Source organism: Methanomassiliicoccales archaeon, from assembly GCA_038740345.1.
GTDB lineage: Archaea > Thermoplasmatota > Thermoplasmata > Methanomassiliicoccales > UBA472 > JAJRAN01.
Map to the genome: position 1 here is coordinate 1 of JAVYMA010000013.1, position 52292 is coordinate 52292.

At 50.2% G+C, this 52292-nt stretch carries 56 protein-coding genes; 31 read left to right on the forward strand and 25 right to left on the reverse strand.

The features are described 5' to 3' along the window. Positions 1-77 precede the first annotated feature (77 nt). The 12 genes from QW520_05540 to QW520_05595 all read left to right on the forward strand — a co-directional run bounded on the left by QW520_05540 (position 78) and on the right by QW520_05595 (position 10747). Entirely contained in the window at positions 78-851 is a 774-nt protein-coding gene (locus tag QW520_05540; GenBank protein MEM0449266.1) for a metallophosphoesterase, read from the forward strand. Further along, a complete protein-coding gene (locus QW520_05545; protein MEM0449267.1) occupies positions 826-1746 on the forward strand; it encodes an endonuclease V in 921 nt (306 codons plus the stop codon). The genes QW520_05540 and QW520_05545 overlap by 26 nt, the downstream gene beginning before the upstream one ends. 2 nt (positions 1747-1748) lie before the next feature. After that, positions 1749-2648 carry a 2-dehydropantoate 2-reductase gene (locus tag QW520_05550; protein MEM0449268.1) on the forward strand — a complete coding sequence of 300 codons (900 nt, stop codon included), beginning with the start codon at positions 1749-1751 and terminating at the stop codon, positions 2646-2648. 124 nt (positions 2649-2772) lie between these two features. Continuing rightward, positions 2773-3414 (forward strand): orotate phosphoribosyltransferase-like protein, encoded by a 642-nt coding sequence (locus QW520_05555; GenBank protein ID MEM0449269.1) that lies wholly within the window; start codon positions 2773-2775, stop codon positions 3412-3414. 2 nt (positions 3415-3416) lie between these two features. Then, positions 3417-3890, forward strand: a complete 474-nt coding sequence (locus QW520_05560) for a DUF5788 family protein (GenBank protein MEM0449270.1) — start codon at positions 3417-3419, stop codon at positions 3888-3890. Between the two features lie 126 nt (positions 3891-4016). Then, positions 4017-4442 carry an Lrp/AsnC family transcriptional regulator gene (locus tag QW520_05565; GenBank protein MEM0449271.1) on the forward strand — a complete coding sequence of 142 codons (426 nt, stop codon included), beginning with the start codon at positions 4017-4019 and terminating at the stop codon, positions 4440-4442. Beyond that, complete coding sequence (gene dapA / locus QW520_05570; GenBank protein ID MEM0449272.1) at positions 4439-5314, forward strand: 4-hydroxy-tetrahydrodipicolinate synthase; 876 nt, start codon at positions 4439-4441, stop codon at positions 5312-5314. Before QW520_05565 ends, dapA begins: the two co-directional genes overlap by 4 nt. A gap of 39 nt (positions 5315-5353) precedes the next feature. Next, positions 5354-6133, forward strand: a complete 780-nt coding sequence (gene dapB / locus QW520_05575) for a 4-hydroxy-tetrahydrodipicolinate reductase (protein MEM0449273.1) — start codon at positions 5354-5356, stop codon at positions 6131-6133. Beyond that, positions 6130-7488 carry an aspartate kinase gene (locus QW520_05580; GenBank protein ID MEM0449274.1) on the forward strand — a complete coding sequence of 453 codons (1359 nt, stop codon included), beginning with the start codon at positions 6130-6132 and terminating at the stop codon, positions 7486-7488. The genes dapB and QW520_05580 overlap by 4 nt, the downstream gene beginning before the upstream one ends. Position 7489: 1 nt before the next feature. Continuing rightward, on the forward strand, positions 7490-8749 hold the full coding sequence (gene lysA, locus QW520_05585; GenBank protein ID MEM0449275.1) for a diaminopimelate decarboxylase: 1260 nt from the start codon (positions 7490-7492) through the stop codon (positions 8747-8749). After that, complete coding sequence (dapF, locus tag QW520_05590) at positions 8746-9576, forward strand: diaminopimelate epimerase (protein ID MEM0449276.1); 831 nt, start codon at positions 8746-8748, stop codon at positions 9574-9576. Before lysA ends, dapF begins: the two co-directional genes overlap by 4 nt. Before the next feature lie 4 nt (positions 9577-9580). Continuing rightward, positions 9581-10747 (forward strand): aminotransferase class I/II-fold pyridoxal phosphate-dependent enzyme, encoded by a 1167-nt coding sequence (locus QW520_05595; GenBank protein MEM0449277.1) that lies wholly within the window; start codon positions 9581-9583, stop codon positions 10745-10747. A 4-nt stretch (positions 10748-10751) separates the two neighbouring features. On the opposite strand, the gene QW520_05600 is transcribed toward QW520_05595, so the two are convergent. The 4 genes from QW520_05600 to QW520_05615 form a co-directional block, all read right to left on the reverse strand. Then, positions 10752-11987 carry a phosphoglycerate kinase gene (locus tag QW520_05600; GenBank protein MEM0449278.1) on the reverse strand — a complete coding sequence of 412 codons (1236 nt, stop codon included), beginning with the start codon at positions 11985-11987 and terminating at the stop codon, positions 10752-10754. Positions 11988-12086: 99 nt separating this feature from the next. Next, complete coding sequence (locus tag QW520_05605) at positions 12087-13106, reverse strand: type II glyceraldehyde-3-phosphate dehydrogenase (protein ID MEM0449279.1); 1020 nt, start codon at positions 13104-13106, stop codon at positions 12087-12089. 148 nt (positions 13107-13254) lie between these two features. Continuing rightward, positions 13255-13509 (reverse strand): DUF5654 family protein, encoded by a 255-nt coding sequence (locus QW520_05610; GenBank protein ID MEM0449280.1) that lies wholly within the window; start codon positions 13507-13509, stop codon positions 13255-13257. 108 nt (positions 13510-13617) lie between these two features. Continuing rightward, complete coding sequence (locus QW520_05615) at positions 13618-14226, reverse strand: GyrI-like domain-containing protein (protein MEM0449281.1); 609 nt, start codon at positions 14224-14226, stop codon at positions 13618-13620. Between the two features lie 140 nt (positions 14227-14366). Between QW520_05615 and QW520_05620 the strand changes: the two genes are divergently transcribed. Further along, positions 14367-15296 carry a radical SAM protein gene (locus QW520_05620; protein ID MEM0449282.1) on the forward strand — a complete coding sequence of 310 codons (930 nt, stop codon included), beginning with the start codon at positions 14367-14369 and terminating at the stop codon, positions 15294-15296. On the opposite strand, the gene QW520_05625 is transcribed toward QW520_05620, so the two are convergent. The 4 genes from QW520_05625 to QW520_05640 form a co-directional block, all read right to left on the reverse strand. Beyond that, positions 15256-16212 (reverse strand): prenyltransferase, encoded by a 957-nt coding sequence (locus tag QW520_05625; GenBank protein ID MEM0449283.1) that lies wholly within the window; start codon positions 16210-16212, stop codon positions 15256-15258. The two genes, QW520_05620 and QW520_05625, sit on opposite strands and share 41 nt — an antisense overlap. 411 nt (positions 16213-16623) lie before the next feature. Further along, complete coding sequence (locus QW520_05630; protein ID MEM0449284.1) at positions 16624-17619, reverse strand: NAD-dependent epimerase/dehydratase family protein; 996 nt, start codon at positions 17617-17619, stop codon at positions 16624-16626. After that, the gene (locus QW520_05635) at positions 17616-19145 is read right to left on the reverse strand and encodes an acyl-CoA reductase (protein ID MEM0449285.1); all 1530 of its coding nucleotides are present in this window, start codon (positions 19143-19145) and stop codon (positions 17616-17618) included. Before QW520_05635 ends, QW520_05630 begins: the two co-directional genes overlap by 4 nt. Next, positions 19076-20350: a hypothetical protein gene (locus QW520_05640; GenBank protein ID MEM0449286.1), complete on the reverse strand. Its 1275-nt coding sequence runs from the start codon at positions 20348-20350 to the stop codon at positions 19076-19078. The genes QW520_05635 and QW520_05640 overlap by 70 nt, the downstream gene beginning before the upstream one ends. Positions 20351-20666: 316 nt before the next feature. On the opposite strand from QW520_05640, the gene ilvB reads away from it, so the two are divergent. Next, positions 20667-22343 (forward strand): biosynthetic-type acetolactate synthase large subunit, encoded by a 1677-nt coding sequence (gene ilvB, locus QW520_05645; GenBank protein MEM0449287.1) that lies wholly within the window; start codon positions 20667-20669, stop codon positions 22341-22343. Between the two features lie 33 nt (positions 22344-22376). On the opposite strand, the gene QW520_05650 is transcribed toward ilvB, so the two are convergent. Next, entirely contained in the window at positions 22377-23498 is a 1122-nt protein-coding gene (locus tag QW520_05650; GenBank protein ID MEM0449288.1) for a GTP-binding protein, read from the reverse strand. Positions 23499-23638: 140 nt separating this feature from the next. On the opposite strand from QW520_05650, the gene ilvC reads away from it, so the two are divergent. Next, the gene (ilvC, locus tag QW520_05655; GenBank protein MEM0449289.1) at positions 23639-24625 is read left to right on the forward strand and encodes a ketol-acid reductoisomerase; all 987 of its coding nucleotides are present in this window, start codon (positions 23639-23641) and stop codon (positions 24623-24625) included. 282 nt (positions 24626-24907) lie between these two features. Then, a complete protein-coding gene (locus QW520_05660; protein ID MEM0449290.1) occupies positions 24908-25276 on the forward strand; it encodes a cyclophilin-like fold protein in 369 nt (122 codons plus the stop codon). Here QW520_05660 and QW520_05665 read toward each other — a convergent pair whose 3' ends face one another. Further along, entirely contained in the window at positions 25277-26287 is a 1011-nt protein-coding gene (locus QW520_05665; protein ID MEM0449291.1) for a hypothetical protein, read from the reverse strand. A 117-nt stretch (positions 26288-26404) separates the two neighbouring features. Between QW520_05665 and msrB the strand changes: the two genes are divergently transcribed. Then, positions 26405-26806: a peptide-methionine (R)-S-oxide reductase MsrB gene (gene msrB, locus QW520_05670; protein MEM0449292.1), complete on the forward strand. Its 402-nt coding sequence runs from the start codon at positions 26405-26407 to the stop codon at positions 26804-26806. 1 nt (position 26807) lies between these two features. Here msrB and QW520_05675 read toward each other — a convergent pair whose 3' ends face one another. The 4 genes from QW520_05675 to nadX are packed head-to-tail and all read right to left on the reverse strand — an operon-like array spanning position 26808 to position 31553. After that, positions 26808-28253 (reverse strand): TldD/PmbA family protein, encoded by a 1446-nt coding sequence (locus QW520_05675; GenBank protein MEM0449293.1) that lies wholly within the window; start codon positions 28251-28253, stop codon positions 26808-26810. Next, on the reverse strand, positions 28171-29592 hold the full coding sequence (locus tag QW520_05680; protein MEM0449294.1) for a TldD/PmbA family protein: 1422 nt from the start codon (positions 29590-29592) through the stop codon (positions 28171-28173). Before QW520_05680 ends, QW520_05675 begins: the two co-directional genes overlap by 83 nt. Continuing rightward, positions 29547-30632: an aminopeptidase P family protein gene (locus QW520_05685; protein MEM0449295.1), complete on the reverse strand. Its 1086-nt coding sequence runs from the start codon at positions 30630-30632 to the stop codon at positions 29547-29549. The genes QW520_05680 and QW520_05685 overlap by 46 nt, the downstream gene beginning before the upstream one ends. Before the next feature lie 57 nt (positions 30633-30689). Then, the gene (gene nadX, locus QW520_05690; GenBank protein ID MEM0449296.1) at positions 30690-31553 is read right to left on the reverse strand and encodes an aspartate dehydrogenase; all 864 of its coding nucleotides are present in this window, start codon (positions 31551-31553) and stop codon (positions 30690-30692) included. Between the two features lie 375 nt (positions 31554-31928). Here nadX and QW520_05695 point away from each other — a divergent pair, with 375 nt between their 5' ends. The 7 genes from QW520_05695 (at position 31929) to QW520_05725 (ending at position 38258) form a co-directional block, all read left to right on the forward strand. Further along, complete coding sequence (locus QW520_05695) at positions 31929-32336, forward strand: archease (protein ID MEM0449297.1); 408 nt, start codon at positions 31929-31931, stop codon at positions 32334-32336. Positions 32337-32345: 9 nt separating this feature from the next. Further along, positions 32346-33305 (forward strand): hypothetical protein, encoded by a 960-nt coding sequence (locus tag QW520_05700; protein MEM0449298.1) that lies wholly within the window; start codon positions 32346-32348, stop codon positions 33303-33305. Positions 33306-33397: 92 nt separating this feature from the next. Next, entirely contained in the window at positions 33398-34225 is an 828-nt protein-coding gene (locus tag QW520_05705) for a hypothetical protein (protein MEM0449299.1), read from the forward strand. Between the two features lie 9 nt (positions 34226-34234). After that, positions 34235-35356, forward strand: coding sequence for a hypothetical protein (locus tag QW520_05710; protein MEM0449300.1), 1122 nt, complete (start codon positions 34235-34237; stop codon positions 35354-35356). 169 nt (positions 35357-35525) lie between these two features. Continuing rightward, positions 35526-37544: a hydantoinase/oxoprolinase family protein gene (locus tag QW520_05715; GenBank protein ID MEM0449301.1), complete on the forward strand. Its 2019-nt coding sequence runs from the start codon at positions 35526-35528 to the stop codon at positions 37542-37544. 1 nt (position 37545) lies between these two features. Beyond that, a complete protein-coding gene (locus QW520_05720; GenBank protein ID MEM0449302.1) occupies positions 37546-37884 on the forward strand; it encodes a putative zinc-binding protein in 339 nt (112 codons plus the stop codon). Continuing rightward, positions 37881-38258 carry a putative zinc-binding protein gene (locus QW520_05725; GenBank protein ID MEM0449303.1) on the forward strand — a complete coding sequence of 126 codons (378 nt, stop codon included), beginning with the start codon at positions 37881-37883 and terminating at the stop codon, positions 38256-38258. The genes QW520_05720 and QW520_05725 overlap by 4 nt, the downstream gene beginning before the upstream one ends. A 26-nt stretch (positions 38259-38284) precedes the next feature. On the opposite strand, the gene QW520_05730 is transcribed toward QW520_05725, so the two are convergent. The 5 genes from QW520_05730 to QW520_05750 all read right to left on the reverse strand — a co-directional run bounded on the left by QW520_05730 (position 38285) and on the right by QW520_05750 (position 41628). Continuing rightward, positions 38285-38599 (reverse strand): hypothetical protein, encoded by a 315-nt coding sequence (locus QW520_05730; protein MEM0449304.1) that lies wholly within the window; start codon positions 38597-38599, stop codon positions 38285-38287. Positions 38600-38608: 9 nt separating this feature from the next. After that, positions 38609-39082 carry a hypothetical protein gene (locus QW520_05735; protein ID MEM0449305.1) on the reverse strand — a complete coding sequence of 158 codons (474 nt, stop codon included), beginning with the start codon at positions 39080-39082 and terminating at the stop codon, positions 38609-38611. A gap of 12 nt (positions 39083-39094) precedes the next feature. Continuing rightward, positions 39095-39769 (reverse strand): GTP-binding protein, encoded by a 675-nt coding sequence (locus tag QW520_05740; GenBank protein ID MEM0449306.1) that lies wholly within the window; start codon positions 39767-39769, stop codon positions 39095-39097. Between the two features lie 129 nt (positions 39770-39898). Continuing rightward, positions 39899-40987 carry a uroporphyrinogen decarboxylase family protein gene (locus QW520_05745; protein ID MEM0449307.1) on the reverse strand — a complete coding sequence of 363 codons (1089 nt, stop codon included), beginning with the start codon at positions 40985-40987 and terminating at the stop codon, positions 39899-39901. A 2-nt stretch (positions 40988-40989) separates the two neighbouring features. Beyond that, the gene (locus tag QW520_05750) at positions 40990-41628 is read right to left on the reverse strand and encodes a corrinoid protein (protein ID MEM0449308.1); all 639 of its coding nucleotides are present in this window, start codon (positions 41626-41628) and stop codon (positions 40990-40992) included. Between the two features lie 269 nt (positions 41629-41897). On the opposite strand from QW520_05750, the gene QW520_05755 reads away from it, so the two are divergent. The 3 genes from QW520_05755 to QW520_05765 all read left to right on the forward strand — a co-directional run bounded on the left by QW520_05755 (position 41898) and on the right by QW520_05765 (position 44588). Then, positions 41898-42824 carry an ABC transporter ATP-binding protein gene (locus QW520_05755; protein MEM0449309.1) on the forward strand — a complete coding sequence of 309 codons (927 nt, stop codon included), beginning with the start codon at positions 41898-41900 and terminating at the stop codon, positions 42822-42824. Further along, positions 42824-43570, forward strand: a complete 747-nt coding sequence (locus QW520_05760) for an ABC transporter permease (GenBank protein MEM0449310.1) — start codon at positions 42824-42826, stop codon at positions 43568-43570. Before QW520_05755 ends, QW520_05760 begins: the two co-directional genes overlap by 1 nt. Before the next feature lie 121 nt (positions 43571-43691). Beyond that, the gene (locus QW520_05765) at positions 43692-44588 is read left to right on the forward strand and encodes an amidohydrolase family protein (protein ID MEM0449311.1); all 897 of its coding nucleotides are present in this window, start codon (positions 43692-43694) and stop codon (positions 44586-44588) included. Positions 44589-44592: 4 nt separating this feature from the next. On the opposite strand, the gene QW520_05770 is transcribed toward QW520_05765, so the two are convergent. The 6 genes from QW520_05770 to QW520_05795 form a co-directional block, all read right to left on the reverse strand. Continuing rightward, positions 44593-45036, reverse strand: a complete 444-nt coding sequence (locus QW520_05770) for a phosphate-starvation-inducible PsiE family protein (GenBank protein ID MEM0449312.1) — start codon at positions 45034-45036, stop codon at positions 44593-44595. A gap of 79 nt (positions 45037-45115) precedes the next feature. Continuing rightward, positions 45116-45457 (reverse strand): mercury methylation ferredoxin HgcB, encoded by a 342-nt coding sequence (hgcB, locus tag QW520_05775; GenBank protein ID MEM0449313.1) that lies wholly within the window; start codon positions 45455-45457, stop codon positions 45116-45118. Next, positions 45439-46437, reverse strand: coding sequence for a mercury methylation corrinoid protein HgcA (hgcA, locus tag QW520_05780; GenBank protein ID MEM0449314.1), 999 nt, complete (start codon positions 46435-46437; stop codon positions 45439-45441). Before hgcA ends, hgcB begins: the two co-directional genes overlap by 19 nt. Continuing rightward, positions 46438-46620, reverse strand: a complete 183-nt coding sequence (locus tag QW520_05785; GenBank protein ID MEM0449315.1) for an HgcAB-associated protein — start codon at positions 46618-46620, stop codon at positions 46438-46440. Between the two features lie 146 nt (positions 46621-46766). Beyond that, the gene (locus QW520_05790; protein MEM0449316.1) at positions 46767-47693 is read right to left on the reverse strand and encodes an Lrp/AsnC family transcriptional regulator; all 927 of its coding nucleotides are present in this window, start codon (positions 47691-47693) and stop codon (positions 46767-46769) included. Positions 47694-47783: 90 nt separating this feature from the next. Next, a complete protein-coding gene (locus QW520_05795) occupies positions 47784-48566 on the reverse strand; it encodes a DNA-formamidopyrimidine glycosylase family protein (protein MEM0449317.1) in 783 nt (260 codons plus the stop codon). 101 nt (positions 48567-48667) lie between these two features. Between QW520_05795 and QW520_05800 the strand changes: the two genes are divergently transcribed. From QW520_05800 to QW520_05815, 4 genes are all read left to right on the forward strand, one after another. Next, positions 48668-50008: a phenylacetate--CoA ligase gene (locus tag QW520_05800; GenBank protein ID MEM0449318.1), complete on the forward strand. Its 1341-nt coding sequence runs from the start codon at positions 48668-48670 to the stop codon at positions 50006-50008. After that, on the forward strand, positions 50008-50445 hold the full coding sequence (locus tag QW520_05805) for an acetolactate synthase (GenBank protein MEM0449319.1): 438 nt from the start codon (positions 50008-50010) through the stop codon (positions 50443-50445). The genes QW520_05800 and QW520_05805 overlap by 1 nt, the downstream gene beginning before the upstream one ends. Positions 50446-50474: 29 nt before the next feature. Further along, positions 50475-51779 carry a phenylacetate--CoA ligase gene (locus QW520_05810; GenBank protein MEM0449320.1) on the forward strand — a complete coding sequence of 435 codons (1305 nt, stop codon included), beginning with the start codon at positions 50475-50477 and terminating at the stop codon, positions 51777-51779. Positions 51780-52024: 245 nt separating this feature from the next. After that, a partial coding sequence (locus QW520_05815) for a sodium:solute symporter family protein (protein MEM0449321.1) occupies positions 52025-52292 on the forward strand: 268 nt, incomplete at its 3' end.

The window sequence follows — 52292 nt, forward strand, 5'->3', positions numbered from 1 at the left end:
GCCTTCGTCATAGCCTCTATTTCCCTCTTCTGTGAGCATAAATCAGGCAAATAGATGTACTACCGACAATGATTTTTATGCGCTCAGCAGTGAAGACCAGTATGCTAGCATGCGCCTTTGGCGACCTTCACGGGCCGGAGAATACGCAGATTCTAGAGGCATTTAGGAAGGAGATGAGCGAATGCTCCTTCTTGATGTTAGCGGGGGACATCACACGGAAGAATGACATCGATTCTTTTGGCCTGGCTCTGCAGAATATTAAGAGCATGACCGAGGCGCGGATGATAGCTGTATTCGGCAATGAGGAATATGAGAACTCTCATCAGGAGTATCGCTCAAGATACGACGTTCACTTCTTAGAAGAGGAAGAGTTAGAGTTCGAGTTGGATGGGATGAGGATCAGAGTGGTAGGCTCGACCGGAGTACTGGACCGGCCCACCTGGTGGCAGAGGAATAACATGCCAGGTGTATGGGAGATTTACCGACAAAGAGTTACTCGGATTTCTGAGCTCTTGAAGAGAAAAGACTCAGAAGTACTCATCCTTTTGACTCATTACCCGCCCACCTATGCGACCCTAGAAGGGGAACGGCCTTCAGCCTGGCCAGAGATGGGCTCCAAATCCTTGGAAGGGGTCCTTATGCAAACTCTCCCACATCTCGCATTGCACGCGCATGCCCATAAGGGGCGATCGGTAGCGTCCTTATCCACCAAACAGAAGAAGTTAGACGAGTTGGAGAGAGGAAGGCGAGAGGTCAAGGTGCTAAACGTCTCTCTGCCAGCCCGCGGAAAGCCTACTTTCATAGAGATATCAAAGGGGGAGGACGGTGCGAAAATCACGGACCTCCTTTGAGGAGGTGGACCTAATCGATTTGATTTGTAAGGTCGTAGAGAAGATCCCCCATGGGAAGGTGTGCACCTTTGGAGATATCGCTTTAGCCCTAGGCGACCTCAGCGCTGCACGCGCGGTAGGAGAGGTCCTAGCTTCAGAGCGAAGAATGATCCCGCACTGGTACAGGGTAGTGTATGCGGATGGACGCGCACCTGAAGCCGAGGCGCTGAGGAAAGAGGGCGTCATTTTGCGAGATGGGCGAGTAGTTGATCTGGAGCGGGTGCGCTTCAAGGAGCTCGAAATCCCTCCCCTCTTGAAGCATTTGCGAGAGGAGCAGATGCGCCTGAGCCTGCTAGTCTCGGAAGAGGATGCTAGCAGCGAGTTCCTCTACGCGGCAGGGGTGGACGTGGCCTATCTAGAAGATGAGGCGGTAGCAGCTAAAGTTACTGTGGAATTTAGCACAGGGAAGATCGTGGAAGAGGTGGTGGCATGGGGCAAGGTGCGATTCCCCTACATACCTGGATTTCTGGGATACCGCGAGCTTCCATTGATGAAGAAGGTGATGGAACCCCAGAAGGAGTGTGTGCATCTCATCGATGGACATGGGCGTCTGCATCCTAGAGGCTTCGGAGTGGCGTGTCATGCAGGGGTTATTTTGGGAGTGCCTACCATAGGCGCCGCCAAGAGCCTTCTCCCAGGCCAGATCCAAGATGAGTGGGGAAACGTAGTCATAAATGGATGCATAAAGGGTAGAAGAGTGGGAAATCCACAGCGACCTACCTTCGTTTCCGTGGGACATATGATCTCCCTCGATACTGCTTGCGGAGTGGTGAGGCGCTTGATATTGAAAGGCCCACCTGAGCCATTAAGGAAGGCACATATATTGGCAAATGAGGAGAGGAAAAGGAGGGTATGAGCATGAAGATAGTCGTGTTTGGTGCAGGTTCTCTTGGCAGCTTGGTGGGCGGATTGCTGACGCGCAGGCATGATGTCACGCTGATAGGAAGACCCGCTCACATGAAGGCCATAGAGGAGAGCGGTCTGGTCATAACTGGGATGGTGGAGGCGGTGGTCGTCCCTCGCACAGCGGAGCGGGTGAGTGATGTGCCTGAAGCCGATATGGTGCTTATCACGGTAAAGGCTTATGATACCGCTAAAGCACTTGCGGAGATCAAGCCCATAGTGAACTCCGCTACCAGAGTCGTCTCCCTGCAGAACGGCCTTTCCAATCCTACGCTCCTGGATAAGGCATACCCATGGCAATCCGTCATAGGAGTGACAAACTTGGGGGCAACGAAATCAGGGAATGGACGGGTGTTCTATGCAGGAGAAGGCGATACCTATTTCGGAACTTTGCGGGCACCGAGGAACATGGCCGAAGAGGTGGCGGAGATTTTCACCTCGGTAGGCATGGATGCCTTCGTCTCAGATGACATAATGAGAGAGGTTTGGATCAAGGCCATCGTCAATTCCGCCATCAATCCGCTCACAGCCATAGTGCGTTGCAAAAATGGTAAGTTGCTCCAGGATGAGGATCTGCGAGAACTTTGCCATGCCGTATGCCGAGAAGGAGAGGCCATTGCCAAGGCCTGCGGCAGGGATCTAGGAGATAAGGATCCTTTTGCTTTGGCGCTTGATATTTTGCGCAAGACGGCAGAGAATCGATCCAGTATGCTGCAGGATGTGGAGAAGAGGCGGCGCACGGAGATCGAAGAGATCACGGGTGAGCTTGTGCGGAAGGGGGAGGAGAATGGAGTCCAGGCGCAGGTAAATAAGACACTCTGGCACCTGATCCGCTCTCTCAGCCGTTATCAGTGATAGTCTGCGATAGAAGCTAAAAATTGCAAACCTTCGCTTGGGAAGATGCGCGCCTGAATCTCTACCTTCAAGCTACGCAAACATTAATTATTGCCGCTCCTGATTGCTCACCTGGTGGAAAAGCATGGTGGATGTCAAGGAATTGGCCAGGAAGGCCCGTGAGTATAAGGAGCGTGGCTTGAACGAGCGCGAGATCGGCGATGAGCTCCATGTTTCTATAGATACGGTTCGTTACCTGCTCGAGGAAGGTATGGATGGTACACTTCCTCCTAGCGATATCAAGATAGGCTGGAGGACGGTGGGCGTATTCGGTTCGCGCATAGCCATGATGAGCGAGATCCTGACGGACATCATTATCGAAGAGCTGGAGAAGCGCGAGCAGGATGTGGATGTGGTTTTAGGTATCGCCGTGAATGGCGTGGCCTTCGCTGCCTATATATCCGAGATGTTGGACGCGGAGCTGGCAATCTACAAGCCGCCAGTGGAGAGGGGGAAAGCAGGAGGTGCTATCAGCGGGAATTATGCCTCGGTGGAAGGCAAGAAGGTGGTCATCGTGGACGATGTCATGTCCACAGGAGCAACTGCTCAGGAAGCCATCAAAGATATTAGGGCCGCGGGCGGGACGCCGGTTTTGATGGTGGTCATCGTCAACAAGAGCAGCCAGAACGAGATCGATGGGGTGCCTTTGCGCGGTGTAATCCGTGCCAGGTCCATGGGAGGGACCATATTGGGTCATGGACCGTTGAGATCCTTCCCTTATAAATGATCATGAAGGAACAAGATAAATGGGATTATGACCCTAATCCCTTGAGCCCAGAAGACCGGAAGAGAATCCTTGAGAGGATCCATTCCGCCCTCTACTGGGTGGGAAAGTTCATTCCTGAAGAGGAAATGGTGGGAGGAGAGCGCATACCTTTAAGGGAGGTGGTCTTTCGCTACCTCACCAATCCTTCCCCTTCCCCACAAGAGATACAATCTGCTCTTCAATTGGCGAGTGCTTTGGAGCGAAAGGCGCGAATGCTGGAGGAGGAGCTTCGGACCGAGAGTGGCTTGACCAAGGGCCATGCCCATATCCTGCTGGACGAGATATGCGGCATATTGAGAGCGGTAGAGGATATACGCAACGCAAGAGGCTCGGAGGCGGCATTGAAGGCCAAGGTCCTGATGAGCAAAGTAGATGATGAGCGCCGCTGGCAGGAATTCCTCAAATCCGCGTACATCTCGAGCGCGAGTGGAGATTGATATCTTGAATATTTGAGGAAAAACGTCATATTCGATTGCAATTTCTAGGAAGTATTAAGTAAGCTTCCTCTGTTATCGTAGAAAATCATACGAAAAATTACAGAAAAAATAGTAGGAGGTTTCACCGTGTTAGACCAATTGGATGAGCGCATCGTGGAGATCCTCAAGAAAGACGCAAGGAAGCCGTTCGTTGAGATCGCCGATGAGCTCAAGGTGTCCGAGGGCACCGTAAGAAGTCGAGTGAGAAAGCTCTTCGAGGAGGGCATTATACAAAGCTTCACTATCAAGACAAGTAGTAAGAATGTCAAGGCCATAATCGAGGTCAAGATAGACGTTAACGTGAACACCTCCGATGTCGCTAAGCAGATAGCTAAGTTCGATGGGGTCTCCGAGGTATTCGAGGTGACAGGCGAAGAGGATATCGTGGCCATCATCGATGTCACCTCCTCACCACAGCTCAATGACATCATCGAGCGCATCCGCCATTTCGAAAATGTCCAGTCCACGCGTACTAGATTGATACTCAAAGAGCATTATGGGGTGAGCGAATGATACAAGGGACAGCGACTGCTATTGTAACCCCCTTTAAGGCCAATGGTGAGATCGATGCAGAAGGGCTGAAGGAGCTGGTGGCTTTCCAGGAGAGCAATGGCATAGATTACATTGTGCCCGTGGGGACCACCGGGGAGTCAGCGACGCTTTCGCATGCCGAGCATCTTCAGGTCATCCGCATAGTCATGGAATCGGTCAAGAGGGCCAAGGTCATAGCTGGAGCGGGTAGCAACTCCACCAGCGAGGCCATACACCTATCCAAGGGAGCCATGGACCTAGGAGTGCATGGCATCCTTTCTATATCGCCTTATTACAACAAGCCCACGCAAACTGGGCTCATAAAGCACTATGAAGCCATAGCCAAGGCCGTGGACATCCCTATAATCGTCTATAATGTCCCTGGTCGTACGGCAGGGAATATAAATCCGCCCACAGTGCTGAAGTTGGCCGAGACCCCCAATATCGTGGGGATAAAGGAAGCCAGTGGGAATATGGCTCAGATAATGGCCATCCTGGAAAAGGCTCCTAAAGGATTCTCAGTGATGTCAGGGGACGATGCCCTCACCTTCCCCATAATGGCCTTAGGGGGAAAAGGAGTCATATCCGTGGCCTCGAACATCATACCTGATCGGGTAAGCTCCATGGTCCGACACGCCCTAAACGGTGAATGGGACGAGGCCAGGAAGGAGCATTTCAGGCTTCTGCCGCTGTTCAATCATCTGTTCATCGAGACCAATCCCATCCCCGTCAAGACCGCCCTCAGGATGATGGGGAAACCAGCAGGCTCCTTCCGTCTCCCCCTCTGTGATATGGAGCCTGCCAATCAGGAGATCCTACGCAGAACGATGGTGGCACTTGGCCTGATCAAATAAGGTGGTAGTTCTGGGCTCTCCTTGAAAGAAGGTGGTAGAATGATAAAAGTGGTAGTAGGAGGCGCCTCTGGAAGGCTGGGATCCATGATATGCGAGCTGGTGAAGCAACAGGAAGACATGCAATTGGTAGGAGGCGTGGTGTCGGATAGCGGAGGCCATGTGGGCAAGGAGCTTGCTCCTGGTGTGTTCACTCACCCATCCTCAGATATGGAAAAGGTCCTGAGACAAGCAGATGTCTATGTTGATGTGACCTCAGCCTCCGCTGCGGCCAAGAATTTGACGAGGGCCCCTCCTCTAGGAGTTAATTGCGTGGTGGGCACAACAGGGCTTGGTGAGGATGTCCTTAGAGCTTTTGAGGCTTCCGTTCAGGAGAATAACGTCTCGGCCGTGGTCACCCCTAACTTCTCCGTGGGAGTGAATGTGTTCTGGAAAATGTGCGGCATATTGGCCGCGGTATTGGAGAACTACGATATCGAGATAATCGAGACTCATCACGACAAAAAGAAGGACGCCCCCTCAGGCACGGCCATGCGCGCTGCCCAAATCGCCTCAGAGGTGACTGGCATTGATAACATAGTATATGGCCGCCAGGGCAATGTAGGGCCACGAGGGAGGGAGATCGGGGTGCATGCGGTGAGGGCTGGTGATGTGGTGGGAGAGCACACCATCATATTCGCTGGCAATAAGGAGAGGATTGAGCTGACTCATCGTGCCCATTCCCGAGAGGCCTTCGCTGAGGGATGCATTGCCGCCATACGGTGGGTATCAGCCCGACGTGATGGCAAAGTGCATAGCATGGCAGAGGTGCTGGGACTGTGATCAAGGCCATGAAGTTCGGGGGTACCAGCGTGGGCTCTGAACGGGCCTTGCGCAACCTCATTTCGATAGTCAAAGAGGAGAGGGCCGACAAGGCCCTGGTGGTCTCTGCCATGTCTGGGGTCACGAACCAGCTCATCGCGATAATGAAAGAGGGCAGACCGGCCAGTGAAGCATTCTACGAGGAACTTCTTTGGAAGCACACCTCAGCGGTCAAGGCCTTGATGCCAGAGGCAGAGCTGATGGAATTAGAGACGAAGCTCAGGGTGCGCATAGGGGCACTCAGGCAATCACTTGAGCGCTATCAAGAGCCCTCCAACCAAGCAATGCTGCGGGATACCATCTCCTCATGGGGGGAGAGACTCTCATCCGTGATGGTGGCTTCCCTCCTGCGAAGCGCGGGCGTGGATGCAGTAGCCCTTACCTCAGAAGAGGCGGGAATAGTTGCCCAGGGTCCGCCAGGCAACGGCATGGCTAATCTTGAGGCCACGGCACGCAATTTCAGGAGCACCGTCAAGCCTTTGATCGAGCGAGGCAAAGTGCCGATAATAACTGGTTATTATGGTTGCGACAGCGATGGCCGCCCTATAACCTTTGGCCGAGGAGGATCGGATTACTCCGGCTCAGTGGTGGGCTACGCGCTTGATGCGGATGCCATTGAGATCTGGACCGATGTGGATGGATTCATGACCGCAGATCCTAGAGTGGTACCTACCGCGCGCAGGATAGAGGAGATGGATTACGGCGAAGCAGCGGAGCTGGCATATTTTGGGGCCAAGGTGCTGCATCCCCGTTGCATCGAACCAGCAAGAAGGAAGAAGATCATCGTAAAGGTGAAAAACACCTTTAATCCCTCAGCCCCTGGCACATGCATCGGCGAGAGCAGGAAAAAGGAGGGCAGGCTTTTGAAGAGCGTGGCGTCTAAGGGCGATCTGGCCATCATAAAGGTTTATTCCTCAGAGATCGTCTACAACCCTAGCCTGGTCATGCATCTCTTGGCCACCGTCTCGGATGACGGGTCCACTGTGTATGCCATATCTACTTCACTCTCCACCCTTGCCTTCGCCGTTCCCAGTCAGACGGCGCGCAGCATCTGTGAGAGGTTGCGGCGGTACGGGGACGGTGAGGTTGAGAAGGTGACGGTGAAAGAGGGCGTGTCCCTGATATGCGCCGTCGGAGACGATCTTATAAATCAAACAGGCGCCGCAGCGAGAATATTCAAGGTGGCGCAGGAGCTTGATGCCAACATCGAAATGATATCTGAAGGGGCATCGGATGTCTCTCTCAACTTCGTTGTCCCCAGCGATAAGGCTAACGAGGTTGTCAGGGGCATTCACGATAAATTCATAGGTGGTTGATATGCGAAATTTCCAGAATGATGGAGGTCATTTAATTATCGGTGGCCTCAAGGCTATGGATCTGGCGGAGACCTTCGGGACGCCCATATATGTCACGGATGAGAACGCTTTGAGGGAGAACTATCGCAGGATAAGGGACGCCTTCAAGCCCTATATGCCCGTCAGAGTTCACTACGCTTGCAAAGCCAACACCGCGCTGGCCATCCTGCGCATTTTAGAGCAGGAGGGCAGCTATATCGATGCGGTGAGCATAGGTGAGATAGAGGCCTGCCTGAGGGCAGGATTCCCTCCGCAGAGAATTCTCTACACCGGAGTCAATGTCAGCGATAAGGAGCTCAAACAGGTCGTGGCCAGAGGAGTGAGCGTCAATATAGATTCGCTGTCCGAGCTGGAACGCTTAGCGCGCATCTCCACAGATGTGAAGATATCTATTCGCGTTAATCCACAGGTGGGTGCCGGCCACCATTCACATGTCATAACTGGAGCGAAAAGCAGCAAGTTCGGCATCCCCAAGGAACTGATCGTGCACGCTTATGATCGAGCACTAGAGCTTGGCTTTATGCCCTTTGGCCTGCACGCTCATATCGGTGCAGGAGTGCAGGATGTCGCCCCCTTTGCAGAGGTGACAGAAGTGTTAGTGGGCATCATGAATGAGGTAGAATCGCGCCTGGGACTAAAGCTGGAGGTATTGGACATAGGAGGTGGTATAGGCATCCCCTATCGCCCCGAGGACAAGCCCATGGATGTCGAAGCCTACGCGCGCGAAGTAACATCTAGAATAAAGGGACGCTGTTCGGCCAAGATGCTTGCCATAGAGCCTGGCCGCTACATCGTGGCGGATACCACCATACTTCTCACGCGGGTGGTCGATATCAAAGAGACAGGTGAGAAGAGATTCTGCGGAGTGGATGCTGGCTTCAATACTTTGATCAGACCTGCTTTCTATGGCTCTTATCACCATGTGGCGGTGGCGAACAAGTTCTGCCAGCCCGAGGAGTTCACTTACGACATCGTAGGACCCATCTGCGAGAGCGGGGACTTCCTGGCCAAGGACCGCAAGCTGCCTCGGGTGCAGGAAGGAGATATCATTGCCGTGTATGATGCTGGTGCTTATGGCTTCACCATGTCCTCTAACTACAATATGCGCGGTCGTCCCAGGGAGATCTTGGTGAAGGACGGTTCGGCCTCCATTATCAGGGAAGCAGAGAGCATAGATGACCTTCTGCGCCTGGAGCGCATTCCCACGAGGCTGATGATCTGAGATTCTTTAAGTATCAGGGCCTGGGCAACGATTTCATCCTCTTAGAGGACTTTGATGACCAGGCTCCAAAAGATCCGTCTTTCGCTGTGCGCTGGTGCGACCGCAGGTTCGGAATAGGTGCTGACGGAATACTTTACCTCATGCGCAGCCCTCGGGGCGACGCATTCATGAAGATCCTGAATTCGGACGGGAGCGAGGCGGAGATGTGCGGCAATGGCATACGCTGTGTGGCCAAGCACCTGTTCGATCAAGGCTTGGTCCCTAAGGTCAAGATGAAAATCGACACCCTGGCTGGCATCAAAGAGGTGGAATGCAGGACCGTGGATGGCAAGGTGAGAGAGGTCACGGTGGGCATGGGAGCTCCAGAACTCGACTGCGCCAAGATACCAATGATGTGCGAGGGGCGTTTCGTGGAGCGAGAGCTAGAGGTGGAGAAGTGGAGGATAAAGGGTACGGCAGTGAGCATGGGGAATCCTCACTTCGTGACCTTTCAAAGATTCAGTGAGGAGGAGATGAACTCTCTAGGCCCTAAGATCGAGAGACATCCCCTCTTCCCTAAAAGGACCAATGTGGAGTTCGCTCAACTGAGCGAAGGTGCAATAAACCTGCGCGTTTATGAGCGCGGTGCAGGCTGGACCTTGGCCTGTGGCACGGGGGCTTGCGCCACGGTAGCGGTGGCGGCCTTGAGAGGAGATGTCCCATTCGAAAAGGATGTGGAGGTCAGGCTCCCGGGAGGAAGCCTCTGGATTAAAGTAGGGGAAGATCTATCCTCCGTAACCATGAGAGGCCCTGCAGAACTGGTCTATACTGGAGAGTTCGAGGTCTGAGAGCATGCCTTTCCAATTCGCCAATCGCGTAAATAGGATACCCCCCTATCTTTTTGCAGAGATCGAGGAGAAGGTGAGGCTGAAGAAAGCACATGGAATAGATGTGATCGATTTTGGCATAGGTGATCCCGATCTGCCTACTCCAGCTCCCATCGTGGAGGAGCTGCGCAAGCAGGTGTTAGACCCTGAGAACCACAATTATCCCTCCTCCGCGGGAGAGCCGGAGATAAGGGAGGCGGTGGCTGACTTCTACAAGAAGCGCTTCGGTGTAGATGTCGACCCGCGTGGGCAGGTATGCATTCTGCTGGGCAGCAAGGAAGGTCTAGCTAACATCGCCAGAGCCTTTGTCAATCCAGGCGAGAAAGTCCTTTGCCCCGACCCCGCCTATCCCGTGTACGCACAAGGCGCCACGGCTTTGTGCGATGCCATCCCGATCAGGGTTCCGTTGTCCCCTGAGCATAATTTCCAGATCGAGGATTCCCCAGGCATCCTGGACCGCACGGCCAAGATGTTATACATAAACTACCCTAACAATCCTACTGGTGCTTGCGTGGACAAAGAATACCTTTTAGGCCTCTACCAATGGTGTCTGCAGACGGAGACCATAATGGTCTACGACAACGCTTACTCCGAACTCACCTTCGGTGATTACTCCGCGCCCAGCATACTCGAGGTCGGAGACGAGGGGGTCATCGAGTTCGGCTCTCTTTCAAAGACCTTCAACATGACAGGATACAGAATAGGATATGCAGTTGGGGATGCCAATCTCATCGCTGGCCTAAAAAAGGTGAAATCGCAGGTAGACTCAGGAGCGCCCAAGTTCATCCAGAAAGCTGCTGCCTTCGCTCTCTCGCAATACAAAGGAAGGGAGAAGCCGCAGATGGTCCGAGACAACATAAAGATATTCGAGGAGAGGCGGAATATTATGGTCAAGGGGCTGCGCTCCCTTGGATTCCAGATAGAACCTCCCAAAGGCACTTTCTACCTCTGGTTCAGAGTTGAAGGGAGCAGCATGAAGTTCGCGGACCGCCTTTTGAATGAGGCAGGGGTGGTGGTAACGCCTGGAATCGGATTCGGGGAAAATGGAGAAGGGTTCGTGCGCATGGCGCTAACGCAGAGCTCTCAGCGCATCGAAGAAGCCCTGGAGCGCATGCGCAGGGTGTTAGGCTAAGCGATTATTTAGCTGGACATTTTCGCTCTTTCGCCGCTTTGAGCGCCTCCACTACAGGCAAAGGCTTGCCTAGAAGGTAGGTCTCCAAGGCTCCTCCCCCCGTGCTCACATAGGAGAACTTGTGGAAGAGGCCGAATTTCTCTGCCGCCGCAGCGGTATGCCCACCCCCTATGACGGTGAAGGCCTTGGAATGTGTAGCGGCCAGCATAAGATCCTTTGTGCCCAGGGCAAAAGGCTCTTTCTCGAACATGCCGGCAGGACCGCTCATGAACACGGTGCCCGCTCCAGCGATAACCCTAGAGAATTTCTCTATGCTGGATCTACCTATATCCAGGACTGGATACTCCTGCGGTAGATCCCCTACCAGTATATCCCGCCGCCTGCAGTCTACCTCGATGGCAACATCATGAGGCAGAAGGATCTTCTCCCCTCTCTCCCGCAGCAATTTCTTCGCTGCCTCCAAATCTTCCGGGTTCATCTCTTTGGCCAAGAATTGCTCACTGGGGGTGCCTAACCTTACACCCCTTGCCTTTAGGAACGCATTCCCAGTGACTCCCACAAGGATCACCCAATCGGCTATCCTCTTGCTCAATAGCCTTTCCACCACTTTTACTGACTCGCCGAACTTCGCACCGCCTAGGATGAAAACGCTGGGACGCGCTGGATTATTGAATACCTGGCCTAGCGCTTTGAGTTCCTTCTCCATCAAGCGTCCCGCTGCTGAGGGCAGAACAGCGGGAAATCCCACCAAGGAGCAATGCGAGCGATGCGAGGCCCCGAAGGCGTCGTTGACGTATATGTCGAACAAGGGGGAGAGGGTCGTCACCAGCTCCGTCTTGGCATGCTCCTCCATGCTTTTCTTTTCCTGCTCATAAGGCAGCTCGCGCACGTTCTTGAGCATGATCACATCGCCTTGAGACATGGAACGTATGGCCTCAAGCGCAGTGTGACCCAGAAGATCGTCCACATACCTTACTTCTCTACCCAATAGCTTCGAAAGCGATTTAGCATGCTTTTCTAAGGGTATGAAATCCCAATCCCCTGGGCGACCCTGATGCGCGATTATGGCGACCTTCGCCCCTTTGTGGATGAGCTCTTTCAGGGTCGGAAGGATCTGCTGTATCCGATTATCATCCTCTATCTCCAAAGTATCCTTGTGTAAGGGGCAATTGATATCCACGCGAAGGAGAACACTCTTGCCCCTGAAATCGAAATCATCCATCGTATTGAACTCGGTCATCCTCTCACCTTCTGATGCTTAAGTGATTTCCTGATGGTTAGATATCTTTTTCTGGCTATAGTTATAGGCACATATCGGAGGAGCGAATGCCCTCCTGCATCATTTGCTGATGCCCATGGCTTTGTCCGTCTTGCGAATGGAGCGCATGGGATCGGCCTCCAGTTTCATCATTGAGCGAATACAGTCAATTATCTCAGGAACGATATCGCTCTCCTGGTGTATAGCTTGATAATAATACAAAGTGTGACCCTCCATCTTCACTCCGTCCTGCCAGACGATTATTTCCATGAAATCCCCTCTTGGCCGGCCCAAGTCGCGGGCCAGCTCCATCACCTGGGCTGAAGATTTTATTCCGTGCTTTCCGCTCACGAACCTGATGCGGGGCACGTTGTCCCATACGCTCAAAACCTCGTTCTCCGTGGCCTTCTTCTTCAGGTCGCAGGTAACGCAATGGACATGCATCATGGTGGTGGGAGTGACCACTGCCATGGTCCTGATGTTCAGCCATGGCATGATGGTCTGGACATCTGGGCCGTGATGGGTGGGCAATTTTAATGCGGGCTCAATAGCGTTGAGGGCGAATCCTTTCTTGTCTCCAGGGTCGGCTCCCCTGCGGACTAGAGCAGCGAAGCACCTCTCCACTCCGAAGACTCTATCCAGAGGATACAGGGTACGAACTAGGCCAGTGGTGTTGCAGCTAACCACCCTGACGAATTGCGCCCCCCAGGCCTCATGATAATTGGCGAAGGCGTTGAAGCTTATACCAGCTACTCCGTGATCCTCCCCTCCCTGGAAAATAGCCTTAACACCTGCCTTCTCGTAAATGGGCTTGTAGGTTTCCCCTACTCCGCCTGGGGTCGCGTCTACGATGATGTCGCATTTGGGAAGGAGATCGCTCAACGTTCCTGCGATCTTGATATCCTCCTTTTCGAAATCGGGAATATTCTCCGGTGAAGCGGCGTATAGCGGCAGCCCTTCTTTAATGGCTAATCTGGCCTCATAGCTGGGCTTTGTCTTAGTCACTCCTACCACTTCCATGTCATCCATGCGCTGGATGGCGAAAGCGGCCCTTTTTCCAATAGTGCCATACCCATTGATGCCAACCTTGACCTTGGTCATCTTCCTTACCCATACTGGTAGAAGGCGCAGATGGTTATCTCACTTGCGGTCCATTGAATCTTAAAACGAGTGAGGTATTCGAAATAGCAAAATGAGGTAAATAAAAAAAATGGAGATGATAAAAAATTGCTAAGATTAGGCGCAGCTTTTACTTCTTCTCTTCTTTGGCCAAAGCTGCTTTCGCCTTTCCCAGTGCTCTTGCAATCAACAACGTGGCAACGACCGCGATTATAGTTACAAGGATCGCATACACAAAATAGCCTATCCCGGGGTCGGCGGTCAAGACCTGATCGACAGCCCACTTGATTGCTTGGTTCCATGCCAAGGCTGCCAATAGACCGAACGCCGCTGTCATCAAAGCTGCCGTAGTCTCCAATATTTGAATTCTTAATGGTGTAGCCATAGCGCTTTCCTCCTAAATCCTTTTTATAATAGATTGGAAGTTTAATTCCCTATAACAATATTTATATGTTATCAAAAAGTGAGACGAAACATCGTCTCCGAGACTGTTTCATTGAAACGCGACTCTTAAAATCGTCATAGTTCCTTTCCCAGACGCATTCCCGGGATACCTGAGATATATCTCATGATGACCTTGAGATGGCAAACTCCCTTTGTCTTTGATGCATTTACATAACATTTCGATTTTCTCTTTCCTTTTTTCATAAGGCCCTTTATAAAGTATTTGCACACTCCTTCCCTCTTCGATGGTCTCCAATACCGCTTCCTCGACCAAAGGATTGGAAATTTTTTTTCTGACTTGCGCTATGGCATCCTCTAAACAGGCCTGATCGACGAATGACGGCTGCATGACCATAGCTTTCCATGCCCAGTCATCCCTTGCATGAGGCCATATACTATCTCGTTTCTTGTTCCAAAGGAAAGCTTGTAGAGGCCCCACCCTGAAATCCTTTGAAGGGTCCAGCTCTCTCACCTTTGCTCTGATGATTCTTGAGAGCGCAAGAAGCGCTTCCGCGCTGACCCGAAAAACACCGCTCCCTAAAAAGTCGCCTTGGCCCTGCACTGTTAGGTACTGCAGCGGAGGAACCTTCACCTCCACCACTACATCGGATGGAGTCATGAATAGGTCCTTTAAGTCCCTTTTCCAATCCCACGGCATAGCGGAAAGTATAATGGTTTAAATCCTTCTTTAATAAATTTGGCTGAGCAGGCCAAGATGCCTATCGCATTGTATCTCATTAAAGCGCTATGGGGCCTCCTTTGAGCATGCTTTAATAACCCTATTCCCTTCCGCCCCTGATGACCAAGTTCTTCGCATTAGGCCAGCTAGGCTATTACGCAAGTTGGTTTATAAGATCTAAGGTAGGGGATAAGAGGCCTCTGGTCAACACCATGATAATCAATTTCAATTGCAACCTGAGATGCAAACATTGCGCCATCTCAGGCAACGCTGAACAGATCCCTTCACCCAGTGAGATCAGCTGGGATGACGCTGTGAGAGAGATGCGACTTTTCTATGAGAGAGGAGCGAGGGTGCTGTTCTTCGAAGGCGGAGAACCAACTCTGTGGAGATGGGGGGATAAAGATCTTGGTCATCTCATCGATGCAGGACATAAGATAGGCTATTTCGTGGTGGGATACACCACTAATGGAACCAACCGCTTCTTCGAATCCAGCGATGTTATATCCGTCAGCTTGGACGGTCCAGAAGAGATTCACGATTCCATCCGAGGCAAAGGAGTTTATCAGAGACTCATGTGCAACCTCAAGCATATATCGCATCCGAACGTCTTTGCTAATATGACCATCATGCAGCAGAATAAGCATGCTCTACGTTCCACTGCTCAAATCGTCAAGGAGCATGATCACATACGCGGCTTGATGATCAATTTCGTTACCCCTCCTCCTTATGACATGGTTTTGGAACTTGAGGATAAGAGGAAGGTCATAGAGGAAGCGATTAAATTGAAAAAGGAAGGGTATCCCATACTAAACACCAGAAGCTCTTTGCAGGATCTGTTGAAGGAGGATTTCTCTGCCCTTTGTCCTCATTGGGTGTCGGCCTTCGTGCTGCCCGATTGCTCCCATTATCAAGGATGCCCCATGCAAAATACGCCTTCGTGCAAAAAGTGTGGCTTCGATGCGGTACGCGAGTACCGCCTTATAACTCGAGGGAGCATCAGCGCCATCACAGATATGTCAAGACGGTTCGCATACTCAAAGCAATGACCACGAGGATGGAGTGCAAAATTGCTACCTTGAGCACATCGAGCACTGGCCTCATGACCCTGTGGATGTCCGATTTATCCCGCAATTTCCTCTGGGCTCTGATGGCGATAGGAAGAGTCAAGAATAAAACTGCAAAGGCGATGTCAAAAAGGCAGAGAAGGGCGCATATGATGTACATTAGGATCATCAGGCCTACCATGATGTTGGCTGCCCCATCCACTCCAAATCTCACCACTAGATCCTTCTCCCCCTCACGCTGATGCGCCTCCAATCCTGACATCTCGTCCATTATGCGCATGTTCATGGTATTGAGACCTACGGTTATGGCGATCAGCAAAGGCAATAGTGCGAACTTTTGCACGATTACATAATAGCTAAAAAAGGAGATCATGATGAAAGAGATGAAAACGTCCACCTCACCCAAACCCCTGGCTCCCAAATTCAATGGTGGAGCGGTATAGAAGAACGCGAGAAAGAAGGCAGCCAAGCCCAGCAGTACTACCAGCCACCCGGCAGAGAAAATTATAGGGATGGAAAGGATGATGGCGAGGGCTGCCAGTATTATAATTAATTTCAGGCCAGCGCTTTCTGTAATAAGTCCACGTTCGAATGAGTTCCCCTGCCAGAAAATCTTCTCCCTCAATGCCTTGTTGGCAGGATCGGCCATGGCCGCTTCCATGATTTCAAAGCGTGCTTTGTCCGCGCCACTTCGATAATCGAAGTAATCGTTAGAAAGATTGACGAAAAGCGCCAGGACGAACACATCCAAGGGGATGAGGATGGCAAGCGTCCATTCCTGAGTTACTGTCAGAGCGTAAGCCACACCAGTGATGGAGGCCAGGACAAATGGTACGGCGTAGGCTATCCTCAGGACATTTCTGATTCTATAACCGATAGAATATTCGTGACTCGACATTTTTACAGCCTCCTCCCCTAAGAAGGAGCCAAAATTAAATCATTTCATATGTCGACAAGATAGACTGTAATTGGGAGTCACAAAAATTAGGAGTTACAAAACTCGACCAGTTTGCAAATTAACATCCCCCTCTTATGAGTATGGTGGATAAGAGATTCTCCCAGACCCGGATCACGAATGTTTAGCAGAATACCACTCTTACTTAGGTTATGATGGCGCGGAGAGACGTCATGACACGGCTCGAGCACGGACCCTCTAATTACCGAACTTATTTTTTGAATGTTCTAGCTAAGGACGTGGGAAAGTGCAAGTCGTATTCGCCAAACAACGCCTTTTAGCTTGATTTTTAGACGTTCTGAGATTCCCCTCCCTAGAATATGAAAAAATCGAATAGGATCGATCGAGAAGCTCTTATTCGATATATCCATGCTGACGATACCATTCAACAGTTTCTCGGAGACCGTCAGGCAGGGGATGTTGCGGCTCGTATCCTAGCTCTCTCCTAGCCTTATCGATGCTATAATTACGATCCACTTTGAAGGTATCCATCGTCTGTACCCGCCAGATGAAATTATCTTTACCTCTCAACCTATTGAATAGTTGTACTGGGGCCACCATAGTCTTGGCTAAAGCCACTGGTATATGCCAGCGTGGCGGCTCCTTGTTGAATGTCTTCGCCATCAAAGCATAGATCTCTTCATAGGAATAAGCGCGTGAGCCTGATATTATATACGTATTGCCCTTAACATCTTCAAACCTATCCAGGGCGCGAAGAAATGCTTGCACGACATCCTTCACGTGCACGAACTGCAACACCTTTTTTCCATCCCCGACGATGAACCGGGATAAAAATGAATTAGCGAAGGTGGTGATGAACCAAAAGGAAACGTCCTCTACATTGCGCGGCCCATATATTCCTGAAGGCCGCAATATCACATATTCTATTCCTTTTTCCCCGTAGTGCCGGACAGCTTCCTCTGCCCTTAGCTTCGACCTTCCATACTCATAAACAGGATGGCACTCAAAATTCTCATCGGCAATACCTTGAGGAGTAGGCCCCATGGCCTCAGTGGAGGAGCAGTAGACGATCTTGCCCACTCCTTCCTTTAACATGGCTTGCAGCAAAGCCTTCGTGCCCTCGACATTGATAGACTGATACAATTCCTTCTTCCCGCTGAATGTATAATATGCCGCAAGATGCATCACCGCCTCCATTCCATGCACGGCATCTCGGAGCGAGCTTGGATCCGTGAGATCAGCGTTCCTCACTTCCACTCCCAATCCTTGCAGGAGAGAAGTGTCGCTCCTTTTCCTGGCCATTGCTACAGGTTGATGCCCTTGCTGTAACAGCCCTTCCACCAAATGACCGCCAAGAAAGCCAGTGGCGCCTGTCACCAGGATTCTCAAAAGCCAACCTCCAGAGGTATGGGACGAGCGCGCTCGTATACAGCATAGGTGAACAATGCCGCCAAAGGCATACCGTCGTAAGGTTCGACGGCGGAGCGCATGAACATATCCTCTATAGGAACGAAGCGATATGCGCCTGACGATGGGAGAAGACGCAATGCTTCCCTTCTCATGCTTTCAGGAAGGGCCATGCCTACGGTCTGCACTTTATCTATTCCTGTATACGCTTTCATTCCCGGAATGCTAGAGATTAAATCTAACGCCTGGATCATGTCTTTTAACACTACGAACTCCAAGAAACGCCGGCGTCCATGGATGTTGAACGAAGGAAAGGAGCGCATCACTTCATCCAGATTGCTTCTAGAAGGGGAAATGGCTAAAGTCCAAGGATTATCGGTTCTCCTTGACGCCAAAACTTTTGATCCTTTCAGGGCGAGAATCTTGCGAGCGCTATGAGTGACGAATAGAGCGTCGTTTGAGACCTCCGTATTAAAGGTTGATCCTATAGCATCGAGATGAGTGCCTACCCGCTCGGCAAAGGCCAGAGCATCATTATATTCGCCCAGATAAGCAGCGATGGTGGGAGAGGAGCATAACTGCTGCTCATAGATGACCATGTTCATGGCCAAGCCCCTGGCTACATCTTCACTATCTGCCCCTTTACCAATCAACGCCACTCCGGTCAGAGGGCCGTTGAAAAAGAGCTTAGGATGCCAAGGATTCTGCGCCACCTGTGCGGCCACAACGCTCCTTCCCGGCTCCCCTCCCCAATAATTGACGACACCAAAAGGCGATGAGGTCAGAGCGGTTTTTAGCCCTGGAGAGTCGTGGCCCAAATAGCTCACGCATAAAGACCGCGCCATGAGCCGGGCAGCAGGCGACTTAGACATCAATTCTCTTAAGCCTGAGAAAATCTCGGTCACCGCGTTATAGTTGGTTATGGAAGGCTTAAGGAAGGTAAAGTTACCTGTCACCAAAGAGATAACTGTTGGTATCAAAGTCGGGATTATAGAGTTCCCTGATGCTATAATCAGTGCAGGTCCAGCAGGCATGTTTCTTATATACTCACCCTTGGTCACCTCAGCAAAAGAGTACAAGGATTCCTTGCCCCCAATCAATGATGATGCAAGGTTTCTTTTGATTTCCTCAATGTCCAAGGCTTTAGCTACCAGAGACATCTCCATGTCGATAAGTCTGGAAGGGTAGCCTGTATTTCTCTGCAAATCAAGCTTCAAGCCAGCGAGCTCTCCTGCTGCAAGACGTTCTCTCCAAATCTCAGCCAGATTTTGTACCACTCCCAGCCTCTCCTCCAGAGGCAGGTCGCAGAGCTCGCGCTGCAGTTCTCTACCTTCCTTGAGCAGTTGGGCTATGCCTTCCTCTGAGATCTCCTTCACCTTCTCTCCCGCCAAGTCCCTCTCCACGACGGCGATCTCACCTCCGAGATAAAGTGGCTCGATCATGCTCCCTGCCTCCGCCCCCGTATCATCTCCTCGAGCGAGCCTCCACAGGCGCGCTGCAGTTCCCATCCCTCTTTTATTGTTAATCTCCTCTGGAACATGAACTCTTTACCATAGTAGCGGTCGGAGGGCTTGGATGACATTATATCACCAGGGTAGAAGCATTCCAACCAAGAGGTGGTGAAGGGATTGAAGATGCAAAGTACGCCCTCTTCATTTTCCCCCTGCAACGGCTCGAAAGTGCGCGGATCGACAAGAAAGACTTCCGCCAATGGATACGGTACCTTCTCCATGATACCATAATGATCGATGAGCGCGGTAAGGGTCTCTGTCATTCCTAAGACATCCATGAAAGGAGCGGCTCTAACCTCTCCCTTTTTGGTGCGTGCGGTTATTTGCTTCCTGGCTATTCTCACGATATCATCATAAGGAGGAAGGTCGGCGAAGCCTTTCGTACCTCCACCAGTCACCACCACTCCACCTTTGCCCAGCCGCAAGGGGGGAGAGCCAGTGGCCAATTTTTGCAATATGTATTTGGACCAGCTCATATCCTGCATCTTCTTGGCCAATAGGTATACGCCCGCAGGGGCGGTGAAAAAGAGCTTGGGCTCCTCTTTGCTCTTCAAGAAGCGCATGATGCGTTTTGTGTTAGGAGTCAACTTCTGCCAAGGCCTATCCCCTTCAACGCCTTCTTCGAGGTCCATCCCATATATCAATTCTATTCCTTTGGACTCAAGCGCGAGCTCAACAAAAGCGACAAAACTCAACCTGTGCCTCAACTCAGGTGCAGCCATGAAGAGGGCGATGCCTTTTCCTTCTTCCAGCACATCCCCATAGACATATTCGAAAAGGAATGCATTGGCTTTGACCATTATAGCCAGATCCAAGGGGGATCGGTACAGCTTCACGGGCGAACGCCCGGTGGTGCCGGAGGAGGAGAAGCTCTCGCCTTCAGGCTCCACATCCGGTATTAGGAATGACTTGTGGCCCTCGCCTCGCAGTACATCTGAAGGGATGGCTAATCTAGCCAGATCTTCCACTCCTGCACTCTTGGGATCTATATCCAGGCGTTCGAATAATTGGGCGTAATAATCAGAGCGTTGCTTGAAAAACAATAAGCTTTCGCGAGTGAGTTGTCGTCGCATTTGTTGCAGATGATCAGGTGATTTGGTGAAAAGCGAGTTGTCCTGTATTAATTCCCACACCTTACTGACATGGGGTGTGCTCAATAGTCTGCTTTTCGAAGCTTTTTGAAATATGTCCTTTACGGTCATGAGCTCATACCACAATCGAATGCCTGATAATAAGATTTGATGAGCTTGTGCCTAGGATGCTTATTTTCCTTATCCTAAATGTAAATAATCCTCAATCCCCGATGGACTAATAATGGATGCCCACCGAGGATTGTGAAACGTAGCTACGAAATGTTATATATAATGTCTCGCATGTCAGAAAACCGTGCGAACCAATATCACGTGCTCTGTTGCGCCACAAACTTTGCTTGGCACGGTGATTGTTGTTCTGTGTTAGAGGGCACTCTTTTTTTTAAAGGGTGTCCTCAAAGATTGTTGGAAGAAAGGAGGAGTGCTTTTGAAGGGCTCGAAGGCTGTGCTGACGCTGTTGGAAAGGGAGGGCGTGGAGGTAATGTTTGGGTATCCTGGTGGAGTGGTAATACCCATCTACGATGACCTCTTGAATTCGAGTATACATCATGTTCTGGTGCGACACGAGCAATGCGCGGCTCATATGGCAGATGGATATGCAAGGGCCACGGGACGAACAGGCGTCTGCATAGCCACCTCCGGTCCTGGGTCGACCAATCTGGTGACTGGTGTGGCAACAGCGTATGCTGATTCCAGCCCCATGCTCGTACTGACAGGTCAAGTTGCAACACATCTTATCGGCACTGCTGGGTTCCAGGAGGCAGATACCTTCAGCCTGATGATGCCCATCACCAAGCACAACTTTAGAGTACTGGACCCTAAACAGATTCCAGAGGCGATAAAGAGGGGGATGAATATAGCCCGGACCGGCCGCATGGGCCCTGTTCATGTGGACCTGCCGGTAGATGTCTCGAACGGGAATGTACCGGATGAGCTATTAGACCAGTCCTATCCTATTCCGGCTCCGTCAGAGGATCTGTCTCAGATCCTGGAAGCCATCCGCATGCTCATGAATGCCGAGAGACCAGTCATGTTAGTGGGAGGTGGAGCTATATGGTCTAACGCTAGCCCCGAGGTGGTGAAGTTGGCAGAGCTGATGCTTATGCCAGTTATAACCACAGTAATGGGTAAGGGGATAATTCCTGAAGAGCACCCCTTATCCACAGGCATATTAGGCATGCATGGAAGGGAGTGCTCGAGGAAATGCCTGCTGGAGGCCGATCTCATCTTGGCAGTAGGAACTAGGTTCTCCGATCGGACCATACCTCATGCCAATGAAATCCCCCTCACTACAAAAATCATTCATGTGGATATCGACCCCATAGAAGCGGGGAAGAACCCTCGCACCAAGGTGCGTTTAGTGGGGGATGCGAAAAAGGCTCTACAATTGATAATAAAAGGGCTAGGAAAGGGAAAGCATGACACACCCTGGTCAAAGCGAGTCCAGGAATTCAAGGCCAAATGCGTTTGCCGTATCGATGATGAATCAACTCCCATTAAGCCCCAGAAGGCGATTTACGAGCTTGGGAAAGTCATCACCGATGATACCATAATCACCACAGAGGTAGGACAGAATCAGATGTGGGCGGCGCATTTCCTAAAGGTGCGTCATCCCCGCCAGTTCATAACCTCAGGGGGGATGGGAACTATGGGTTTCGGCTTCCCGGCGTCCTTGGGGGCAAAGATAGCCTATCGTGAGAGACCGGTGATCGATATTGCAGGAGACGGGAGCATTCAGATGGTATTCCATGAGTTCGCCACGGCGGTGCAAGAGAATCTTCCCGTTATGGTCTGCGTGATGGATAATGGATGGTTAGGCATGGTCAAGCAATGGCAGAAGCTATTCTGGGGACAAAGATACTCGGGCACCAGCCTTCACGCCAATCCAGATTTTGTGAAATTAGCAGAGGCTTTCGGAGCTGAAGGGATACGTGTGGAGAGGCCATCTGAGCTGCGTGAAGCTTTCCAGAAAGGCCTGAGGTCGCAGGTACCTTATCTGGTTGACATCATAGTGGATCCAGAGGAGGATGTGCTCCCTATGGTGCCAGCGGGAAAGATGAGCACTGATGTCGTTCCTGGTAAATGCAACTGGGCGTGCAAATGAGCAGGTATCCCTCTGAGGTCTGGAATAATACCCTTATCTGCGCTTCTCACCAAACATAAAGTCAGGGGCATCTGGACGAGGTTTGAAGCAGGCCTCATCGATTTGCATTAGTCGAACGGAGTGCTTCTCACAGGCTTCATCAACCGCTTCCTTGAATGCCTTCCTCAAGCTCTCAGGAGAGGCGGAGACGCGAGCATTAATCACTAGCTTGCCCTCACCTTCTAGATATCGCCCTCCCTTAAGGCCTTCGACCTGGACCTCGCCTTCAACCAAGCTCATTTTGACCGCCACCTTAGGCGATGCCACGAATATCTTGACGTGGCCAGTAAGGCGGGCGGGGAATGCTTCGGCCACCTTTCTTAAAATACAAGTAATGAATGCGGAGAGGTCCAGGCGCTCGGCAACCAGGGCCCCTGAAAGATTCAGCCATCCCATCGAGGCTTTTTCCATGGAGAAGAGAGCTGGATCGTCAGGTTTGGGATTCTTTTGGCTCATTCGATCCGAAAGTATTAAGGCAACTATCCTGTCAAGATTCAATCCAGACCTTGCCGAATAGGGTATTATTTCCGCTTCTGGTACTTCCTCCCTGACCTTTACTTCCACCTCACTTATCGCCGAGGGGGTGAGCAGATCGCACTTGGAAATCAACACCACCTCAGCGTCATGGACCTGATTGAGCGGTATGATCCGAGCCTCGCTGCCAAAGCCAAATCCTGAGGGTCTGGCCAAAAGGTCCTTGGCGCGAACCCCATCCAGCACAACAAGCAGAGGTGCGACTTGGAACTCATCAGGATACATAGCCCGCAGAGGGGCGACCACTGAGGAAAGGATGTTGGTTGAAGTGCCAATAGGCTCGGCTATTATAACATCGGGACGCCCCATGCTTACCAAGGTGCGCGCGTTCTTCACCAGTTCGGGAAATTTGGAGCAAAAGCATCCTCCGAGAACCTCAGCCACATCGAAGCCAGCATCCTTCACATATTGAGTATCGACCAACACGTTTCCTTGATCGTTAGTCACTATTGCCGTAGACTTGCCATGACCATCCCACAGGATTCTGGCCACAGCCGTGGCCAGCGCTGTCTTGCCCGACCCGAGATATCCTCCGATGATCACAAACCTGGTAGGATTCTTTCGCTCTTCATCACCGACCATGATGCTCTCCCTGCTCTTTTTTTGAAATCGCTCCCTTCGACACAATCTCCGCTCGTAATTAGGAGAAGGCGATATCAGCGAAGCCTATTATATGCGCTCGCTTCTAACTGTCGCCGACAACCATTTCAATAGGTGATGTGATGGCAAAAATATATCATGATGCCGACGCCGACCTGGACGTCCTGAAAGGAAAGAAAATAGCCGTTATCGGATTCGGCAGTCAAGGAAAAGCACAGAGCATGTGCCTAAGAGATTCTGGTCTAGATGTGGTGGTAGGACTCAGAAAGGGAGGCAAGTCCTGGGAAGAGGCGAAAAAGAACGGCATGAAAGTGGATGAGGTGGCCCGAGCAGTGAAGGGCGCAGATGTGGTCATGATACTGATACCAGACGAAATCCAAGGAGCTGTCTTCGAGAAGGATATCAAGCCTAACCTGAAGGAAGGAGCGGCTCTAGATTTCGCACATGGCTTCGGCATTACTTTTGGTACGGTGAAACCTCCTAAAAATGTCGACGTCATCATGATGGCACCCAAGGCTCCTGGACCTCGGGAGAGAGAGGTCTTCCTGGAAGGTTTTGGGGTTCCAGCGCTGATCGCAGTGCATCAGGATTATACCGGCAACGCCAAGAAGATCGCTTTGGCTCTTGCCAAAGGCATCGGCGCTACAAAAGCAGGTGTGCTGGAAACAAATTTCAGAGAAGAGGCCACTTCCGATTTGTTCGGAGAACAAGCCGTGCTCTGCGGCGGCGTCACTGCCCTGATAAAGGCGGGTTTCGATACACTGGTGGAGGATGGATATCAACCTGAGATAGCCTATTTCGAATGCCTCCACGAACTCAAGCTCATCGTCGATTTAATTCAATCGGGAGGGCTCATGAAGATGTGGACCTCAGTATCGAATACCGCAGAGTTCGGAGGCCTTTCAAAGCGAGATCTCATCATCACTGAGGACACGCGAAAGGCCATGAGAAGGATGCTTAAAGACATACAGTCCGGTAAGTTCGCCGAGGAATGGTTGGCCGATGCCCAAAGCGGGATGAAGAAGCTTCAGGCCATGGAGAAAGAGGAAGCAGAGAGCAAGATAGAAGCCGTGGGGAAGGAGATCCGCGCCCTTTTCGAGCGCAGCTGATCAAGGCGGAATGATAAAAAACCCTTTAGCATCTTTTATTATCGAGCCGATGATTCCACAATCTTCGGTTATCATATGAGGAGGGGGGACGTCAAACAGCCAAACTCTTATTTGTTTATTGGGAATCTGACTACCTACGCTCTGATTTTTATATTTGATGATTTTATATTTGTGAAGGCGCGAAAACGCGTCAATGCCTTTTTCGTTTTTCGTTCGACCTGAACCCCAAGAGTTAAGCAGAAAAAATAATTTGTTAGAGTCTAGTAATGCAGAATTTGTGATATGATGCGCATAGTGATGAGAACGCCAGAGCATGACATATACATGGAATTGAACGATTCCGAGACCTCCAGGGCGATTTATGAGGTCCTCCCCATAGATGAATATATCAACGTTTGGGGGGAGGAGATATATTTCCCGGTGCCGGTGAAACATAAATTGGAGAATGGCAAGAAGATTATGGAAGTGGGAGAGATAGCGTATTGGCCAGAGGGGGAGGCTTTCTGCATTTTCTTCGGACCGACCCCAGTTAGCAAGGGACCTTTGCCCGAAGCCTATAGCCCAGTGACCCCTCTGGGGAGAGTGGTTTCGGACATCGCCCCTCTCAAGGAATTAGGAGATAGGACACGCATCTTTTTGGAAAGGGCTTGATCATTTTGTGATCGTGATCCTCATTCCTTTGTTATCTGGCCTGGTTATTATCTTTTCCATTTTCGAGTCCTGGATTAGCTCTAGAACATCTTCTATAATCGATTGATCAAGATAGGTAGCGATTATGCCTGTGTCACCATGCATAGCTACTATTTTGCAGCCCTTGACCCGGAGCATGCTCATCAACCTATAGATTTCTTGGCCGGAGCCGAAACGACGTATCTCCGCCACTTTGGACCCTAGCAACTGCAGTCGGTAAATGGAATCACCCATCTTTCCTATATCCGATTTAATCGCTGCGGGCATGAGCCTCATGAGAACCTCCAGGGCTTTCTTCTCCCTATCTTTCTCGTCCATTTGGATCATTTTCACTCTGTCCAATGTAGTGGCCGCAGCATCAGGATAAATCAATAGGATCAAGCCTTCTTCGGGAAGGGGCGTGCGGCATGCGATCTCGAGCTCATCCGTTACTATCACCAGACCGCCAAAAAAACTCCCCGCTACCCGCACACCATTGTCGGGAGCCAGAATGAGTTCTCCAGAATTCTCATTAGCTAAGTTATGAGAGACTATGCGCCTCAGCTCCCTTTGCGTGAAGGGCTTTCCCAGTGAAGCATTTACCCCTGCCGCAGCGGCGGCGATTATCTCTGTGCTGGCATCGAAGGGCACGCTGGCATCCTCAGGGGTAGTAATGCGAAAGGCCTTATCCAAGCCAACGAGGTTGCAAATGCTCCGACAAACATGCTCCACCGCTAGATCCGGCACTACTTCCACTTGCCACTTATCATTTGGTATTATCTTTAGGAACACATGCATCTCCACGGCAAGGCCAATGCCACCACCTCCCGCTCCATGGGAAAATCTTTCCGTGGAGTCAATGGTGGCCAGATCCAAGCACAAAGGCGCCCGGACTGAGGTAGGGCGCGGCTGCTCTAACCTACCGAATATAGGATATGGTCCGCCATTTGGCTGGCCCATACACAGAACCTTCTCTTCAGCGTGAGCGCTCATCCTACCACTTTCCCATTGCCACTTTATGTTCTTGAGGCTTGCCTCCTCATTATCTGCGTGCGAAATGAAGAGAACAACCCTAAAATACGGGCTGCTCTAAGAAAGAGCTGGAGAGACATGAAGAGGGAAAAGGTAATCAAGAGCGAGGAAGAGTGGAAGAGGGAATTGACTGAAGAACAGTATCGCGTTTTGCGTCTTAAAGGCACAGAGCTTCCCTTCCGTAATGAATACTTTGACAATAAAAGACATGGAAAATACTACTGTGCCGGCTGCGGCAATCAACTATTCTCCTCAGAGTCGAAATACAATTCAGGTACAGGCTGGCCCAGCTTTGTGCAACCTATTGCACCGGATGCTGTGGAATACCATGAGGACAGAACCTTCCGTATGGTGCGGACGGAAGTGGTCTGTGCTTCCTGTGGAGGGCATTTAGGGCATGTCTTCGAAGATGGTCCTCCGCCCAGTGGAAGGCGCTATTGCATCAATTCCGCCGCTCTGAGATTCGTGGAGGAGGAGTGACTCATTCTCCACCGACCAGTTCCAGATCGTCGAAGAGGACAGAAGGCAGAATGGCATTCTGAGATACCGTGGCATCCTTTCCCACCTCAACAATTTGGTTCAGCGCGCGGAACATATTACCAGAAAGAAGGCAATGTTTCAAAGAACACTTCCTCTCCCCATTCTCCACCAGATGTGCCAGGCGGATCTCTAGCCCAAAGTCGCCAGTTATAGGATGCACCTCCGCCGAAGCCACTTTTTCCACCACTAAACCATGCTTCATCTCGGCTATCATATCCTCTCTATCATGTGAACCAGGCTTTAGAACCAAACATATCGGCCCTATGCTCACTGGCAACTGGTAGCTGCCAATGGTCTCGGTGGCGGAACGACGGAGACCGTTTCCCGTAGGTGCGGTGCGAGAGAGGTAGGAGTTATACAGATCGTATAGGAAACCTTTCAGAATGCCTTCCTTTATCAACATTCTCTTTTTCGTTGGAACACCCTCATCGTCAAATGGGGACGAGAGCATGCCCCGTTTGTCCGAGGGGTCATCTATCAGGGTTAGGGAGCGGGACGCTACCTTGCGCTCCATTTGACTAGAGAAGGGGCTTCGTTTGCGGTTGACGTTTTCAGCGCTCAGCGCGAAGCACACCGAGCCCTGAAGCATGTCTGCGAGCTCGTGAGGAGGGATTATTGCCTGGACCTTGGAGTGACCTTGAAAAGCCTGCGCTTTGGAGGCAGCCAAGGCCTTGATTCTTAGAGATGAGCCCAGTGATTCTACGTTCAAATCCTTCAGACAGGGTGAGTGGAATTTCTCCACCCCTTCTCCTGGGAAGGGCCCTTCCGTCATAGCTGTGACCAAAACATGCAACAATGTTGCCTCTCTATGCGCCATAAGCTCATTGGTGTTGGCAACCACGGATTGGAAATCCGCTGCTCTGATCACACCAGTAGGAACTTTCACTCCATTTCCGCTTTGCACTGAACTTATCAGCTGCACTGCTAATTCGGTCAAGAGCTGGGGCGTTACGGAAGCCACTGCGGGATCTCGATTGCGGACCTTGACCTGTTCTTTGACGGGGAAGGAAAAGCCTTTGAACACCGCGTCCTGAGGTAATAGAGAGGCCGCGTGCATAGCCCTGCGCACGCATGCTTCTAGCTGCTTTTGCGATGAGAATGAGGTCGAGGATTGACCCACACGTCCATCCTTAATCACCCTCACAGCTAGGCCTGCGTCATGCTTCTCTTCCACGCTTTTCACGCTGGAATTGTCTAGGTACGCGGATAGGGACCTCGTTTTGGTTACATAGGCTTCAGCATGATCCGCTCCTTCTTTCTTAGCCATCTTCAAGGCGGTCATGGCCAACTCTTGGATGGACGTCTCAACCACCTCCGAGAATGAGCCGGGACCGGCAATAAGGCCCCCCAGATGATACGGGTACGTAGTCTTCCACTCCTTTCCCACAAGTCCCTCCGTCGAGACGCACCTCTTTAGATACAGCATCGGTGGTCTTGAGAATCTCCAAAGCCTTGCCGGTTAGCGTGAAGCCCTTGAGCATGTGCTTGATCTCGCCGTTTTCGATAAGGAAGCCGCGCAAAGCCTTGGCTTCAAAACCCCCACCCACGGGGTCCTCCATTCCGCTTATGGCCTTATCGGTTAAAACCCCTAGTTTTACTCCTTCTAGCATCTCCTCGAGGGACCAATCGCCCTCCTCAAAGAAAGTATTCGTCATGCGCACGAATATCCGATGATGCGGATCCTGCGCTCTACCATTCCCGCTTTCCGCCACACCCAGATCAGCTGCGGTTTCCAGAGAGTGGATATATCCTTTGTAAACACCCTTTTCTATAATGGTGGTGCGCGAAGATTTCGTTCCTTCATCATCAAAAGGAATGGAACCATAGGCACCTGGAACAGTGCCATCGTCCACCATCGTCACCAGATCGCTTGCGACCTCTCTTCCAACAACCCCCGAGAGGAAGCTTCTTCCTTTAACCACCTCATCGGCTTCAGAAGCATGCCCCATAACCTCATGCGCCAACAAGCCAGAGATCATAGGATCGCTGATGCAGGTCATCTCTCCCGAAGGGCACTTCCTAGCGGATAGCATTTTTACGGCTTCCCTCCCGCAAAGGGCTCCCATTTCGTTTATGTCCAATGGCTTGAACATCTCGAAGCCCCCGCTCCCATCGTGCATATCATAGTACACTTCCGTGCGAGCACTTTCAGAGGCCACACTGAGACAGCTTAGCCTACCTCGCATCTCCTCCCATCTCAAGCAGGTGGAGAAGGAGTTCAGCAACATACTCGATTTATAGCTCTCGATATAGGTGGAATTGGTGTTAACGATTCTATTATCAACTTTCTGAGCCTCGCAAAGATCCTTAGCCAAGGACAATTTCTCGTGCAATGGGACGGAGGAGGGGTTAATTTTCACCTCAGCTCTGAAATGACCCCGCACAGCCTTGAGTTCTGGTATCCTTTTCCCCTTGGCCTTGCCCAATCGGGCAATGCTTGCTGCTTTGCTAGCTGCCTCCAGAACTGCCCCTTGTTCTAACGATGTAGTTGAAGCATATCCCCAAGAGCCGTGATTGCGCGCTCTGAGACATACTCCACTCGTGTTGTCCTCGGTTAATGAGCGCACGCCGCCATCCACGATGTTGATTTGTAGCCGCCTCAAGGTCTGAAACCTTGCGTCGCAGAACTCTGCTTTTTCAGAGAGCATGCGATCCACGGCTTTCTGCAAAATGTCCTCCATCAGATCACCAACAGCTCCTTGGAACAGAAGGTCAAAATTTCGCATCCATCCTTGGTCACGATGACATCATCCTCTATGCGCACACCACCTTTGCCTTTGATGTAAATGCCAGGCTCCACCGTGAATACCATATTCTCTTTCAGGATAAGTTCTGATTCAGGGGAGAGCCGACCTCCATCATGCACAGATAAGCCTATGCCATGACCAACTGAATGCACCATTAAATTCTTGAAGCGAGAAGAATCTATAACTTTCCTCGCCGCAGCATCGACCTCCTTGGCACTCACCCCTTCGCGAATGATATTCAGAGCCGCTGATTGCGCTTCAAGAACCACTTGATACATTTCCCTCTGCTCTTCATCAGCTCTGCCAAAGAAGAAAGTACGAGTTACATCTGACCCATATCTCTTGTAAAGGGCCCCGAAGTCGAAGAGGGCTACATCTCCCTCCCGTAGCTGGTCTGATGTTGGAGAATGATGCGGCTCCGCAGAATTAGGCCCAAAAGAAGCATTGGTCTGGAAGGCAGTAGCAGCAGCACCTCTGCGAACCATGCGGTAGGAGACCTCCGCTGCGGCCTCATATTCTTTCATCCCTTCCGTAATTATCGATGGAATCTCCTGACCCACCAGGGAAGCAATGCGACATGCGTGCCTTAACCTCTCGATTTCCTTCTGATCCTTGACTAATCTCGCAGCTTCGATAGCCTTCCACACATCCACGATTTCAGCGTCGCACACGCTCTTGAGCTCATTGAGCATCCTGAAAGTGAGGCCGGCACCGCTGACTCCTATGCGCTTTGCTCCTCTTAGCGCTTCCTTCAGCATCTCCAATCTCTCGGCCTTGCTTTGAAAAACGTGCAATCTGGATCTCGACGAACGGGCGCTTGTCTCCTCCAGAGCAGAGGTGAAGAGGTCAGTCGAACCATCTGGCCATATTATTACATAACATTGCTCGAACAGGCCAGATTCCACATCTACAGCGTAGAAGAAGGAGAGGTCGAGGTTGGGCTCGACATCATTGGCTAGGACGATGGCATCCAATCCGGGTGGTGCATGGCTGAATATCCTTAACGCTCTTTCCCTCATTTTAACCAAGAGTAGGGAAGGCATGGCCAATCTTAAAAGGATGCCTCAAACCAACACTCACACTCCTATCCAGACGTTGGTGGCGATGCTCTTCAATGCGGAGATGGCGGAAAGGGCGGCCAAATAACTAGTGGCAGGATTCTCTGGCGATGGTACGTTGTGGATTTCAGAGCAGAGCTGGCCGAACTCTCCTTTGGCGATGAGACGATGAGTGTTGACCTCAGCCCTAGGATCACATATTATCGTCACCTTTGTGCGGTCGAAGCCCACCCCCATTAAGCTCACCGTAGCTGCCACATTCACATTGCGAGGAAATAGACGCACTGCCTCCCGGGCTGTTCCTTCGAAGAGTACCTTGGGCTCTTCGAGTTTGGATACATCGATTTTTTTCTCTTGGAGATATGGAACATCCTTGAAGCCATTAGGACCTTTTGTGGTTATAAGATGCACTTCGTCGATACGGCCATGGGCTGAGCGAAGCCCGTCCGTGCCGCACACCGCGCCTGAGGGGATAAAAAGCCTGGCGCGCTTCTCGCTTGCCAGACGGAAGCAACGCTCCCTGAAGTCGTCGTCATAGAAGGCCCCTACAGACATCACCATGATGTCCCGCCCCTTCTCTAAGCATATGGGGGCGAACATTTTGGCGGCATCCTGGCTCGCTGCTTCTATAACTAAATCCACCTCCTCGATGATGCGCAAGAGCTCCTTCTCGTCATAAATGGCGAATCGACCTTTGGGATATTGTCGAGATCGAGCTTCAGCCCTTTGCATGCTCTTATCCGTGAAATATATGGTGTCGATTTCTTTCATTTCCTGGGCAGCTCGTGCAAGGACGTTACCTATCGACCCGCAACCGATTATAAGGATGCGCATTCTCTCCTTCCAACAATAACCTTCCTTATAGTCTTTCTTGCCTTTCATAAAATGCTTAAGAAAAGGAAGTTTAAAAGTTGTAGCATTCCTAAATGATCAAAGAACTCATAGCATTTTTCTGCGTCTAAAGGATTATACATCCAAATTAAACGGAGTAAGAATGTAGGCACAGACACTCGATAGCCTTAGCTACGAGTGTTCGTAGTTGTGGAGGAACTCGATGACAAGCTCTGTAATCCTCGTTTTTTGAAAGTGGGAGGAGCTATGCCTAAAGAACCGAATAAAAACTTTCTTCCAGATTTGACAAAGTTTACATCCAGGAGAGGCGCTTTTTCGTAAAGGAACGCGTATTCAGAAAAAATTGAGTCCCTTAATCGGGTCAGATGATGCAATCACGTATTTACTTTAACGTTCATTATCACCATGATGAAGTACGAGGTCCTGGAGCATACCGCGGATGTGCTAATTAAGGCACGGGGTAAAAACTTAGAGGAGTGCTTCGCCAATGCTGCATACGCTCTCTTCGACCAGATGGTAGATATTATCACCGTGGTTCCTAGAGAAACATGGGAGTTCGAGGTAGAAGGTCACGATTTGGAATCGCTTCTATTCAATTTCCTTAGCGAGTTCCTCTACCTGCATGATGCGAAGCAGTTACTGCTTTCAGAATTCCAGGTTAATATAGAAGGTTTTAAATTGCGATGTAGGTGCAAAGGAGAGAGACTCGACCCTAGCCGACATGTACTGAGACGCGAAGTTAAAGCAGTGACCTATCATATGCTAAAGGTGGACCCCTTTGAGCCGTCGGTAACCGTCATATTCGATATATGAGATGAGAAAATGAAGTCTTCCGCCATCGCCTATCCTATTCAGGGCTTGATAAAATATCATGGGTTAAAGGACGAGAGGCTTCGTATTCCTTATCATGATTCCATCTCGGTTTGCACTGCGCCTATACATAGTTTGACCACCATAGAATTTGGGCATAAGGAAGATAGCGCTCGCATCGACGGAAGAACGGTAAGCCTAAGGGAGATGGAGCGCATCCTAGCGGTTGTGAATCCCCTACGCCAGAGGGCTGGAGAGGACAGCGGATTCCTCATGGCCTCGAGCAACTCCTTCCCCTCCAACATCGGATTGGGCGCCAGTGCCTCGGGATTCGCAGCCTTGGCAGTAGCTTGCGCGGACGCCTTGGGTCTAAAATTGGCTTTGGAAGAGATCTCGAGATATGCTAGGAGAGGAGCGGGATCCGCTGCCAGAGCAGTGACGGGTGGGTTCTCGCGTTGGTACGCTGGAACAGGTGACGAGGACTCATACTCGCGCATGCTCGCCGGCCCGAAGGAACTGGATATGAGCATGGTTTGTGCTCTGATACCAGCTCATAAATTTACGGATGCGGCGCACAAAGAGGCGATAAGCTCTCCTTTCTTCAAGGCTCGGCTCGAATACGTCGTAGAAGCATTGGATAAAATGGAAAGGGCAATTTTCGCAAGAGACCTGGACCGCATATGCTCCTTGGCCGAGACCGACAGCTTGCTTCTCCACGGCATCACCATGACAGGGATAGATGAATTGATATTATGGAGACCGGAAACGGTGAAGGTCATCCTAGAGGTAAAAAAGATGCGCCAGGAGGGGTTGCCTGCGTATTTCTCCATAGATACTGGTGCGACTGTGTATGTGAATTCTAGGTTAGAGGACGGGAAGGAGGTGCGCTCCCGTATAGAAGCCTTAGGCATAGAAACCATATCCTGCACGGTAGGAGGAGAAGCGCGGGTGGTAAAAGAGCACTTATTCTAGCAACAAGGAATATGAATCTTAGAACAGAATATTACACCTCAGAATCAGCCCTGATAAACGAGGTTGTTCCCTATTTACAAGGAGTTTGTTTCATGACCTTCAGAATCGCGTGGTTCACCAGCGGCCAAGACATGATGTGCAAAGAGTTGTTGGAGAGAGCACTCCGTGGGCTAGAAAGAGATTTACTAGACACCACGATATCTTTCATTTTTTGTACTTGGGAGATGGACGAAGCTCATGACCATGAGACAGAAGCAGCTAGGAAAGGGATAGAAGAACTGGCTCAATTTTTCAAGATTCCCATTTTGATGCTCTCCGCTCAGAGGGATGGAGCGGTCATTAGGGATATCAAGGACAAGGAGTGGCGGATGGTTTACGGCAAGAGGTTGCGCAAGATGATTTACGGAAGGCCCTTCGAGTTAGGTTTCATTGACCGCGTGGAGTTGGATGAGGATACTTGCGCCCGTTTCGACCTCATCGCCCTTTATCCTTCCCTTCCATGGGGGCCTCGGGGGGAAGAGGCTGAGATAGTGAGACAGGTATTGACTTCAAAGGCCAGCAGTCATGGGTTGATGACTAGAATATGCGTGGGCAAGAAAGACGCTATTATTCCCCTAACATATTGTGAGTTCCCCCTCCACACGGCGAAGGATGAAGAGAAATGGAATGAATTGAAGTCTCTAACCAAAGATGGAAAACTAGATCAGATACCTCTGCAAAATCTGATGACCACAGAGCTCTATAAACATATAGTTAGAATGCAACGCATTAGATGGTCTCCGCTCGTTACTTATACACTTAAGATGTTTGCAGAAGGGAATTTGGATATAGTGAACGGCAAGCCTGTGGCCAATGGTTTGAGCCTGGCAGAGCCGATAGACCTAACCATGGTAGTGAACCGGGCGCTGGAAAAACTTTAGGTGAAATGCATGGACTTCGAAGGTTTCGAGGAGCTCTCCTTATATGAGGGACGACAGTTCGTTTGTTCATTAGATGGAGCTGTTTCCCTCAATAACAATGTGCTCGAATTATGCGAGGCTTTCATTCCAGAAGGGAGGAAAATCTATTCGATATTATCCCTGTATGACAATATATCATCTAATCTAGTACGAAGACAAAGCTTGAGACAGGGGGATGTGGCCAGGCTCGTTCTGCCTTTCCTTAAGGCTTATGGTCTCACTGATGTGAGGATGCAAGAGCATTGCCGTAAGAAACTGATCCTTGTCCCAGGCTCCGATAAGACACTGCGCTTTGCGCAAGAGCTTATGGCCCCCTTCTTGATGAGTTCTAGCTATGAGCATCATGTAAGTGCCGTATGTGATAGAGTTGGATTCCCTTTTGACAACGTCTATTGCACCAGGGTTTCGCTTGATTATGTGAGGATAGACGATTGGGAGGCGCAGATTCTCAGGAACATAGCAGATGAGATTTCAAACCTGCCTTTGCCTCAAGTCCCCTTGGGAGCCCGTTCGCTGCGCGACCTCTCACCTCACGATCAACGCACCATCTCTAGGTTAGATGAGATTTTCTGGAAGGAGATAAGTGACCTTTCCTCTTATCAGCTTATTCAGGAAGTTAGCGTGTTAGGAGGGGATGAGAAAGCCGCATCGTTGGTCGATGTCTGCAAGAAGACAGGCATTGGCATGGAAGATACCATGTATGTTGGATCAGATATCTCAGATGCGCAAGCATTGGCCTTGGTCAAGCGAGGGGGAGGAGTGCCCTTGGCATTCAATGCTGAGGAGCGGACCCTTCGTGAAGCGGAGATCGCAGTGGTGTCGCATAATTCTGTAGTGGTATCTGTATTGTTAGAGGCATTCCACCGCGCCGGTCGGGATGGGGTCATGTCGTTATTGGATCGGTGGACTCCTGAGGGCATCAAAGGAACTGGACTTGTACATGAATATCTGCTCAAGGAGATGCGAAAGATATTCCCACATGAATTGCCTAAAGTGGTTAGAGTTGGTCAGGACACATTGGGCAAGATTATCGAAGAGACCGCCAATAAGCGCAGGAACATTAGTGGCTGGAGCGCGGGCGGATTGATATAAAATTTGGATGTACATTTTCATTCATTGGAGCCTATGATCAAGGGCGTGCGCTCGAAACTGGCAATGACGCCTCGCCCGAGAGATTGGATGTTGACCATAAGTATTAAACTATAGATAAGATGTGTAGGGTAGAACTTCTTGCTAATTGACTAAGCAAAGGATTGGAGGCATGGAATTGAGCCTTGGATTAGGTATCGACACCGGTGGAACATACACAGATTCAGCTGTAATCGACATGGAGAAAGGGACGATTCTATCAAAGGCCAAAGCCTTGACCACAAGAAACGATCTATCCCTCGGTATATCGAATTCCATAGGGAAGCTGGATGAGAGATTGTTCGAGCAGATCCAGCTGGTATCGGTATCCTCCACCCTGGCCACTAACTCAGTGGTGGAGGGCAAGGGCTGCCGTGTTGCCCTCATAGTCGCGGGACAGGAATTTAACAGATCCGTTCCAGTAAACGAGCTCATCCAGATTTCTGGAGGGCACAACCTCATGGGTGATGAGGCAGAGCCGCTGGATATGGAGGCGGCGGAGGCCTTCGTAGAGAGGGTCAAGGATAAGGTCGACGGCTTCGCCATCTCCTGCTACCTCAGCGTCAGGAACCCCGAGCACGAGATTGCACTGAAGGAAATGGTGAAGTCGCGCACGGACTTGCCTGTAGTGTGCGGTCATGAACTGTCCTCCCAATTAGGCTTCCATGAGCGCACACTCACTGCAGTGCTCAATGCTCGTCTCATTCCTATAATATCTGATTTGGTGCTTTCAGTGAAGAAGGTGCTGAGTGCGCACAATATCTCTGCCCCTCTTATGATAGTTAAAGGCGATGGCTCACTTATGGGTGAGGCGGTGGCGAAAGAGAGGCCAGTAGAGACCATCCTTTCGGGACCTGCAGCAAGCCTTACAGGGGCTAGGTTTCTGACAGGTGAAGCGGACGCCGTGGTCATAGATGTGGGAGGTACCACCACCGATATCGGCATATTGAGGAACGGAAGGCCCAGGTTAGACCCTGAAGGGGCCATGATCGGGGGCTGGCGGACGAGAGTGAGAGCAGCGGACATTTCCACCTCTGGCATCGGGGGCGACAGTCGTATTGTGGTCCATAATGGTAAGATACATCTCACTCCTTTGAGAGTCATTCCTCTGTGCATAGCGGAATCGATGTGGCCTGGACTAATCAAGAGCAAGCTGATTAAATGCAGAGACGTTAGGCCTAGGCCTCAGGCAGCACATACCGATATGCAAAACGTGCAACAAGTCGTTGAGTTCTTCGTTTTCAGCAAAGAGATCAAAGGATTCAGCTTCAGTGATGAGGAGGCCAAATTCATAGAATTGGTACGTCAAGAGCCGAGAACCATCCAAGAAGTTAGCGACATGACAGGCATCCATCCCTATTCCTTCAACGTAAAGCGCCTCGAGGAGCTGGGGGTGATACAGAGGATAGGGCTCACCCCGACGGACATCCTTCACACCCTTGGAACTTATGTGGAATATGATCCTGAGCCTTCGCGCATAGGGGTGGAAGTACAATGCAAATTAGTGGACATGGAGGAACAACAGTTCTGCACCACCGTGAAGCACATGGTGGAGGATAAGATAGCCACGGAGCTATTAAAGAAATTGGTATACGAGGAAACCGGCAGCACAGAACTTTCTGAAACCACCATGGACTTCTTCAAAAAATTCGTCACTGGAGAGAGTGGTGTCGATTATTCCTGCAAGCTCAAGTTGAACAAGAAGATCATCGGGATCGGGGCGCCAGTAGAGGCTTACCTTCCCTCCGTGGCGGAGAAATTCCAGACTGAGCTTCTACTGCCCGCTCACATGGAAGTGGGGAACGCGGTTGGCGCCATAACAGGGAGCATTATGGAGATGGTAGAGATATTAATCCGGCCAAAGCCTGGTTTGGGTGTGATGGAAGATCCACCTTGCATAATGCATTCGCCGGTGGAGAAAAGAGAATTCGAGAAATACTCGGAAGCTGTGAAATATGCCACTGAGCAGGGTTCAGAGATAGTCAGGAAGCGTGCTGTGGAGGCGGGAGCGGACTCTGTGGAAGTAGTGGTGGAGAATTCGGCTATGAGGGCCTCCATGGGAAAGGAGTGGGGAGGAGATGTCTGGCTAGAGACCAAGCTGAATATAACGGCCATCGGAAAACCCAGACAGTACGTGGAGTACAAGGTGTAACATGTTGAACGTAGTGATTTGCGGAGGCTATAGTCCCGGGGCCAGGGTGCTGCGCGCGGCGATAAGGAACGTGGCGAGAGATCATAATATAAGAGTCTTCACCCTTTGCCCTGCGCTGGCTGGCTACGAGAAGCAGATGGAGGAGATAAGATCCCTAGATGCATCCAACACCATCGTGGTTGATGGCTGCGAAGGTGGATGTGGAAACCAAGGGCTTATGAAATTCGGCATCAAGCCTAGAGGCGTAGTGGTGCTTGATAAATATCCCATGGTCTCGGACCGAAGCATAAGATCAGCAGAGGAGCGCATCCTTTCTTTCTTGAAGGAGGTACAAGGGTGAGGAAAGGGGTAATCATTTGCGGAGCCAATGGAGAGAGGGGGTTAATACTAGAAAAAGCAGTGGAAATTTTCGCCAAAAAGAATTCATCCCGTGTTATCCAATTCTCTGCCTGCTCCCTGGGGGTTTCTCCCTTGATGCTTAGTATGAGCGGTGCAGATACCAAGAAGCTTATTACTGTTAACGGATGCCGCAACAGATGTGCCGATCGGATATTGGAAGGAATAGGTTTGAAAGCTGAGAAATCAGTGGTTTTGGATGATGTGCTGCAAAGGGAAGTTGGCGCGTGTAAGGCCACTTGTCTTTTCGATTTCCCTCTCGTTAGTGATGAGGAGGCACAGCGCTTCGCCGCCCTGATGGCATCGGCCTTGGATTGATTTTGTCCCTGGGAAAGGGTTGTTCCTCATCGCGTCTTCTTAATGCCCCTTTCCTTATAGTAATCTTCAATCACTGTTCCCATGTGTTCGGCCAGAGATCTCTCTCTATATTCATCCCCCACTTCATTCATGAATCTGAGAGGAAATTCGGCGTCGCACTTAGCACAACGAACTTTAGGACAACTTAAAACCGCCTGAGGACATCCTCTGCAGGCGAAAGTGCGGGCATAAGTCAGTGAAAATATGAAGCCGCATTGAGGACACTTAATAGTGCTTCGCACCGCCCTCATGGTATTCGGGGTGAAACCTTTGCTCTTCATCGCTTCCCAATATCCATCCATGTTCTCCCCTCACTTCCTGAGATGGTGCTCTATGCTCTTCTCCGTATCGAAATAATCTTGCAGGACTTCTAGCTCCATGGAATGCTTCCTGATGGTCTTCTCGATGCCTAAGCGGGACGCGTCCTTCACCTTATCATCCCAGATGCCATGCACTATAACATGCAAAGTGACCTCGGCCTCATTGAAATTTTTTTTACCTAGTCCAGAGGTCAACTGTACACCCACTTCCATATCCACTAGGCTGCCCATGAGAGTACCCCCATCGGCATGCATGAAAGCTTTAACGTGGCCAATAAGATCGGCTCCAGCTGAGAAGCATTCTTTTGTAACTGTCACCAGAAGATCCCTCATGAAGTCTTTGGCAGCCTGAGGCGATATACCCTGCTCTCGTCTTATCATGAGGCGCGCGGCGTACTTGCCTAGCTCATCAGCAGCTCGGTGCATTTCCAGATGCAGTTCATCATCCTCATCGTCAGCGCTCATAAATCGACCTCCTCAATCCTCCATGGCACCGTACTGCTTGCGCAGCATCTCCTTTTCCACAGCCTCGTCATAGCGGGGGGAGATGCGCTTCTCAATTATATCCGCCACTTCCTTCAAGCCTTTTCCGGTTCTACCTGAGGCCAACATTATTTCCGCGGTGGGATTTATGCTTCGGATCAATTGCCTGGACTTCTCTATCTGCTCTTCTGTGGCCGCATCCACCTTGTTAATCAGCACCACATCCGCCTCACGTATTTGTGTCTCCACCAAGCGCTTCACTGCATCCATAAGAAGCTCTACCCTAGTTGAATCTACTAAGGTAATTACTGGCGCATGCTCAATGACCACATCGCATTCTGCTTCCGAATATTCAGCCGCGCGCTTCAGACCCCATGGTATGGCCACGCCTGAGGGTTCCACTATGACGATATCGGGTTTGAATGTAGTGTGTAGAATGGATATAGTGTTAGCGAATGAGCCTGCTATCTGGCAGCAGATGCAACCGCCTGAGATCTCTCGCGCCTTCAGCCCATAGGTCTCGATGAACTTCGCATCCACGTTTATCTCTCCTACATCATTGACGATGATGGCGATACGATGTCCCCTGCCAACTAATTCTCTGGCAATCTCAATGAGCAGGGTGGTCTTTCCACTCCCAAGGAACCCGGCTATCTGCGCGAGCTTCATAATTTCACTCGAACTCTGAAGGAGTGGTGCGAATGTCAATCTTTCGGTCATACTTTTCCGATGTCCGAGTGATTCGCAGGATAATTTGCTAGACAGAAAAGGAAAAAAAAGAATTGAGATGGAAATGGTTTACTTGCACTCCACTTGGCCATACTTCTTGGTAGTATCCACTACCGCCTTGATGTTCTCTAGCTTAGTGGACAGGGAAGGAGGCACCTCGCAGCCAGAGGCGATGACATAACGCGAGTGCAGGCCACGCTGGCAGAGGGCAGTCTTGACCTCTTGGATGAGATTCATGGTGGTCTTTTCTATTTTCTCCACCGTGAAGCGTACAAAAGCCTGTGGGTCGATGTTACCTGCGAGCAGGCAATTGTCGGCATAGCCTTTCATGATGGCCTCCTTGGCAGAGGGGGATCCAGGAATCAAGGGGTACCAGGCCATGGAATATATCGCGGGCTTATAAGCCTTAATCTGCGTATCCAGGTGTGGAAGGTCCGCGCAGTTGTGTACGCAGAAGGCCATTCCCGCATCCTGCGTGGCTTTATTCAGCCCCCTGGCATATTGGGCCTCGAACTCCTCATACTCCTTGTCACCTAAGCAGGAATATGAACCCCACAGGTAGTCCCAGACCAGACCGGCGGGTTTGGCCTTGGCGAACTCCTCGATCATGGCATAGTCGAAGGCAGTGATGTCCTTCAGAGCCTTGTGCACAGCAGAGCGGTGGTTATACATGTCCATAAAGACCTTTTCGGCTCCAGCGCTCTGAGTGAGTATGAGCAAGGGCCCTTCAAGGAAAGCTGCCGTGATGACCTCCTTTCCCAGCTTTTCTACGAATAATTTGGTACCTTGAGTGATTACCCCGCTTCTTCCCTTCTTAGGGTCAGGAATGTTGGCGAATTTTGTCTCATAGTCCTCAGGCTTCTTGACTACGGGGTCTACTACGAATGGGGTGTTTTGCTCATCGAACCTGACCCCTGCTCCATAATCTCCTGCACATACGGACAAATCCATGAGCCCTATTGCAAAGTCGAAGTCGTTGGCACGCTGGCCAGCCACGAAGGCCTCGGCGAATTTCCTTGGATCCGAGCACCATTCCGCATATGTGGTGGGAGTGCTCAGGTATCTCCTTTGCACACCGCACGCGATGGGATATGTCGTCAGGCGGTCCACTGGCTTATCACCCAGGGCCGCCAGAACTCTCTCGATGTGAGTCATCATCTTCAAATCACCTTCTTCAGCTTGTTAACGGCGTCCTGCGCGTTGATACCGTGCAGGTCCGCTCCAATATCCTCGGCGAACTCTGGTGAAGTGGGAGCCCCTCCAATTATCACTTTCACCTTCATTCTCAATCCAGCTTCAATCAAGCCATCCACGCAACGTTTCATGCCATCCATGGTAGGCGTCATGAGTGTGCTCATGGCTACTACGTGGGCATCCTTTTCCTTGGTGCTAATAATGAAGTTCTCAATGGGTACATCCCTGCCTAAGTCCGTGCAATCCATGCCCGCCGCGGTCAACATGGTCTTGACCAGGTTCTTCCCTATGTCGTGCACATCACCCTCAACAACACCGATGACGACGTTGACGCGCTTCTTAGCCTCTTCCCTGGGTATGTGCGGCAAGAGCACGTCCAACGCACCATACATGGCATCAGCGGCCAAGAGCACCTGAGGAAGATACAGTTCGCGGGCGGCATATTTGTCTCCTACAATCGTCATCCCCTTAATCAGACCGTGATCGATGGCGTCCAAGGCTTTGATGCCTTCTTTCAAGGCGGCGTTCGCTTCTTTTATCGCTTCCGCCTTATTACCAGTGATCACGGCTTTCTCCAATCCTGCCAGTATCTGCTCTCTTGTCAACTAAATTCCACCCCCTCGCATAAAGTCGCGAGTGATTCATAAAATGACTATTGTTAAAATAAACATTAGTATGGATGGATGGACCATCCATTAAGTATGTTAATGATAAGAACGAAATATCTGGACAGGTAAGTATTTGTAATTACTGAGCGTATTAGTAGCTATAAAAAATGCGACCAATTTGCAGTAATAAATAAAAAATAATTAGGGCGTTTGGCCAATGTTAAAAAGAAATAATATCCTGAGCGACCTCGAATTGTCTTGTTAAGGTGAGTTCCATCCCAGCAATTAAGGTTCAAAATCTGTCGAAAAAATTCAATGATCACGCCGCTGTCGATGGAATCAGCTTTACTGTGGAAGAAGGCGAGTTCTTTGGACTTCTAGGCCCTAATGGTGCTGGTAAGACCACCACCATCAGATTGATAACAGGGGTGTTGAAACCTGATAAGGGGGAAATTCTAGTACGCGGTCTGGACATGCGAACTTCATCATTGCAGGCCAAGCAGAGGATGGGCGTCATACCTGAGGTGGGGAATGTTTACCCAGACCTATCCGCCATGGAGAATCTTGATCTTGTGGGAAAATACTACGGTCTGGATAAATCCACCAGGCGCTCAAGGGCTGAGAAGCTTCTGGAAGATTTAGGGCTTCGCGATAGGAAAGATGACTTCCTGCGCAAATTTTCCAAGGGAATGAGACAACGAGTCAGCGTTGCTTGCGCCCTCATACACCAACCTCCAGTCCTTTTACTGGACGAACCCACTGAGGGATTGGATGTTATGAGCAGGCGTCTGATAATTGAAAAAGTAAAGGAGATGAATAAAGAGGGAACGTCTGTATTACTTACAACCCATAACATTGAGGAGGCGAATCGCCTTTGCCAGAGGGTGTGTATTATAAACAAGGGTAAAATAGCTGCCATCGACACACCTGAAAAGCTGAAGAAAACAATGGAGAAGTCTCAAACCATAGAACTGGCATTCGACAGGAATGTAGAACCTTCGGTGTTTTTATGTCATTGCATTCATAAGGCAGAAACTTGTGGTGATAAATGCAAGTTATGGGTCGGGGATTTGGACCAGGCTTTGGACCATATTATGGAGATAAAGAAGCGTGAGGGGTTCCGAATCCTCAATTTGGAGACTTGTGGGCCCACCTTAGAGGATGTTTTCGTGAAGCTTTGCGAGGTGCGGTGATGAACCTACAGATATTAGCCAGAGCGACTTGGGTTACGGCTCAGAAAGATATCAGGATTTATTATCGCAAGGCCCCTGTTTTCATATTCGGCCTTATCCTTCCTACCTTTCTATTCTTCGCATTTTTCGTTGGGCGAGAACTGGACATTAAGCGCTACTTTCCAGGCTTTCTTGCCATGGCGCTGTTCTTCACTTCCTCGTCTGTCGGTCCTCTGATCGTTCCTTGGGAGAAGCAAGCGGGTACCTTCGAGCGTCTTCTGACTTATCCCGTCAGTATCGGCACTATTATTCTAGGAGATATCATCGCTGGAGCCTTGTTCGGTATTACCATCAGCACGATAGTAGGCGTGGTAGGGATTGTGTTCCTTAATCTAGAGGTGGAGAGTGTGGTTATGCTCTTTTTGGCTTACGTCTTGGGAAACCTCTGTTTCTCTGGTCTAGGAGTTACCTTATCCTCCCCAGCGGGAAGGTATCCTGCTAACATCATGATGCTCGCAGCCCTGGTGAGATTCCCTCTAATATTCATCAGTGGTGTATTCGTACCTCTAAGTGAGATGAGCGCCCCCGGTGTGTACATATCCTATCTTTCCCCCCTGACCTATTTAGTTGACGCATTAAACCACTCTCTTGGTCAGCCCAGTGCTTTTCCTTGGCCAGTAGATTTATTGGTCTTGTCATTTTTCTTCATGCTTTTCATCCTTAGCGCGAGATTCATCCTCACGAGGAAGAGCCTAAAAGGACTTTGAGATGTGGGTCAGGGGCGATTTCCTCTCCAACCTACTCTTTTAAAAAACCTCTATCTCGATGATGAGATTCTTATGGAGCTATCAAGCGAATATCTATAAGCCCTAGGTCAGGTCTGCGATAATGATGATAATCGACGCGCACGTTCATCTATGGAAGCGCAGCATGTATCCAGATGTCATAATGGAGGCTTATCTCGAACCATTGGTTCTCTTGGATGCTCTATACTTTCAGGGAGGGCCTCAGGGAGAAGGTAGGGATTGGCTCACTTCGGAAACTGATGAGAGAGACCTAATCAATGATATGAAGACGGCAGGCATAGATAAATCGATAGTCCTGCCCCTGGACTTCGGGATGGTCGGTCCGACCAAGCAAGGAGTAGAAGAACTCAACGATTGGGTATTTAGCGTCTCGGGAATATATCCAGAATATTTGGTTCCTTTCATCGGCGTGGATCCAGGGAGAGGAGAGTTCGCGCTCCGTCTTGTGAATAAGTATGTCAAGCACTTCGATGCGAGGGGAGTGAAGGTGTATCCCCCCACAGGGTGGAGACCAAACGAGGAGCGCATTGCACCTTTTTGGGATGTGGTCGAGGAGTTTGGATTGATGGTCGTTACTCATTCTGGCGCGGTCTGGGGCCCTCTGAATGAAGAGCTGTCCCGACCTTCATATTATGTCGACGTGCTCGAAAAGCATCCCGAGTTGAAGCTAGTCATAGCTCATTTAGGTGGAAAGTATCGAGAGGAGATGTATGAAATCCTGTCTAGATACCCCAATACTTACGCCGACTGCTCAGCGCTTCAAGGTTGGCTTCCGTCAAATCCTGAGAAGGTAATGGAGAGATTGTCAGAAGCGAATGAGAAAATTCCTGATCGTGTGTTCTTTGGAACGGATTGGCCGCTTTTCGAGCTCGCCTATTCCCAACCATATTTCATAGACCTTATAAAAAATGGGGACTGGGGCAACGCAGAGATGAAAGAAAAATTATTTCATGGTAATATCTTAAGAGCGTTGAAGTGAGTTTTTACTTATCTGCGCTCGTTTCGCTTTTTTTCCCTACGCTGCTCTGAGCCACCGACTTGCTCATGAGATATATAGCCAAGGCCAGGGTCAGCACTGCCAATGACGTACCAGCCAGAATCTCCACTTTTCCATAGTAATAATCGAACACGATCAGCTCTCGTGCCACCGCGGTCAAGGCCACCAGTAGGACAGAACCTACTTTCACCGCGTGCTCCTTCCAATAAACCATTATAGTATCTATTAATTCTATAATGATAACGACGAGAAGAATCTCTCCCACGTACTTCAAAGTGGCTTGACGTATGTCTTCCAGTAGTCCAGGATTAGAAAGGCTCTGCATAATGTCTTGTGCCAGACCTACTATTAGAAACACCGCCAATATACATAGAAGGAAAACCAACACGTAGATGATGACCACTTTAAAAATTTCCAAAGGGGAACGCACGAACGTGAATACGGGACACCGCTAAAATGGTTTTCCATCATTGCTTCTTGATTGTCCTTAATCCTCTTAAGTCATTTCCCTACTTACAGCAATCCTCACCACATACTACTTCCTTCTTACCAGTCAAGGCCGCTTTGATCATCGCTGCCGCGCAGCCTACGCCACTCTCCACTTTGATAGCCCCGAAGGCACAATTGCGCTGACATGCACCACATTCCATGCAGGCCTCAGGCCTAGCCAACCTCACACGCCGCTCCCCTGGCTGAAACACGCGGTGAGGGCACACTTGCAGACAATATCCACAATTAGTACATCTTCCGGGAAAGAATACCAGCGTATTTATGGGATTAGCATTCTGAACATCTGGGCCGCTGTCCAGATTTATTATGGTCAACTGCTCCATCACCACCACCCCTGCCATGAGGCCAGAAAAGAGAAGATACTGATTACTAGTCCTACTATTAGCATGATTGTGAGAATGGGAATGTATCGGAATATTTCCTTCCGGACTCCCGTCCTAGAGGCGGTTGTGGAGCATCCCGTGAAGTTCAAGGCCATATAGGCCACAGAAGAGATTATAACCAAAGCTGAGGCCAAGCCCATAATTCCTCCCTGGAGCATATTATTGGCCATATAGATAGGATACAAAATAAAAGGGATAGATAGTAGGGCGCCGAGCACCAGACCCTTGCTCGTGAAATCCCGTGTCGGCAAGATTGGAAGCCCTAAGGGAAATAGGACTATGCCCCCTAAAATGGCTGTAACCGCCACCGCAGAAGGGAACGGGCCGAAAAGAAGGAAAAGTGCGATTGGTAGTAGGACTGCCAACCAGAAGTAGTTCTTTATTTCCACCGGAATGAGAACGGCGCGGTCCCGAAGCGGAAATTTCACAGTGCGCATCTCCTCGGTAGCATAGCCCAAACGAAGATATTGTGGTAGATCAGCGGCTCTGACCGGTCCATATTCTACCTTGAATCCAGTTTGCTTGAATACCTCGACCGCAGATACTCCTGGAGCCCCTAGCTGGGGAAGGATTAACCTTCTATGAGCCACCAATTCCTCAAGTCGCGCTTGCTTTACCTGCCTGACCAATTCCTCTGTCGAGAACGTACCCTTTCCCGCCGCGCACCACACGTTCACTCCTTTGGTATCCAGAACGAGGATGTAGCAGCTAATCCCATGCAAGGAAGACCGTAGGGCGTCGAAACTAAGCGTATAGTTTGCCGTCACGAATACAGGAGATGTTGAATTTGGCTCGTTCAATTCATAAATACCAGGCGTAACGCGATGTTGCATTCGTTTATAACCCAGCCTCGCCAAAATATGGTCCCATCGATCTCTTGAGCTCAGTTCCGATGTTGTTCTCATAACGGTCATGGGATCACTCCTAGATTTTGCCATTCAGCTATTATCCATTATTTTTTTCACTGAATCCGAGAAGCTTTCAACCTTGAATAGTTGCAAGCAGCAGGGAACACCTCCTCTCTCCAAAAGCACCACGGCTAATTTCTGTCCTCCCAAAATACCAAATTTCTGTCTCAGTTCTTTGGGCAATACTATCTGTCCTCTGTCATCGACCGACACGATAGCTTCCATGAGATATTTTTCACGGCCAGCATCGTAACTTTCGCAACAGGAATTTTTTGATTCGCTGTCTCGTTCCGAAATCATAGCAGCACTTGATTGTTAAATTCCTATTTAGATTATTCTGAAAAATCAGAAATATCAGATTAATCGAATTTTCTTTTAATGGTAGACTCTTTAATAATCGCATCCGCCCAGGTTTCTGTGGTTCTTGAAGTTAACAATATATTCGCCTCTACCCTCTCTATGCCCTCAGCCCCTTCCAATGATGACTTGATTATCCTCAGCTCTGACATATCCCTCACCCAGGCCAGTGCTGTGATTAAATCGGGAAGATTCCGAAAAGCATTAAAGGAAAGAATGTTAGGCGAGTGCTCATTCAATTTGGTCCTCATGAATTCGCGTAGAGGCATACCAACTTTATGATAAACATGGAACATGCAAAGGATGTCGGACGTAGCTTCGGGCGAAAGTGTAATTGAAAAATCGATTGCACCCCCCTCCCGCATTCTTTTTATTCTATTCTCGATCAATTCAACATCATAACCTAATTCTTTGGCCATTTCAAAAGAGCTCTTTCGCGCATCAATACGCAATGCGCGAATTATTCTCATGTCGATTTCATTCAATTCAAGAGCTTCCCTACTTTTGTTGGGAGGTGGAGTCCTGATTCCAAAGACCAACTCCTTGATCCCCTCTTCCTTCAAGAAGGAAATGTATGAATCAAGATGAGACAGTCGCCTTAGCAGCGCACCGATATATATCCGCCCCCCAGTTCCTATCCCTAACCAGGATGTGGCATTATTCTGACAAAGGCGGGCAACCGCCTCTTCCAATTTGGTAATCTCGCTATTACCATAAACGAAGATCCCCACTGCCCCAAGATGCTCCGGCCTGAACCGAACCACAAAGCTGCGCAGAACTCCGAGCTGAACCATGGTTCTTATCCGGTCTTCTACTTCATCTGGAGTTGTCCTAAGGAAATCTGCCATCTCGCGATAAGAGGCTCGCGAATCTGAAAGGAGCATCTGTAAGAGGACGATATCCGTAAGATCAAGATGCTTGGGATTCATGGATTAATGTGCAAGAGCTACCTTTGTTTAAATACCATCGCCTTCTTCATCGTTTTGGTCTCTAATTGATAAAGAAGTGCCGGCCTCATGTCAGTTTCTCTGGCACGTCGGACAATAGACAGAGGTCCTCCCTCCTATCTCAATAGATGTTAACACCCCGTTATTTCGAGGGCAAAGCTCTCCTCTTCGCCTGCACCTTAAAAGATAACCTTTAGGTAGCCTTTCGAAGACGGTCTCTGCATATATCGATTGGAGCAACACCTCTTTGATCTCCCGACCCAAACACCTCAATCCTTTCGATGATATTTTATTAGCCACTTTAGTAGGATTGATGCGCGCTTGAAACAAGGCCTCATCCGAATACAGATTGCCTACGCCTGCGAGTATGTGCTGATCCATTAACACCGCCTTGATAGGGCGACGATGCGATTTAGCGCAAACCGAAAACTCTTTCTCGTCTAGTGAAAGAGCATCCGGTCCTAAACCACGATCCATAATGAAATCCTTAACTGACCGGGTACAACCTAATCTGCCGAACATCCTCGGATCGTTATAGACTAGAGTGGAGCCATCATCCATTTTGAAGAGCGCTCTTGCGTGAGGGGCTAGCTCCTCACATCCTTGGACTATGAGAAGTTCACCAGTCATACCTAGATGGACCGTAAGGAGCCCAGAGCCCAAATCGAAGAACAGCTGTTTACCATGGCGAAGTATGTTGACCACAGATTTGTTCTCTACGCAAGCTTGCAATTCTGAGGAGTCTACTTCGCTAAGAACTCGGCCGTCCTTGACTACCACTTCATTTATTCGCCTACCGACGCAAGCTGGGATTAATCGACGACGCAGTACCTCCACTTCAGGCAGCTCGGGCATAGTATGAATGATAAATGAAAACGCAATAAAAACGCATAAGTTATAGTTGTTGTTCCTTTGAATGGATTGAAGCCTCAATCAGGAACGCTATTATATGCTACATGCTATCAGCCCACATACCTAACATCCCGGGGAGTAAGATGGCATATTGGAACCCTCAAATCGAGACCATGCCCATAAGTGAGCTTAGAGCGCTTCAGTTCAAGAGGCTAAAGGCTCTGGTGAACCGACTCTATGAGCATTCGCCCTTCTATCGCCAACGAATGGAGGCAGCGAATGTTGAGCCAGACAACCTGAAAAAGTTGGAAGATGTGAATAAGCTTCCCTTCATGTCGAAGAAGGATCTCCGTGACTATTATCCTGATAAGCTTTTCGTGGTACAGAAAAGGGATATAATACGCTATCATGCCTCCTCGGGCACTACCGGTAAACCTACCATAGTGGGCTATACGAAAAATGACATTGAGACTTGGTCCGAATCGTTGGCACGAGCGTTGACCTCTGCGGGTTTAGGTCAAGATGATGTCATCCAGATAGCCAATACTTACGGCCTTTTCACAGGGGGTTTGGGGTTCCATTATGCGGCAGAGAAAATAGGAGCTGCCGTCGTGCCCGCTAGCACCGGCAACACTGAAAGGCAGATTCAACTCATTCAGGATTTAGGTGTCACAGCCATGGCCGCTACTCCCTCATACATGATGTATGTGGGGGAGGTAGCAGAGAAGATAGGAGTTAGCATAAAAAATGACACCAGATTGAGGGTTGGCCTCTTAGGCGCAGAGCCTTGGTCAGAAAGGATGCGCGATCGAATACAGGACTGGCTAGGTGTAAAAGGGATCAACTGCTTCGGAGCGAGCGAGATGGCAGGGCCGATGTTCTCAGAGTGCGCCCACCAACAGGGAATACATTTCTGGGGGGATATCTGTCTGCTAGAGATATTGGATCCTAAAACGTCAGAACCTGTGGGCCCGGAGGAAAAAGGCGAGATGGTCCTCACCATGTTGACTAAAGAGGCTTTTCCTCTCATACGTTACCGCATAGGCGATATCACCATCAAGCACGAGGAAAAATGCGCCTGCGGGCGCACTCATCCCCGCATTTCGAGGATAACGGGCAGGGTGGACGACATGCTCATCATACGCGGCATAAACGTATTCCCCTCACAGGTAGAGTATTCCCTTATGACAAATCCCGAATTAGGGAACGAGTTCCAGATAGTGGTTGACAGAAAGGGAGCGCTGGATGAGATGCTGGTCAAGGTTGAGCTCAAACCAGAGGCGTTCACCGACAATATCATCCAATTGAATGCTCTTAGGGAAAGGGTGGAGGCTAAGCTCAGGAATCTGCTAAATGTCAGCGTCGATGTGGAGTTAGTGGAGCCGGGCAGCCTACCCCGTTTCGAAGGAAAAGCAAAAAGAGTGGTGGATAGGAGGGTTTATTGATGGATGATCGCGCCAAGTATCGCATAAAGCAGCTCTCGATCTTTTCTGAAAACAGACCGGGAAGGCTCATGGACATCGCCCGGGATATGAAGGAGGCTCAGGTGAATATCCTGGGCTTCACCATCGCCGAGGGTTCTGGCTACGGGGTGGTGCGCATGCTTGTGGATAAACCGGAGAAAGCCTATGAGAAACTTACTTCGGAAGGACATGTGGTTAAGTTTACCGATGTCCTGGCGGTGAAGATGGAAGATAAACCAGGTGGGCTGTATGACCTGACGGTGATGCTCAAGGAGGCGGGGATCAACATCGAATATGCCTATGGCTATCGCAATCATCCTTCCGCCGTCCTTATCTTGAAGGTGGAAGAAGTAGACCGAGCTATCGACTGCATACTTGCAAGTGGGCGGACGCTCTACGATACATCTCATTTCAAGTGATGGCCTAAAGCGAGCGCAGAGGTGATGGCGTGGCTGCGTGGAACCCAAAGATGGAATTCATGCCCAGGGAAGAGCTCGAGAGGCTCCAATCGAAGCTTCTAAAGGCGCTGGTTCATCGCATGTATGATTACTCACCGTTTTATCGGGAGAGGATGGATGCGGCCAAGGTTCATCCAGACCAGATACGGACTTCAAAGGACGTGGTGAAACTCCCCTTTATGTACAAAAAGGATCTTAGAGAGCTGGAGCCTGAAAGACTCTTCTTGGCATCGAATAGAGAACTGGTGCGCTATCATGCCTCCTCAGGTACCACTGGGCACCCCACCATAGTGGGCTATACTCAAAATGATGTAAACAACTGGACGGAATCGGTCGCGCGCGCCCTTGCCTCCGCCGGCATCGGTCAGGATGACATCCTACAAGTGGCCTATACATACGGACTCTTCACGGGAGGATTGGGTCTTCATTATGGGGCTGAACGCTTAGGCTGCACGGTGGTTCCAGCCAGCACAGGAAACTCCGAGAGGCAACTGGATATGATAAAGCGACTTGGCGTCACGGCCATCGCCTGCACGCCATCATACCTCATGCACTTGGGTGAGGTAGCGGAGAAGAAAGGCATCGATTTCAAGCGAGATACGAAGTTAAGATTAGGCATTCTAGGAGCAGAACCCTGGTCAGAGGGAATGCGCGAACGGATGCGAGAATGGCTAGGCGTCAAAGGCATTAACATTTACGGAACCAGCGAGCTCTCGGGCCCCCTGTGGTGCGAGTGCGCAGAACAGAAGGGGATGCACGTTTGGAGCGATCAGACCTTGATAGAGATAATAGATCCAGATACAGGAGAGCAACTGGGCCCAGGGGAAAAAGGCGAGCTCGTGGTGACCATGTTGCTTAAGGAGGCAGTCCCCATCGTCCGTTATCGAACTGGGGATATTTCCACTATTGATGTAGAGGGGTGTCCCTGCGGACGCGACCATCCCCGCCTGGGCAGGATAACAGGCCGGGTGGACGACATGTTCATCATACGCGGTATAAATGTGTTCCCCTCGCAGGTGGAGTATGTTCTGATGTCCAACCCAGAGCTCGGCAACGAGTTCCAGATAGTGGTTGACAGAAGGGGAGCGCTGGATGAGATGCTGGTGAGGGTAGAGCTGAAGCCAGAGTCCTTCCAGGATAATGTGGCTAAGTTGGAATCCCTTAAAACGAGGATACATGAGCGTCTCAAGAATGTGCTCAGCGTCAGCGCCGAAGTGGAACTATTGGAGCCTGGTTCCCTGCCGAGATTCGAGGGTAAAGCTAAGAGAGTCATCGATAAGAGGAAAATTCAATGATTGTATAATGCTAGCATGCTTCCTACTAACATGTAACATTTATATAAAGTGAAACCAATGCCCTCGGAAATCGCGAAAGCCTAGTGACACCTGTATTAGTCGATTTGCGCTGGATTGAGGGGGGCGAGCTAGAGTGTGGGGGATAGATGACCCATTGGTATGGTCAGGGTATGTCATGGCGATAGGTCTCGCCGCGGCCTGCGTGGCCTACGGCATCTGGAAATGGAATAGGGAGGAGTGAGCTGGTGGTCGACCTACTCACTTTTGCATTGACCACCGTGGTGTTCGTGACGATAACCCTATACCTAGGATACCTGGGGGCGAAGCGCACCAAATGCGGCGACGATTTCTTGCTCGCGGGCAGGAACATCAATCCTTGGATCATCGGGTTATCGTATGGCGCCACTTTCATCTCCACTAGCGCCATAATAGGATTCGGAGGGGTGGCGGGACAGTGGGGGATGAGTATCATTTGGCTCACTGTACTTAACATCGGTGTGGGCATTCTCATCG

Coding starts and splice junctions, on each gene's coding strand:
- QW520_05710 (MEM0449300.1), top strand. CDS start 34,235: ATGGACTTCGAAGGTTTCGAGGAGCTCTCCTTATATGAGGGACGACAG.
- QW520_05540 (MEM0449266.1), top strand. CDS start 78: ATGCGCTCAGCAGTGAAGACCAGTATGCTAGCATGCGCCTTTGGCGAC.
- dapA (MEM0449272.1), top strand. CDS start 4,439: ATGATACAAGGGACAGCGACTGCTATTGTAACCCCCTTTAAGGCCAAT.
- QW520_05735 (MEM0449305.1), bottom strand. CDS start 39,082: ATGAGCGCTGACGATGAGGATGATGAACTGCATCTGGAAATGCACCGA.
- QW520_05745 (MEM0449307.1), bottom strand. CDS start 40,987: ATGATGACTCACATCGAGAGAGTTCTGGCGGCCCTGGGTGATAAGCCA.
- QW520_05715 (MEM0449301.1), top strand. CDS start 35,526: ATGGAATTGAGCCTTGGATTAGGTATCGACACCGGTGGAACATACACA.
- QW520_05705 (MEM0449299.1), top strand. CDS start 33,398: ATGACCTTCAGAATCGCGTGGTTCACCAGCGGCCAAGACATGATGTGC.
- QW520_05660 (MEM0449290.1), top strand. CDS start 24,908: ATGATGCGCATAGTGATGAGAACGCCAGAGCATGACATATACATGGAA.
- QW520_05620 (MEM0449282.1), top strand. CDS start 14,367: ATGACCAAGTTCTTCGCATTAGGCCAGCTAGGCTATTACGCAAGTTGG.
- QW520_05685 (MEM0449295.1), bottom strand. CDS start 30,632: ATGAGGGAAAGAGCGTTAAGGATATTCAGCCATGCACCACCCGGATTG.
- QW520_05740 (MEM0449306.1), bottom strand. CDS start 39,769: ATGAAGCTCGCGCAGATAGCCGGGTTCCTTGGGAGTGGAAAGACCACC.
- QW520_05550 (MEM0449268.1), top strand. CDS start 1,749: ATGAAGATAGTCGTGTTTGGTGCAGGTTCTCTTGGCAGCTTGGTGGGC.
- QW520_05720 (MEM0449302.1), top strand. CDS start 37,546: ATGTTGAACGTAGTGATTTGCGGAGGCTATAGTCCCGGGGCCAGGGTG.
- QW520_05615 (MEM0449281.1), bottom strand. CDS start 14,226: ATGCCGTGGGATTGGAAAAGGGACTTAAAGGACCTATTCATGACTCCA.
- hgcB (MEM0449313.1), bottom strand. CDS start 45,457: ATGGCAGGGGTGGTGGTGATGGAGCAGTTGACCATAATAAATCTGGAC.
- QW520_05560 (MEM0449270.1), top strand. CDS start 3,417: ATGAAGGAACAAGATAAATGGGATTATGACCCTAATCCCTTGAGCCCA.
- QW520_05760 (MEM0449310.1), top strand. CDS start 42,824: ATGAACCTACAGATATTAGCCAGAGCGACTTGGGTTACGGCTCAGAAA.
- hgcA (MEM0449314.1), bottom strand. CDS start 46,437: ATGGCAAAATCTAGGAGTGATCCCATGACCGTTATGAGAACAACATCG.
- QW520_05805 (MEM0449319.1), top strand. CDS start 50,008: ATGGATGATCGCGCCAAGTATCGCATAAAGCAGCTCTCGATCTTTTCT.
- msrB (MEM0449292.1), top strand. CDS start 26,405: ATGAAGAGGGAAAAGGTAATCAAGAGCGAGGAAGAGTGGAAGAGGGAA.
- QW520_05650 (MEM0449288.1), bottom strand. CDS start 23,498: ATGGTCGGTGATGAAGAGCGAAAGAATCCTACCAGGTTTGTGATCATC.
- QW520_05635 (MEM0449285.1), bottom strand. CDS start 19,145: ATGGGAACTGCAGCGCGCCTGTGGAGGCTCGCTCGAGGAGATGATACG.
- dapB (MEM0449273.1), top strand. CDS start 5,354: ATGATAAAAGTGGTAGTAGGAGGCGCCTCTGGAAGGCTGGGATCCATG.
- QW520_05555 (MEM0449269.1), top strand. CDS start 2,773: ATGGTGGATGTCAAGGAATTGGCCAGGAAGGCCCGTGAGTATAAGGAG.
- QW520_05640 (MEM0449286.1), bottom strand. CDS start 20,350: ATGACCGTAAAGGACATATTTCAAAAAGCTTCGAAAAGCAGACTATTG.
- lysA (MEM0449275.1), top strand. CDS start 7,490: ATGCGAAATTTCCAGAATGATGGAGGTCATTTAATTATCGGTGGCCTC.
- QW520_05625 (MEM0449283.1), bottom strand. CDS start 16,212: ATGTCGAGTCACGAATATTCTATCGGTTATAGAATCAGAAATGTCCTG.
- QW520_05790 (MEM0449316.1), bottom strand. CDS start 47,693: ATGAATCCCAAGCATCTTGATCTTACGGATATCGTCCTCTTACAGATG.
- QW520_05600 (MEM0449278.1), bottom strand. CDS start 11,987: ATGACCGAGTTCAATACGATGGATGATTTCGATTTCAGGGGCAAGAGT.
- QW520_05730 (MEM0449304.1), bottom strand. CDS start 38,599: ATGGATGGATATTGGGAAGCGATGAAGAGCAAAGGTTTCACCCCGAAT.
- QW520_05665 (MEM0449291.1), bottom strand. CDS start 26,287: ATGAGCGCTCACGCTGAAGAGAAGGTTCTGTGTATGGGCCAGCCAAAT.
- QW520_05795 (MEM0449317.1), bottom strand. CDS start 48,566: ATGCCCGAGCTGCCTGAAGTGGAGGTACTGCGTCGTCGATTAATCCCA.
- QW520_05605 (MEM0449279.1), bottom strand. CDS start 13,106: ATGACCAAGGTCAAGGTTGGCATCAATGGGTATGGCACTATTGGAAAA.
- nadX (MEM0449296.1), bottom strand. CDS start 31,553: ATGAAAGGCAAGAAAGACTATAAGGAAGGTTATTGTTGGAAGGAGAGA.
- QW520_05680 (MEM0449294.1), bottom strand. CDS start 29,592: ATGCGAAATTTTGACCTTCTGTTCCAAGGAGCTGTTGGTGATCTGATG.
- QW520_05800 (MEM0449318.1), top strand. CDS start 48,668: ATGCTATCAGCCCACATACCTAACATCCCGGGGAGTAAGATGGCATAT.
- QW520_05695 (MEM0449297.1), top strand. CDS start 31,929: ATGATGAAGTACGAGGTCCTGGAGCATACCGCGGATGTGCTAATTAAG.
- QW520_05765 (MEM0449311.1), top strand. CDS start 43,692: ATGATGATAATCGACGCGCACGTTCATCTATGGAAGCGCAGCATGTAT.
- QW520_05610 (MEM0449280.1), bottom strand. CDS start 13,509: ATGGCTACACCATTAAGAATTCAAATATTGGAGACTACGGCAGCTTTG.
- ilvC (MEM0449289.1), top strand. CDS start 23,639: ATGGCAAAAATATATCATGATGCCGACGCCGACCTGGACGTCCTGAAA.
- QW520_05595 (MEM0449277.1), top strand. CDS start 9,581: ATGCCTTTCCAATTCGCCAATCGCGTAAATAGGATACCCCCCTATCTT.
- QW520_05700 (MEM0449298.1), top strand. CDS start 32,346: ATGAAGTCTTCCGCCATCGCCTATCCTATTCAGGGCTTGATAAAATAT.